We start from the raw sequence: 57,671 nt of genomic DNA, 5'->3' as shown, positions 1-57,671 counted from the left end.
TGGTCGCCGCCTACGGCATCGGGCTGACGGTCGCGGAGATCAGCGGCACCCGCGACCGCGGCCGCCGCACCCGGCTGGTCGCGCTCGGCGTCGCGCTGGCGCTGCTGGTCGTCATGTTCTTCAGCACGCCGGACCTGCCCCGCGGGATCGGCCTGTTCGACGAGCTGTACCGCACACACCCGACGCTGGTCGTCTACGTCTTCACCTACACCGTGTACCTGGGACTCGCGGTCATCGACATCGGGATCGTCGCGGCGGTGACGATCCGGGCGAGCGGCGGCGCCCTGCGCGCCGGGCTGGCGTTGCTGCTGCTGGCCTCGGCGTTCGCGATCGCGTACCTCGCGGGGAAGGTCGTCGCGACGATCCACGCGCTGCAGGCCGACCACCCGGCGAAGGCGTTGTGCCGCGGACCGTTCTCGACGCTGCCCTGCGCGCTCGACGTCGGATTCCCGGCGGTTTCGGTGCTGCTGATCGTGCTGGGCCTGACGATCCCGGCGATCCCCGGCCTGGCGGCGGGCCGCCGCGACGCGCGGACATTGCGCCTGCTGCGCCCGCTGCGCGCGCACCTGACGCGCCGCTACCCGGAGATCGTCCGCATCGACCCGGGCGGCCCGTCCCGCCGCGAGCGCCTCCTGACGGCGATGAGCGAAACCAACGACGGCCTGATCCTGGCCGGCGCCACCCCGGACCTCCCGCCCGCCGCGGCGGCCCGCCTGGTCCGCGACCTCCCGGACGAACCCGAGGAAACCCCACCTCCGACCACGGCCGCCGAACCGTTCGCCGCGGATGTGGCCCGGTTGCGTGCGATCGCCCGTGCGTACCGTGAGCTGGAGGGGTCGGCGCCACCCGAACGCTGAGCGGCGGTCGCGCCACGCCAACCGGCGGCTCGGTTTGCGGCGCGCGTGGGGTTGACCCGCCGGTTGCCGGAGGCGGCCTCGTTTCGCGGCGCGCCTGCCGTTCAGCCGCCGAATGCGGAAGGCGGGTTCGGTGCGGGCGGCGGCACCTCGCGTGCTCGCCTGCCGGTCGTCGGGCGGCGCCGGGAGTCCCCGCCGGATGCCGTGGGCAGCCGCCCCGGTGTCGTCGCGGTCCGGTCAGCCGCCGAACGGTGCGGAGAGCCTCGGTTCCCACCCCCGGTCCGTAAGCGCGACCAGCTGCAGCTCCACCGCCCGATCCCGCACCGGAAGCAGCGGCCGCACCTCGGCGGCCACTCGCTCGAGGACCTCCGCCTCACCACCCATCGCCACGGTCACATGCGCCCCCGGCCGGGGCCCGAAGCGGCCGCCGTACGGCTGGACCGACGGCCAGCGGTTGCACACCGCGTCCGTGATCGGCTGGAGCGCGGGCGCCGGGATCGCCGCGAAACCCGGCGCCGTCACGAACTCGGTGAGCGGTACGTCGGTCGGCGCGAACGTCGCCGCCAGCTCGCGGGCCGCGTCGAGGACCTGGCCGGTCAGCTCGGCGTCGGGCAAGAACGGGTAGAGCGCCGTCACGTGGGCGGGGAGGCCGGGACGGACCAGGGCCGGGTCGACGCGGCGGGCCGCGGCCAGGATCGGTTCGGCGGCGGGCAGCAGGATCACCAGTGCGGTGGTTCCGGTTTCGGGCACCTCCGCATCATGGCAGTCACGCCGCGGCGGCCTCCGGGAACCGGCCCGCGCGGGCCAGGGACAGGCTGCGCCGGCACAGCTCGACGAGCTCCGCGTTGGCACGGCTGCGCGGGACGCGTCCGCAGAGCCCGCACCGGATGGTTACCGCGCCGGCCAGTTCGTCCACCGCGACCAGCGCCTGGTGGTCGCAGCGGCGGCACCAGCGGTAGCCGATCGCCGGGTTCGTGTGCACTGGGGACGACACGCACTCGTGCAGCCAGCGGCGGTGCGTGCGGCAGGTGACGCGGTCGGTCGGGTCGAGGCCGCCGTCGTCTTCCACGCGGTCTTCGTGCGCCAGTGTCGAGGCCAGCAGCGGCTGCCGCGCGGCGGCGGGCCGGTCTTCGGGGTTCGGCGCGGCCCACGCGTGGTGGTCGCCGCACCGGCACTTCTCGCTCATGTCGCCCCCAGGGTCGGGTCGTTCGATGGCTCGAGTGTGAGCGCGGCCACGGACGGCGGACAACCGGAAAAGCGCTCAGTGTCGACCGGCGGCACGCCATTCGCGGCGGACGGGTGAGCGGACTTCGGCGCTCGGTTATGCGAACATGTGTTCTATGACCGCTGAGGGGCCCATCCTGCACGCCGACCTCGACTCGTTCTACGCGTCGGTCGAGCAGCGCGACGATCCGGCGTTGAAAGGGCGGCCGGTGATCGTCGGTGGCGGGGTCGTGCTCGCCGCGAGTTACGAGGCCAAGGCCTGCGGCGTGCGCACGGCGATGGGCGGCGCGCAGGCGCGGCGGCTGTGCCCGCAGGCGGTCGTCGTGCCGCCGCGGATGTCGGCCTACCTGGCCGCCAGCCGAGCGGTGTTCGAGGTCTTCCACGACACGACGCCGTGGGTGGAAGGCATCTCGATCGACGAGGCGTTCCTCGACGTCGGGGGATTGGCGAGGATCGGCGGGCGGCCGAGCCACATCGCCGAACGGCTGCGCGCCGCCGTCGCCGAGCGGGCGGGGCTGCCGATCACCGTCGGGGTGGCGCGGACGAAGTTCCTCGCCAAGGTCGCCAGCCGGGTGGCCAAACCGGACGGCCTGCTCGTCGTCCCGCACGACGGCGAGCTGGAGTTCCTGCACCCGCTGCCGGTTTCGGCGCTCTGGGGCGTCGGCAAGGTCACCGCGGAGAAGCTGCACGCGCGCGGGATCCGGACGGTCGGCGAGCTGGCGACGTCCGAGCAGGTGGACCTCGACGGCCTGCTCGGCCGTGGCCCCGGCCGTCACCTCCACGCCCTCGCGCACAACCGCGACCCGCGCCGCGTCGAAGTCGGCGTGCGGCGCCGCTCGATCGGCGCCCAGCGGTCCCTCGGCCGCGGCAGGCGGACCCCGGCCGAACTGGACGTCGTGCTGGTGGCGCTGATCGACCGGATCGCCCGCCGGCTGCGAGCGGCCCACCGCGTCTGCCGGACGGTCACGATCCGCCTGCGCTTCGCCGACTTCGAACGCGCGACCCGCTCGCACACGCTGGCCGACCCGACCGCCGGCACCGGCGTGCTCCTCGCCGCGGCGCGGGAACTGCTCGTCGCCGCGCTCCCGCTGATCGCCGACCGGGGGATCACGCTGCTCGGCGCCGCCTTGTCCAACCTGGCCGACGACGACCCGTTCCAGCTCTCCCTGCCCTTCGAGCGCCGGCGGGCGACCGAGTTGGACAGCGCGCTGGACGCGGTGCGCGACCGGTTCGGGAAGGCGGCGGTCACCCGGGCGGTCCTGCTCGGCCGCCCGGACGACCTCGAAGTGCCGATGCTCCCCGACTGACCCGGAAACTGCTCAACCAAGCAAAAACGTCAGCCGGTGCGGCGGGCGTGGGTCAGCGCGGACAACGCGATGGGCCGCAGCGCGTCGGTGCGCGCCCACAGTTCCGGGGCGACGCTCTGCCGTTGCCCGGCCTGTTCGACGACTTCGAACCCGGCTGCGTCCAGCAGATCAGCGAACGCGGCGGGGGAGAGGACGGTGTGCCACGGCTCACCCCCGTCCGCGGCGACCGGCCCGACCGCTTCGGCGTAACCGTTTCCGGCCGCGTCGCGCAGTTCCGCCGGAAGCAGGTGATCCGCGACGATTTCCGATCCCGGCGCGAAACGGCCGAGATCCGTCAATGCGGCGGCAATCGCCTCGCGCGTCAGGTACATGGTGACGCCGAGCCAGCTCACGAACACGGGGCGAAACGGGTCCAGTCCACTCTGGACGAGCCGTTCCCGGAGCGGATCCGCTTCGAAGTCGGCCGGCACGAAGGTGACCGAAGGCGGTTCGGCGATCCCGGCGGCGGCGAGCAGTTCCCGTTTGACCACCTGGGTCGCCGGGTGGTCGACCTCGAACACCCGGAAACGTCCGGTCGGCGTGCGATACGCGAACGAATCGAGGCCGGCACCCAGAATCACATACTGGTCTATACCGGAATGGAAGAGCCGGTCCTCGGTGAACCGGCTCCGGCACAGCGCTTCGGCCCGAGCGGTCGCGAGCACCGGGTGGGTGCCGTGGAGCTTGTGGTATACCAGGAGATCCGCCGCTTGGTCCCCGAGGAGCGCGGCGGCGAAGGAGTCCGTGAAGATGTGCGGTTCGGCGTCGACGAGCAAATGCGCCGCCCGTGCGGCGGCCGCGGTGAAGGCGGTCCGGCTGGCATTACCGGGAAACTGGGTGTCGGTCACCCCGCCACGGTACCGATTTGATTTCGAGCATATCACAAAATTGATTTTTCGGCAAGGTGCATCCCATTTCGACTCCGTTGCGGTCACCCTGGACCCGGGCGACCCGCTCGCCCGGGCGGCCATTGTGGACGCTTGACGGGTGTCGCGCGTGCCGGACGGGATTCGACAGGTTAGGGTCTGTCCGACCGTGTTCTGGAGAAGATGAGGAACGACGAACCATGGCGCAACGGGTGCAGGTCCAGATGGTGGACGACCTCGACGGGAGCGAGGCTTCGCAGACCGTCCCCTTCAGCCTCGACGGGGTGACCTACGAAATCGACCTGTCGGAGGACAACGCCACGGCGCTGCGGGACGAGCTCGCGCGCTACGTCGGCGCCGCGCGGCGCATCGGCGGCCGCAAGGTCCGCCTCGCGACCGGCCAGTCGCTGTCCGGCTCGGGCAGCTCGGGCACCGACCGCGAGCGCAACCGGCAGATCCGCGAATGGGCACAGGCCAACGGCTACGAGGTCGCCGAGCGCGGCCGCCTCTCCAGCGAGATCATCGCCGGGTTCGAGGCCGACCAGGCCGCGGCGGCCGAGCCGGCTGACGCCAAGCCGGCGCGCAAGCGAGCTCCGCGCAAGAAGTCTTGAGAACGGCGGAACTACCTGACGCGTAGCGGAATCGTCGCGGTGAGTGCTCACCGCCCGGTCCGCTCGCGGGAGTTCCGGCCGGAGCGCCCCGACGGGACGTCGAGTGCGATCAGCGCCCCCGACGTCACTTCGGGGCGCTTTTGTGCGTCCGTAGGTGTTCGTTGCGGACGCCGGACGCGGTTCGACGGGTGTCAAAGCTTGTCGACGGTGCCTTCGATGGCCAGACTGTCAGTGCTCCGCGCGGCCGGTACCGCGTAGGAGCACCGGCCCGGTGGCCGCCTCCTCCCTCGATGGCCACCGGGCCGCCTTCTTGCCTGGAACCGCTGACTACCGCATACTGCATACAATCTGCAGTCTGCGAGGAGGTGGTCGCCATGGCCGAGATCCGCGAGCTCCGGGACGTCTACGGCCGGCGGTACCGCGTCGGGGAATCGGATCGGGAACTGCTCGGCAGGCCGCGGACGTGGATCACCTGGCTGGCCGCCGCGGCCATGCTCGCCGCCGGCGTGCAGCAGTACGGCTTCGGCGCGATCGTCCCGGCGCTGAGCCGGGTGCACGGCTGGACCTTCGGCGGGATCGCGCTCGCGTTCGCGGTGTGGGCGATCTGCCAGGCCGGGGTGGCGTTCCCGGCGGCGTGGCTGCGCGACCGCGGGGTGCTGCCCGCGCCGGCCGCGATGGCCGCCGGGGCGGTCCTGTGCGCTGCCGGGCTCGTCACGCTCGGCCACGCGAGCAGCCTGGTCACCGTGTTCCTCGGGTACTCCGTGCTCGGGGGACTCGGTACGGGCCTGGTGTACGCGACGTGCGTCGGCGCGGTCCTCGCGTGGTTCCCGGAGCGCACCGGGCCGCGCGCGGGCATCGTGAGCGGTGCTTTCGCCTTCGGCAGCGTTCCTTTCGTCGTCCTCGCCGCCGCACTGCCCACGGCGAGAGCGGTGCTCTTGGATGTGACTGCCGCTCTCGTGCTCGTCGTGATCGCCGGCTGTGGCGCGGTATTGCGCTACCCGCCGCGCCACTGGTGGCCCGCGACGCCGGAGCCGCGCGCGTGGGCGCTGGACCGGGCGCACAACCGGCGGCCCGCCGTCCGGCACTACCGGCCGGCGGAACTCCTCCGCTGCGCGACGACGCGCGCGCTCTACCTCGTGGTCGTGCTCGCCGCCGCCGTGCTGCTGTTCGACCTGGCCTATCTGGCGACGTTCGTCGCCGAGCGCGGTGGAGCCGGGCTCGCGGCGGCCGCGGTGGCGGTGCTCGCCGCGGCGACCGGCGGCGGCCGCGTCCTCATCGGACGGCTGGCCGACCGGCTCGGCCGCCACCGGATCCTGCGCTTCGCGCTCCTCGCGGGCGGGCTCGCGCAGTTCGTCCTCTTCTCCTCCGGCGAGCACCGGCACGCGGCCGGCCTGATCCTGGGCGCCGCGCTGGCCGGGCTCGGCAACGGATGCTGCTACACCCTGCTGGTCGGTCTGGTGCGCGAGTACTTCGGCGAGGAGTCGGTCGCGCAGAACTTCGGGATCCTCTACAGCGCCAAGGCGGCCGGCGCGGTCGTCGGGATCGGCCTGGCCGCGCTCGTCGTGGCGTCCCACGGGTTCGCCGGCGCCTTCGCCGTGGCCGGCGTCCTCAGCCTGGCGGCCGGGGTGCTGTCCGGGCGGCTGACCCAGCCGGGCCGCCCCGAGTCGCTGCTGCCGGCGGCCTGACGTGGGCCGGATGACCAGCCGGCGCCGCGTGTTGCGCGTCCGGGACGGGGTGCACACCACGCGGCCGGACACGCTCACCGTCGAGGAACCCCTCGAGATCCGGGTCGGCGGGCAGGCGCTGTCGGTCACGATGCGGACGCCGGGCGACGACTTCGACCTCGCGGCGGGCTTCCTGGTCGGCGAAGGTGTGGTCCGCGCGCCCGCCGACATCCGGGCGATCCGCTACTGCGCCGGCGCGACGGCCGACGGCGGCAACACCTACAACGTCCTCGACGTCGTGCTGGCCGACGGTGTAGCCCCACCGGACGCGTCGGTGGCGCGGAACTTCTACACGACGTCGTCGTGCGGATTGTGCGGGAAGGCGAGCCTGGACGCGGTCCGCACGACGGTGACGTGGCCCGTTGCCGCGGACCCGTTCGCGACGGATCCGGCGGCGCTGGCCGGCCTGCCGGACGAACTCCGTGCGGCGCAACGGGTTTTCGACCGGACGGGCGGGCTCCACGCGGCGGGCTTGTTCGACGCCGACGGCAAGCTGCTGTGCCTGCGCGAGGACGTCGGCCGGCACAACGCGGTGGACAAGGTCGTCGGCTGGGCCACGCGCGCCGGGAACCTGCCGCTGGCGGGCACGGCGCTGATGGTGAGCGGGCGGGCGTCGTTCGAGCTGGTGCAGAAGGCGGTGCTGGCCGGGATCCCGTTGCTGGCCGCGGTTTCGGCGCCGTCGTCGCTGGCGGTGGACCTGGCCGCGGAGCTGGGGCTGACGCTGGTGGGGTTCCTGCGCGGGACGTCGATGAACGTCTACACGCGACCGGACCGCCTCGGCCTTCAGCCGAGCTGACCGAGCACCACCTCGACGGCGGCCCCGGCCGGGCTCCGGTGCACGGCGGCGAGCTGCCAGGCCGGCGGCCGGTCGAACCGCCGCACGGTCAGCTCGGGAAACCGCGCGGCCACGGAGCCGGGCAGCACACACGCGGCGAGCCCGGCCCGCACGATCCCCGCCGCGGCGGCGAGATCGTCGACTTCCAGCGTGACCCGGCGGCCGGGGAAGGCCCGGTCGACGGCCGCGCGGATCGCCCAGCCGGGCGGGAAGTCGACGAGGGCCAGGTCCGCGAGGTCCGGGGGAGCGGACCGCGACCCGCCGGGCGCGGTGGCGAGCACAAGGTCTTCGGCGGCGAGCGGGGTGGTGACCAGGCCGGGGCGGGCATGCTCCGCGGGAGCCGCCGTCAGCACCACGTCCACTGTGGACTCCGCCACCGCGCACCCCGCCTCCCCGGCGGCCAACCCGTGGATCTCCACCGCCAGGCCCGGGTGCGCGTCGCGCAGCTTCACCAGCACCCGGTGCAGGTCCGCCAACAGTCCCGGGCAGACCCCCACCCGCACGCACCCACCCACCGGTGAGACCACCGCGCGTGCTCGCTCCGCCGCCTGCAGGGCCGCCCGCGCGGCGGGCACGAAGGCCTCGCCCGCGGGCGTCAGCACGACGCGGTGGGTGGTGCGGTGGAACAGCGGTGTCCCCAGGTCGCGCTCCAATGCCCGGACCACTGTGGACACCGTCGACTGGACCGTCCGCAGCCGCTGGGCCGCCGCCGTGAAGCCGCCTTCCTCGGCGACGGCCACCACCACCGCCAGCTGACGGAGCTCCATGTCAGCCGAGCACCTCGCGGACCAGCGCCGCGGTCTCGCTCGGTGTCCGGCCCACGCGGATGCCGGCCGCCTCCAGCGCCGCCTTCTTCGCGGCCGCCGTGCCCGACGAGCCGGAGACGATCGCGCCCGCGTGGCCCATCGTCTTGCCCTCCGGGGCGGTGAAGCCGGCGACGTAGCCGACGACCGGTTTGGACACGTTGGCCCGTACGAACTCCGCGGCCCGCTCCTCCGCGTCGCCGCCGATTTCGCCGATCAGGACGATCACGTCGGTCTCCGGGTCCTTTTCGAACGCTTCGACGGCGTCGATGTGCGTCGTCCCGATGATCGGGTCGCCGCCGATGCCGACGCACGTCGAGAACCCGACGTCCCGCAGCTCGTGCATGAGCTGGTAGGTCAGCGTGCCGGACTTCGACACCAGGCCGAGCCGGCCCGGCCCGGTGATGTCCGCCGGGATGATGCCCGCGTTCGACCGGCCGGGGGAGATGATGCCGGGGCAGTTCGGGCCGATGATCCGCGTCCGCCCGCCGGCGGCGACGGCGTGGGCCCACAGCCGCGCGGAATCGCGCACCGGGACGCCTTCGGTGATCACCACCGCGAGCCCGATCCCGGCGTCCACCGCCTCGATCACCGCGTCCGCGACGAACGGCGGCGGCACGAACAGCACGCAGACGTCGGCGCCCGCCGAAGTCATCGACTCCGCGACGCTGCCGAACACCGGCAGTTCCCGGCCGGCGAGCTCCACCGTCTGCCCGGCCTTGCGCGGGTTGACCCCGCCGACGACGTTCGTCCCGGCGGCCAGCATCCGCCGGGTGTGCTTGGCGCCTTCGGAGCCGGTCATGCCGGAGACGACGATCCGGCTGGTCTCGTCCAGGAAGATGGCCACGTCAGACCTCCGCGATCGCGAGCTTCGCCGCCTCGCGGGCGGCGTCGTCCATGGTGGCCACCACGGTGACCAGGGGGTGGGCGGCTTCGGCGAGGATCCGCCTGCCTTCGGTGACGTTGTTCCCGTCGAGCCGCACGACCAGCGGCTTGGCCGCCCGCGAGCCCAGCACCTCCAGTGAGCGCACGATCCCGGTCGCGACGGCGTCGCACGCGGTGATGCCGCCGAAGACGTTGACGAACACGCTGCGCACCCGCGGGTCGCCGAGGATCACCGTCAGCCCGTTCACCATCACCTCGGCCGACGCGCCGCCGCCGATGTCGAGGAAGTTCGCCGGGCCGCGCGCGCCCGCCTCGGCCGCGGCCGCCGCCACGACGTCCAAAGTGGACATCACGAGGCCGGCGCCGTTGCCGATCACGCCGATGTCGCCGTCCAGCCTGACGTAGTTGAGGCCCTTCGCGTGCGCCTCCCGTTCGAGCGGGTCGCCGCCGTCGGCGTCGTCGAACGCGGCGGACCGCCGGAAGGCCGCGTTGTCGTCCAGGGTGATCTTCCCGTCCAGTGCGACGATGCCGGCCGACGTGCTCGCCAGGGGGTTGACCTCGACGAGCGTGCAGTCCTCGGCGACGAACACCGCCCACAGCTTCTCGACGACCCCGGCCACCTCCGCCCGGACGTCGGCCGGGAACGCCGCCGCCACCTCGGCCGCGTCGACGCCGGTCAGCGGGTCGACCGGGACGCGCCGCAGCGCCGCCGGGTCGGTGGCCGCCACTTCTTCGATCTCCATCCCGCCGTGCACCGAGGCCATGGCCAGGAACGTGCGCCCGGCGCGGTCGAGCAGGAAGGAGACGTAGTACTCCTCGGCGATTTCGCTCGCTTCGGTCACCAGGACGCGGTGGACGGTGTGGCCCTTGATGTCCATCCCGAGGATGTCGTCGGCGGCCTGCTCGGCGTCGTCGGCTGTATGCACAACGCGGACACCGCCCGCCTTGCCGCGGCCGCCGGTCTTCACCTGCGCCTTGACCACCACGGGGCCGCCGAGGGCCGCGGCCGCGGCGCGGGCTTCCGCCGGGTCTGCGGCGACGCGGCCGCGGGGGACCGGTACGCCGTGCTTCTCGAAGAGGTCACGGGCTTCGTGTTCGAACAAGTCCATGCGGGGGCGTCCTTTCCGTGACGGGGCAGGGCAAGGGCGTGAAGTGGTGGTCCGCGGGGGCCGGCTCGAGGCCCGGGAAAAACCCTGCGGATAGCCCTGGACACAGGCTGCTTGAGGAGTGACTATATGCCTACCCCATACGGTATGCAATCTACAGTCTGCCGCGAAGAGGCCGCTGACCTCGGAGGACGCCGGCAGCGGCACGAGCGGACCCGGAAACGGACCGCCGGACAAGAGAGATCCGGCGGCGGACCAGAGGAGTTGAGCGATGGCGCTGACCACGACCGGCACGACCGCGGGGGAGAGTGCCCGTGCGACGAACGGCGCCGAGCCCGCGCCGGCCGAAATCTCCGGCGGGCACCTGGTGGCGAAGGCCTTGAAGGCCGAAGGGGTCGACACGATCTTCACCCTGTGCGGCGGCCACATCATCGACATCTACGACGGCTGCGTCGACGAAGGCATCGAGGTCATCGACGTACGGCACGAGCAGGTCGCGGCGCACGCGGCGGACGGCTACGCGCGGATCACCGGCAAGCCCGGCTGCGCGGTGGTGACCGCCGGGCCGGGCACCACCGACGCCGTCACCGGGGTCGCGAACGCGCTGCGCGCGGAAAGCCCGATGCTGCTCATCGGCGGCCAGGGCGCGCTGACCCAGCACAAGATGGGGTCCCTGCAGGACCTCCCGCACGTGGACATGATGGCGCCGATCACGAAGTTCGCCGCGACAGTGCCGCACACCGCCCGCGTCGCGGACCTCGTGAGCATGGCCTTCCGCGAGGCCTACGCGGGCGCGCCGGGGCCGTCGTTCCTGGAGATCCCGCGCGACGTCCTCGACGCCCGGGTGCCGCTCGGCCAGGCGCGCATCCCCGAAGCGGGCCGCTACCGCGCGTCGACGAAGAACGCGGGGGACCCGGCCGACGTCGAGAAGCTCGCGGACCTCTTGGTGCACGCCAAGAAGCCGGCGATCCTGCTGGGCAGCCAGGTCTGGACCACGCGCGCGACCGAGCCCGCCGTCGACCTCGTGCGCACGCTGAACATCCCGGCGTACATGAACGGCGCCGGCCGCGGCACGCTGCCCCCGGGCGATCCGCACCACTTCCAGCTCTCCCGCCGGTACGCCTTCGACAACGCCGACGTCATCGTCATCGTCGGCACCCCGTTCGACTTCCGGATGGGCTACGGCAAGCGGCTGTCGAAGGACGCCACCGTCGTCCAGATCGACCTCGACTACCGCACGGTCGGCAAGAACCGGGACGTCGACCTCGGCATCGTCGGCGACGCCGGCCAGGTCCTCGCCGCCGTCGCCGAGGCCGCGTCCGGCCGCGCCGACAACGGCGCCGTCGGCCGCAAGTCCTGGCTCGAGGAACTCCAGGCGGTGGAGGAAAAGGCGAAGCAGAAGCGGCTGCCGCTGCAGCACTCCGACGCGAGCCCGATCCACCCGTACCGGCTGGTCCACGAGATCAACGAGTTCCTCACCGAGGACTCGATCTACATCGGCGACGGCGGCGACATCGTCACCTTCTCCGGCCAGGTCGTCCAGCCGAAGTCGCCCGGCCACTGGATGGACCCCGGTCCACTCGGGACACTCGGCGTCGGCATCCCGTTCGTCATGGCGGCCAAGCACGCGCGCCCCGACAAGGAGGTCGTCGCGCTCTTCGGCGACGGCGCCTTCAGCCTCACCGGCTGGGACTTCGAAACGCTCGTGCGGTTCAACCTGCCGTTCGTCGGGATCGTCGGCAACAACTCGTCGATGAACCAGATCCGCTACGGCCAGGCCGCGAAGTACGGCCTGCCGCGCGAGCGCGTCGGCAACACCCTCGGCGACGTCCGCTACGACGAGTTCGCGCGCATGCTCGGCGGCCACGGCGAAGAAGTCCGCGACCCGGCCGACATCGGGCCGGCGCTGCTGCGGGCGCGGGAGTCCGGCAAGCCGTCGCTGATCAACGTCTGGGTCGATCCCGACGTGTACGCCCCCGGAACCATGAACCAGACCATGTACAAGTGAGCGGAGGCCAAGGCATGGGTAAGGCACTGGAGGGCGTGCGCGTCCTCGACATGACGCACGTGCAGTCCGGTCCGTCGTCGACGCAGCTGCTGGCCTGGCTCGGCGCGGACGTGATCAAGCTGGAAACCCCCGGCCGCGGCGACATCACCCGCGGGCAGCTGCGCGACCTGCCCGGGGTGGACAGCCTCTACTTCACGATGCTGAACGCCAACAAGCGCAGCATCACGCTCAACATGAAGAGCGAAGAAGGCAAGGAGATCTTCGAGAAGCTGGTGTCCGGAGTGGACGTCCTGGTCGAGAACTTCGGCCCCGGCGTCGTCGACCGGTTCGGCTACCCGTGGGAGAAGCTGGCCTCGCTCAACCCGCGGCTGGTCTACGCCTCCATCAAGGGGTTCGGTCCCGGCCGCTACGCCGACTTCAAGGCCTACGAGGTGGTCGCGCAGGCCATGGGCGGCGCGATGAGCACCACCGGCTTCGAAGACGGGCCGCCGACCGCGACCGGCGCGCAGATCGGTGACTCCGGCACCGGCATCCACCTGGTGGCCGCCATCCTCGCCGCGCTGTACCAGCGGACCTCCACCGGCCGCGGCCAGCGCGTCCAGGTCGCCATGCAGGACGCCGTGCTCAACCTGTGCCGGGTCAAGCTGCGGGACCAGCAGCGGCTCACCCACGGCCCGCTCGGGGAGTACCCGAACGAGCACTTCGGCGACGAGGTCCCGCGGTCGGGCAACGCGTCCGGTGGCGGGCAGCCCGGCTGGGCGGTGAAGTGCGCGCCGGGCGGGCCGAACGACTACATCTACGTGATCGTCCAGCCGCCCGGCTGGGCCCCGCTGGCCCGGCTGATCGGCAAGGGGGAGCTGGCCGACGACCCGGCGTGGGCCACGCCCGAGGTCCGCCTGTCCAAACTGGACAAGATGTTCGCCCTCGTCGAGGAGTGGACCGAGAAGCACACCAAGTGGGAAGTGATGGAACAGCTCAACGCCCACAACATCCCGTGCGGGCCGATCCTGTCCACCAAGGAGCTGATCGAGGACGAGACGCTGGCCGAGCTCGGCTCGGTCGTCGAGGTGCCGCACCCGGAACGCGGCGCGTTCAAGACGGTCGGCTGCCCGCTCAAGCTGTCCGACTCGCCGGTCGAGATCGAACGCTCGCCCCTGCTCGGCGAGCACAACGACGAAGTGCTCGCCGAACTCGGCTACGGCGAGGCGGACCTCGAGAAGTTCCGCGCCGCGGGGGTGATCTGAGTGGCGGATCGCGCGGCGGTCGAAAAGATCCTCGACCAGGTGGCGGCCGAAGGGCGGTCCTCGCTGACCGCGCCCGAGGGGCGTGCGGTGTGCGAGGCATACGGTATCCCGACCCCCGCCGAGCGGCTGGCGACCTCGGCCGGGGACGCCGTGGCCCACGCCGAGGTCATCGGGCTGCCGGTGGTGCTCAAGATCGTCTCCCCGGACATCCTGCACAAGACCGAAGCCGGCGGCGTGCTCGTCGGCCTTCAGGACGCCGAAGCCGTGAAGGCGGGTTACGAAAAGATCGTCGAGAACGCGAAGGCGTACGACGCCGACGCGCGGATCCTCGGCGTCCAGGTCCAGCAGATGCTCACCGAGGGACAGGAGGTGATCATCGGCTCGGTCACCGACCCGACCTTCGGGAAGGTGGTCGCGTTCGGCCTCGGCGGCGTGCTCGTGGAGGTGCTCAAGGACGTCACCTTCCGGCTCGCGCCGACGACCGCCGAGGAAGCGCTGTCGATGGTCGACGGTATCCAAGCGGCCGAAATCCTCCGCGGCGTGCGTGGTTCGGATCCTGTCGACCGCGACGCGCTCGCCGCGGTGATCACCGCACTCGGCGAGCTGGTCACCGACTTCCCGCAGCTGTCCGAGGTGGACCTCAACCCGGTGCTCGCCACCGCGCGCGGCGCGACCGCGGTCGACGTCCGCGTCCTGGTCGACCCGGACGCGGCGAAGGAGCCGCGGCGGTTCACCCAGGAGGAGATCCTCGCGTCGATGAACCGGATCATGAAGCCGGCCTCGATCGCGGTGATCGGCGCGTCGGCCGAAGCCGGGAAGATCGGCAACTCGGTGATGAAGAACCTGGTCAACGGCGGCTACGCGGGCGAGATCCACCCGATCAACCCCAAGGCCGCCGAGATCCTCGACCGCAAGGCCTACCCGAGCATCGCCGACGTACCCGGCGACGTCGACGTCGCGGTCTTCGCCATCCCGGCGAAGTTCGTCCCCGCGGCGCTGGAGGAAGCCGGGAAGAAGGGTGTGGCCGGGGCGATCCTCATCCCGTCCGGTTTCGGCGAAACCGGCAACATCGAGCTGCAGGACCAGGTCGTCGCGATCGCGCGCCGGCACGGCGTGCGCGTCCTCGGCCCCAACATCTACGGCTACTACTACACGCCGGAGAACCTGTCGGCGACGTTCTGCACGCCGTACGACGTCAAGGGCGGCGTGGCCTTGTCGTCACAGAGCGGCGGGATCGGGATGGCGATCCTCGGGTTCAGCCGCTCGGCGAAGATGGGCGTCTCCTCGATCGTCGGCGTGGGCAACAAGGCCGACATCGACGAGGACGACCTGCTCACGTTCTTCGAGCACGACGAGAACACCGAGCTCATCGCCATGCACCTGGAGGACCTGAAGGACGGGCGCGCGTTCGCGGAGACGGCGAAGCGCGTCTCACAGCGCAAGCCGGTCGTGGTCCTGAAGGCCGGCCGGACGTCGCAGGGCGCGAAGGCGGCCAGTTCGCACACCGGCGCGCTGGCCGGGAACGACAAGGTCTACGACGACATCCTGCGCCAGAGCGGCGTGGTGCGGGCACCCGGGCTCAACGACATGCTCGAGTACGCCCGCGGCATCCCGCTGCTGCCCGCGCCGAAGGGCGAGAACGTCGTCATCATCACCGGCGCCGGCGGCTCGGGCGTGCTGCTGTCGGACGCCTGCGTCGACAACGGACTGCGGCTGATGGAGATCCCGCCGGACCTCGACACCGCGTTCCGCGAGTTCATCCCGCCGTTCGGCGCGGCGGGCAACCCGGTGGACATCACCGGCGGCGAACCGCCCTCGACCTACCGCAACACGATCGCGCTCGGCCTCGAGGACGACCGCATCCACGCGCTGATCCTCGGCTACTGGCACACCATCGTCACCCCGCCGATGGTGTTCGCGGAACTCGTCTCCGAAGTCGTCGGCGAATACCGCGCGAAGGGGATCCACAAGCCCGTCGTCGCTTCGCTTTCCGGCGACGTCGAAGTGGAGGAGGCGAGCGCCTACCTCTACGACCACGGGGTCGTCGCCTACCCGTACACGACCGAAAAGCCGGTCGCGGTGCTCGGGGCGAAGTACCGCTGGGCGCGGGCCGCCGGCCTGCTTTGAGCGTCCTCCACAGGGGCTGGCCCATCCACACGGAAAGGACGAAGATCCACCGCACGACGGCAGCAGAGGGACACGAGTCAACGGTGACGGAAGAGAACTCTTATGACCGCAGCCACGTACCAGGAGATAGTTGACGAGAACGGAAGAGTCTACCGAGTAGGGGAGTCCCCGCAGGACATCATGGGGCGCTCGCGCAGCTGGATGGTCTGGCTGCCCTGGATCGCCATGATGGCGGTCAGCGTGTTCGAGTACGGCTGGGGCGCCGTCGAAGGCACGCTGGAGGAGAAATACGGCTGGACGCTGTCGGACGCGTTCTGGCTGGCGAGCGTCTGGGCGGTGTTCCAGGCCGGCGTCGCGTTCCCGGCGGGCCGGCTCCGGGAGAAGAACGTCGTCTCGGCGAAGACGGCGATGCTGCTCGGCGCGCTGTTCAGCGGCATCGGCTACTTCACGATCGCGCACAGCGGAAACCTGACGCTGGCGTTCATCGGGTACTCGGTCCTCGGCGGCACCGGCGCCGGGCTCGTGTACGCGACCTGCATCAACATGGTCGGCAAGTGGTACCCGGAGAAGCGCGGAGCCCGCACCGGGTTCGTGAACGGCGGGTTCGCCTACGGCTCGGTGCCGTTCATCTACCTGTTCAGCGCGTTCCTCGGGCACGAGAACGTCACCGGGGTGCTCGACGGCATCGGCCTGTACATGCTGCTCGTCGTCGGGGTGTGCGGATTCCTGTTCAAGGACCCGCCGAAGAGCTGGTGGCCGAAGGAGATCGACCCGCTGACCTGGGCCAAGGGCAAGGCCGGGGTGAGGACCCTCGCGAAGAACCCGCCGGCGGTCCGGCAGTACACGCCGATGGAGGCGATCCGGACCGGCATGCTCCCGCTGATGTGGGTGTGCCTGGTGATCATCGGCGGGGTGTCGCTGTTCGGCATCAACTTCCAGGTGCCGTTCGCCAAGGAGAGCCACTTCGGCGCGTTCGTCGCGGCTTCCTCGGCCGGCGTGCTGGCCATCGTCAACGGCACCGGCCGCGCGGTCGTCGGCTGGGCGTCGGACAAGATCGGCAGGCGGCAGACGCTCACGCTGGTGCTGGTGATCGCGGCCGGCGCGCAGTTCGGCGTGCTGTACGCCGGGAACACGCACAACCTGGTGCTGTTCATGGTGTTCGCGTTCCTGACCGGGTTCGGCGGCGGGGCGTTCTACCCGTTGTTCGCCGCGCTGGTGCCGGACTACTTCGGCGAGAACAACAACGCGTCGAACTACGGCCTGGTCTACAGCGCCAAGCTGGTCGGCGGCGTCGGCGGTGGCGGGCTCGCCGCGGGCGTCATCAGCGCGTGGGGCTACACCGGCGCGTACGTCCTCGCCGGGTGCATCGCGCTCCTGTCCGCGGTGCTGACGCTGTTCCTGCGCCAGCCGGGCCGGCCACGCCACCAGCTCGCCGAAACCGAGCTGGTGGCGCGGCCGTCAGCCGCCGCCGGCGGCTGAGCACCCGGTGCGCTCCCCGGTCCCGCGGCAATCAGGACCGGGGAGCGTCCGGGCGTTCGTGGTAGGCCTGGCGGGTCCGTTCGGTGTGCTTGGCCATGATCTGCTCCGCGGCTTCGGTGTCGCCGTCGGAGATGGCGTGGATCAGCTCGTCGTGCTCGCTCCACGCGTCCCGCCCGCGGGGCCGGGCGATCGGCGTGTAGTACCAGCGGACCCGGCGGTCGACCAGGCCGATCAGCTCCGCCAGCACGGCGTTCCCCGACAGTTCGGTGATGAACGCGTGGAGGGCGGCGTTGGCCGCGACCAGGCCTTCGGTGTCCTCGGCGTGCAACGCCTGGACGCCGACCTGCTGCAGGTCCCACAGCCGCCGGACGTCCTGCGGGGTGGCGTTGGCGGCGGCGAGCTTCGCGGAGTGCGTCTCCAGCACGCTGCGGACGCTCAGCAGCTGGTCGGCTTCTTCGTCGGTCGGCAGGTGCACGAACGCGCCCTGCGCGGGGCGGAGGTCGACCCAGCCTTCGCTCTGCAGCCGCTGCAGGGCTTCCCGCACCGGCTGCCGGCTCACGCCGAGGTACTCCGCCAGGTCGGCTTCGACCAGGTGCTGCCCGGGTTCGAGCGTGCGGTTGATGATCAGCTCGGCGAGGGCTTCGTAGACGACCTGCCGCAGCGGCGCCGGGCGTTCGACGCGCTTGGCCGGGGTCGAGCCGAGCGAGCCCTTGGCCGTGCGGCGGCCGGACGGGCCGCGGTCGTGGAGCGGGGAAGCGGGCTGGCTCACGGGACACCTCGGAGGGGAGAGGAACGCGATGATCTGAAGTCAGGATACAGGTTTTGGTATGCAAAATCCCAGAATCTCACCCGGTCGGGATTTTGGCTGCGAAAGACAATCGGCCCTGGTCTGCGTAACGGATCCAGGATACTGTATGCAATCACGTGGTCGACCGAAGTGGGAGGCACATCATGAAGGTGGCTGTTCTCGGGGCCGGGGCGATCGGCGCCTACGTCGGGGCCGCGCTGCACCGCGGCGGGACCGAGGTGCACCTGATCGCCCGGCGGGCCCACCTCGAGGCGATGCGCGAGCACGGCGTCCGCGTGCTCAGCCCGCGCGGTGACTTCACCGCGCATCCCCACGTCACGGACGACCCGGCCGAAGTCGGCCCGGTCGACTTCGTCTTCCTCGGTCTCAAGGCCAACTCCTACGCCTCGTGCGGGCCCTTGCTCGCGCCGCTGCTCGGCCCGGAGACCGCGATCGTGGCCGCGCAGAACGGCATCCCGTGGTGGTACTTCCACGGCCTCGACGGCCATCCACTGGAAGGGCGGCGGGTCGAGACGGTCGACCCCGGCGGCTCGGTGACCGCGGTGCTGGAGCTGCGCCGCGCGATCGGCTGCGTCGTCTACTGCTCGACGGTCATCGAGGAGCCGGGCGTGATCCGGCACCTGGAAGGCACCCGGTTCTCCCTCGGCGAGCCGGACGGCGAGATCTCCGCGCGCTGCAAGGTGCTCAGCGCGGCGATGATCGCCGGCGGGCTCAAGGCGCCGGTCGAGCCCCGCCTGCGCGACGACATCTGGATCAAGCTGATGGGCAACGTCGCGTTCAACCCGCTGTCCGCCCTGACCCGGGCGACCATGGCGCAGATCTGCGAGCACGACGACACGCGCGCGCTCGTCGCCACGATGATGACCGAGACCCTCGCCATCGCCCGCGCGGCGGGCAGCGACCCGAAGGTTTCGGTCGAGAAGCGCATCGACGGCGCCTGGCGCGTCGGCCACCACAAGACGTCGATGCTGCAGGACCTCGAAGCCGGCAAGCCGCTGGAGACCGACGCGATCATCGGCGCGGTCGTCGAGCTGGCGGCGCTGACCGGCGTGCCCGCGCCGGCGCTGCGCCACGTCCACGCCGCCATCGGCCTGCTCGGCCACACCAGCACGACGCCCGTCCCCGTCGGGTCGCACTGAACCGGAGGTGCCCGTGAAGCGCAATAAGACCGAGCCGTACGTCCGGCTCACCCAGCCACTCGTGCATGACTCCGGCGTGCTGCGGCCGGCGACCTGGGAGGAGGCCCTCGACCGGGCCGCCGCCGGGATCCGCCGGACCCTCGAGACCAAGGGGCCCGAAGGCTTCGGGATGTTCTCGTGCGCCCGCGCGACCAACGAGATGAACTTCGTCGCGCAGAAGTTCACCCGCGCGGTGATCGGCACGAACAACGTCGACTCGTGCAACCGCACCTGCCACGCGCCGAGCGTCGCCGGGCTGGCGCGGGTGTTCGGCAGCGGCGGCGGGACGTCGTCGTACCAGGAGATCGAGGACGCCGACGTCATCGTGATCTGGGGCGGCAACCCGCGCGAGGCGCACCCGATCTTCTTCCAGCACGTACTCAAGGCCGTCCACAAGGGAGCGAAGCTCTTCGTCGTCGACCCGCGCCGGACGAGCACCGCGAGCTGGGCGCACCGGCAGCTGCAGCTCGAAGTCGGCACCGACATCCCGCTGGCCCATGCGATCGCGCGGGAGATCATCCACTCCGGACTCGCGAACACGGCGTTCATCGAGCGGGCCACCGAGGGGTTCGCCGAGTTCGCCGCGTCGGTCGAGCCGTGGACCCTGGAGGTCGCGGAGAAGACGACCGGTGTGCCGGCCGAGCTGATCCGCGAACTCGCCCACGCCTACGCCCGCGCCGACCGCGGCCAGCTGTCGTGGACGCTCGGGATCACCGAGCACCACAACGGCACCGACAACGTCCTGGCGCTGATCAACCTGTCCCTGCTGGCCGGGCAGGTCGGCCGCTACGGCGCCGGGCTGAACCCGCTGCGCGGGCAGAACAACGTCCAGGGCGGCGGCGACATGGGCGCCATCCCCGACCGGATGCCCGGCTTCCAGGACATCCTCGACGCGGACGTCCGCGCGAAGTTCGACGCGGCCTGGGGCTCGGCGATCCCGCCGCACAAGGGCCTCAACCTCACGCAGATGCTCGACGCGATGGAACGCGGCGACCTGACCTGCGTGTACATCATCGGCGAGAACCCGGTCCAGTCCGAAGCGGACTGCGAGCACACGATCAAGCGCTTGTCGAATGTGGACCACCTCGTGGTGCAGGACATCTTCCTCACCAAGACCGCGCAGCTGGCCGACGTCGTGCTGCCGGCGTCGGCGGCCTGGTGCGAGAGCGACGGCACGTTCACCAATTCCGAACGGCGGGTCCAGCGCGTCCGCAAGGCCCTCGAACCGCCGGAGGGCGCGCGCGACGACATCGAGCTGCTGTCGGAGCTGGCTCGCCGGCTCGGCCACGACTGGCACTACACCGGCGGTGAAGAGGTCTGGGACGAGCTGCGCTCGCTCTCGCCGATGCACGCCGGGATGTCCTACGCGCGGCTGGAAGAACTCGGCGGGATCCAGTGGCCGTGCTACTCCGAAGACACCCTGGAGCCGACGTTCCTGCACGGGCGGCTGTGGGCCGACGACCCGGCCGAGCGCGGCCGCCCGGCGCCGTTCACGGTGATCGAGCACAGCCCACCGGTCGACCTCCTCACCGAGGAGTTCCCCATCCGGCTCACCACCGGCAGGCGGCTGGACTCCTACAACACCGGCGTCCAGTCGGGCGGGTTCCCGTCCCCGCTGCGGCAGGGCGAGACCCTGGACCTGTGCCCGGAGGACGCCCGCGCGCTCGGCGTCACCCCGGACGAGCTGGTCCGCATCACCTCGCGGCGGGGCGAAATCGTCGCACCGGTCCGGCTCGACAAGGGCCTGAAGCCCGGGCTGGCCTTCATGACCTTCCACTTCCCGGACGAGATCGACGTCAACGTCATCACCATCGAGGCGACCTGCCCGATCGCCGGGACCGCGGAGTACAAGGCCGCGGCGATCCGCGTCGAGAAGCTCTCGGAAGCGGGAGTCTGAAGTGGACCTCAAGCTCTTGGACGCCCTCGCGTCGCGGGAAGAGAAGGACGCCGTCGCGGGGTTCGCGGGCGGCGGCCGCGACCAGCTGCTGCCCGCGCTGCACGCGGTCAACGACCGGGTCGGCTGGATCAGCCAGGGCGCGCTGAACCTGATCTGCGAGACGTTGCACGTCCCGCCCGCCGACGCATACGGCGTGGCGAGCTTCTACTCGCTGTTCGCGCTGGCGGAGCGCCCGGAGCGGGTCGTGCACGTGTGCACGGACCTGGCGTGCCGGGTGAACGGCGCGGAGACCGTGTGCGACGTCCTCACCGAGCACGTCGGCGCCGCGGGGAAGGCGCGCGGCGGGGTCACGTGGCTGCGCAGCCCGTGCCTCGGCGTCTGCGAACGGGCCCCCGCGGCGCTGACGTTCCAGGCGGGTGACCCGGCCACGACCGAGCTGGTCGCCCCGGCCACCGGCGCGTCGGCCGTGCTGGCCGCACAGCGGGCACCGTCCGCTTCGGACGGTGCCGCGCCGGTGATCCACCAGCAGGAGGGACTGCGGCTGCTGCGCCGCGTCGGTGTCGTCGATCCGTCCAGTTTGGACGACTACCGCGCGACCGGCGGTTACGCGGCCCTGCGCAACGCCCTGCGCATGGGGGAGGCCGCGGTGCTGCGGGAGGTCACCGACTCCGGCCTGCTCGGCCGCGGCGGTGCGGCCTTCCCGACCGGGCGGAAGTGGGCGGCCACCGCCGCGCAGCCCGCCGGCCCGCACTACCTGGTGTGCAACGCCGACGAGAGCGAACCCGGCACGTTCAAGGACCGGGTGCTGCTCGAAGGCGACCCGTTCGCCCTGGTCGAGGCGATGACGATCGCCGCGTTCGCGATCGGCGCCCGGCAGGGGTACGTCTACCTGCGCGGCGAGTACCCGCGGGCGTTGCGGCTGCTGCGCAACGCGCTGGTGGTCTGCCGGGAGCGCGGCTTCCTCGGCACGGACATCATGGGGCACCACGGGTTCTCGTTCGACATCGAGATCCGGCGCGGGGCCGGCGCGTACATCTGCGGCGAGGAAACGGCGATCTTCAACTCGATCGAAGGCTTCCGCGGGGAACCCCGCACGAAACCGCCGTTCCCGGTCGAGAAAGGACTCTTCGGCAAGCCGACCGTGGTCAACAACGTCGAGACGCTGGTGAACGTGCCGCTGATCCTCACCGAGGGCGCGGCCGCCTACCGGTCGATCGGCACCGAGGCCTCGGCCGGGCCGAAGCTGTTCTGCCTGTCCGGCAACGTCGAGCGCCCCGGCGTCTACGAAGTTCCGTTCGGCACGACGCTGCGGGAGCTGCTCGCGCTGGCCGGGGGAGTCCCGGAGGGCCGCTCGCTGCGCGCGATCCTGCTCGGCGGCGCGGCGGGCGGGTTCGTCCGGCCGGACGAACTGGACCTGCCGCTCACGTTCGAGGACGCCCGGGCGGCGAAGACGACGCTCGGCTCCGGCGTCGTCCTGGTCCTCGACGACCTGGCCGATCTCGGCGGCTTCCTGCTGCGGATCGCGGAGTTCTTCCGCGACGAGTCGTGCGGGCAGTGCGTCCCGTGCCGGATCGGGACGGTCCGCCAGGAGGAGGCGATCCGGCGCGTCCTCGCGGCCGGCTCGGAGGAGCGGCCGCTGCTGCGGGAAGTGGGCGGGGTCATGCGGGACTCGTCGATCTGCGGTCTCGGGCAGACCGCGTGGAACGCCATCGAGTCCGCCATCGACCGGTTGGGAGCACTGCAGTGACCATTGTGGACATCGGGATCCCGAAGCGGCTGGTCGAGTTCACCGTGGACGGCGAGACCGTCCGGGTGCCCGAGGGATCGACGATCCTCGACGCGTGCACGGCGGTGGGCAAGGAGATCCCGACGCTCTGCTACGGCGACACCCTCGAACCGGCGAACGCCTGCCGCGTCTGCATGGTGGAGGTCGAGGGCTCGCGGACGCTGGTGCCGTCGTGCTCGCGCAAGGCCGAGCCGGGCATGGTGGTGCGCACCGACTCCGAGCGGACCCGGACCAGCCGCAAGGTGGTCCTGGAACTGCTCAGCTCGGCGTCGGACCTCTCGACCACCCCGCACGTCGACCGCTGGCTGGCCGAGACCGGCGCCGACCCGTCCCGCTTCGGCCCGGACGCGGCGACCGTCGCCCAACCGGCCATTGTGGACAACGAGCTGTACGTCCGGGACTACGAAAAGTGCATCCTCTGCTACAAGTGCGTCGACGCGTGCGGAGAGCAGTGGCAGAACTCGTTCGCCATCACCGTGGCGGGCCGGGGTTTCAACGCGCGGATCTCGACGGAGTTCTCGAACCCGTTGCCCGACAGCGCGTGCGTGTACTGCGGCAACTGCGTGGAGGTCTGCCCGACCGGCGCGCTGAGTTTCAAGCGCGAGTACGACAAGCGTGCGGACGGTTCCTGGGACGAGTCCCGGCAGACGCAGACGACGACGGTGTGCACGTTCTGCGGCGTCGGCTGCAACCTGACGCTGCACGTCCAGGACAACGAGATCGTCAAGGTCACGTCCCCGCACGAGAGTTCGGTGACGCACGGCAACCTGTGCATCAAGGGCCGGTTCGGCTGGCAGCACGTCCAGAACCGGTAGCTCGGCCGCCACGGATCCCGCGCAGTCAGGTTCGCGTCCGGAACGCCAACTCGCCAGACGACGGGGCCCCGGCAAAGTCGCCGCCGCCGGGTTTCATGACATCTCCCGCGCCGAGGCGCCGTGGCTCGACGAGTCGCGGCGCCTCTGTCGTTCCCGGGCGTTGACCCCGCCGCAGGTCACGGGCTATTCTCGATATGCGAAAGAAAGATTCCGGATAGCGAAATTTGAGGTAGCGATGCCCGAGCACTCCCTGCCGTACGTCGTCAACCTGTCGCTGCTGTTCAAGGAGGTTCCCCTCCTCGAGCGCGCGGCGGCCGCGCGGGCGGCGGGCTTCACCGACGTCGAGTACTGGTGGCCGTTCGAGTCCGCCGTACCCGCGCGGGACGAGGTGGACGCCTTCGTGAAGAGCCTGGACGGCGTCCGGCTGCGCGGGCTGAACTTCTTCGCCGGGGACATGGCCGCGGGGGAGCGGGGACTGGTGAGCTGGCTCGGCCGCGAGGCGGAGTTCGCCGACAGCCTGGTCGTGGCGCTGGGCATCGCCGAACGCACCGGCTGCCGCAGCTTCAACGCCCTCTACGGCAACCGGCTCGACGGCGAAGACCCGGTCAAGCAGGACGACCTGGCGCGCACGCACCTCGCCACCGCCGCGGAAGCCGCCGCGAAGATCGGCGCGCAGCTGGTCCTCGAACCGCTTTCCGGTGCGGACCGCTACCCGCTCAAGACCGCCGCGGACGCCGTGGCCGTGCTCGACGACCTCGGGCGCGACAACGTGCGGCTGCTGGCCGACCTGTACCACCTGGCAGTCAACGGCGACGACCTGGACGCGCTCGCGACGACGCACATTGCCCGGATCGGGCACGTGCAGATCGCCGACGCACCCGGGCGCCACCAGCCCGGCACCGGCTCGCTGGACATCGAAGGACACCTCGCGAAGCTGCAGAACGCCGGTTACGACGGGTTCGTCGGGATCGAGTACGTCCCGGAGCCCGACACCGTCACGTCGCTGGACTGGCTGCCGAAAACCCGAAGGGGACGAGCATGAAACTGGGATTCATCGGACTGGGCGTGATGGGCGCCCCGATGGCCGCGCACCTGGTCGCGGCCGGGCACGACGTCAGCGGCTTCGACGTGCACGCGGCGGCCGGCGAGAAGCTGGCGGCCGCCGGCGGGCGCGCCGCGACGAGCGTCGCGGACGCCGTCGCCGGCGCGGACGTCGTGATCACGATGCTGCCGAACCACCCGCAGGTCGAGGAGGTCGTGCTGGCCGCCGGTGGCGTGCTCGACACCGCCGAGCCCGGCGCCTTGCTGATCGACATGAGCACCATCCGGCCCGAGACGTCGATCGCGATCGCCGAAGCCGCGCGGGACAAGAAGATCCGCGTGCTCGACGCGCCGGTGTCGGGCGGCCAGGCCGGGGCCGAGCAGGCGTCACTGTCCATCATGGTCGGTGGCGACGCGGCCGACTTCGAGGCCGCCACGCCGGTGTTCGACGCGGTCGGCAAGACCATCGTGCACGTCGGCCCGCACGGCGCCGGCCAGGTCGTGAAGGCCGCGAACCAGCTCGTCGTGGGCGGGATCTACGGGCTCGTCGCCGAGGCGATCGTGCTGCTCGAAGCGTCCGGTGTGGACGCCGCCACCGGCCTCGACGTGCTCGCCGGGGGACTGGCGGGCAGCCGGATCCTCGAGTTGAAGCGCAAGTCCATGGTGGAGCGGGAGTTCGCGCCCGGCTTCCGGATCGACCTGCACCACAAGGACATGGGGATCGCGCTGGCCGCCGCCCGGCAGGCCGACGTCGCGCTCCCGCTCACCGGGCTGGTCGCCCAGCTCGTCGCCGCCGGCCGCGCCATGGGGTATGGCTCCCTGGACCACTCGGCCTTGCTGAAGGTCGTCGAACAGTTGTCGGGCCGCGTCCCGGCGGAGGTGTGACATGCCCAGAATCCCCGCGATGCAGGCGGTCGTCGACGTCCTGGAAAGCGAAGGCGTCGACACCGTCTTCGGCTGCCCGGGCGCCGCGATCCTCCCGCTGTATAACGCCCTACAAGGCCGGGCAATCCAGCACCTGATCGTCCGCCACGAAGAAGGCGCGACGCACATGGCCGACGGCTGGGCCAGGACGAACGGCAACGTCGGCGTCGCCATCGGCACGTCCGGCCCGGCCGGGACGAACATGATCACCGGGCTCTACACCGCGCACGCGGACTCGATCCCGATGATCTGCATCACCGGCCAGGCGGCGACGACGAAGCTGCATCAGGAGGCCTTCCAGGCCGTCGACATCGTCGAGATCGCCAAGCCGGTGACGAAGTGGGCGGTGCAGGTCAAGGAAGCCGCGCAGCTGCCGTGGATCTTCCGCGAGGCGTTCCGGATCGCCCGCTCGGGCCGCCCCGGCCCGGTGCTCATCGACCTGCCGATCGACGTCCAGAAGCAGGACATCGAGTGGGACTCCTCGATCGACTCGCCGCTGCCCGTGACGGCGGTGAAGCCCGCGCCCGCGCGGGTCGAACGCGCGCTGGACATGCTGCTGGCGGCCGAACGGCCGATCATCCTGGCCGGTGGTGGCGTCGTGCTCGGCGAGGCGAGCGAGCAGCTGCGGGCGGCGGCCGAGCGCCTGGACGTCCCGGTGCAGGTGACGCTGATGGGCAAGGGGAGCTTCCCCGAGGACCACGAGCTGTTTGCCGGGATGGCGGGCATCCAGACGTCGCAGCGCTGGGCGAACGCGGCCTTTCTGGAGTCCGACCTGGTGCTGGCGCTGGGCGCGCGGTTCGGCGACCGGCACACCGGCGAGCTGTCGGTGTACCGGGGTGACCGGAAGTTCATCCACGTCGACATCGAGCCGACCCAGCTGGGCAAGGTCTTCGGGCCCGACCTCGGGATCGTCTCGGACACGCGGGAGTTCCTGGACGCGTTGCTGGCGGCCCTGGAGCAGCGCTCGGTGGCGCCGCGGCGCGAGTGGGTCGGCCGGATCGCGGAGCTGAAGGAAGCGCTTCCCCGGCGCGAGGACTTCGACACCCTGCCGATCAAGGCGCCGCGGGTCTTCAAGGAGATCAACGAAACCTTCGGCGAGGACACCTACTTCGTCACCGCGATCGGGCTCTACCAGATCTGGTCGGGCCAGTTCCAGAAGGCGCACAAGCCGCGGCACTACCAGGTCTGCGGCCAGGCCGGCCCGCTAGGCTGGGAGATCCCCGCCGCGATCGGCGTCAAGAAGGCGCGGCCCGAGGCCGAAGTCGTCGGCGTGGTCGGGGACTACTCGTTCCAGTTCCTCGTCGAGGAGCTGGCGGTCGCCGCCCAGTACGACGTCGGGTTCGTGCTGATCATGCTCAACAACGAGTACCTCGGGCTGATCCGCCAGGCCGAGACCGGGTACGACATGAACTTCGAGGTCGACATCCACTACGACTCGAACGGCACGGACAACGTCAAGATCATGGAGGCCTACGGCTGCTCCGGCACCCGCGTGCACGAGCCGGGGGAGATCCGGACGTCGCTGGAGTGGGCCCGCAAGGAGGCCGAGCGCACCAGCCGCCCGGTCCTGGTGGAGATCATGATCGAGCGCGAGGGCAACGCCGCGATGGGTGCCGCGCTCGACGCCGTGAAGGAGTTCGAGCCCGCGTAACACCCCGCGTGACCACGGCCGCCGCGCGAGACCCTGACCTCGTGCGGCGGCCTTTCCGCGCCTGCGATCAGCGCGTTGTCGGAAAGTACAAACCGGGGCCGTAAATTCACCCGGCTTTCAGGGGTTTTGCCGTGGTCCCGGCCACACCCGAGCGTGTGTACTCCTTGACGAAGCAGCCCCGAAAGGACGTCCACAGTGGAATTCCTCCGACCCGCCTCGCTGGCCGACGCGCTCGCCGCGCGCGCCGCGAACCCCGGTGCGGTCCCGATCGCCGGCGGCACGGACGTGATGGTCGAGCTCAACTTCGACCACCGCCGTCCGGAGTCCCTGCTCGACCTCGGCCGCGTCGCCGAGCTGCACGAGCACGGCACCGACGGCGGCCGGATCCGGCTCGGCGCGGCCGTGCCCTACACCCGGATCATCGCCGAACTGGGCACGCAGCTGCCCGGCCTGGCGATGGCCGCGCGGACCGTCGGGTCCCCGCAGATCCGCAACCGCGGCTCCGTGGGCGGCAACCTGGGCGCGGCATCGCCGGCGGGCGACTCGCACCCGGCCCTGCTGGCAGCAGACGCCGAGGTCGAAATCGCGTCGGTGCGCGGCACCCGGATCGTGGCGGCGAAGGACTTCTACGTCGGGGTCAAGCGCAACGTCCTGGAGCCGGACGAACTGATCACGGCCGTGCTGCTCGAACCGGCCACCGGTCCCCAGCAGTTCAGCAAGATCGGCACCCGCAACGCGATGGTCATCGCCGTGGCCGCGTTCGGCCTGGCCCTGCACCCGGCGGAGCAGCGCGTCGGCACCGGTGTGGGCTCGGCCGCGCCCACGCCCCGGCGGGCGACGGACGCCGAGGAGTTCCTGGCCGGCGAGCTGGACTGGGAGTCGCGCCGGCCGGTGACCGACTCGGTGAAGCGCCGCTTCGGTGACCTCGTCGCCGCGGCCGCGTCGCCGATCGACGACGTCCGGGGCAGCGCGGCCTACCGGCGCCATGCGCTGGGGGTCATGGCGCGCAGGACGCTGACCTGGGCCTGGACCGAATACTGCGAGGGGAGCGCGAAGTGCGCGTGAACGTCACCGTCAACGGCGAATCCCGTCGGGCGGACAACGTCTGGGAAGGCGAGAGCCTGCTCTACGTGCTGCGCGAGCGGCTCGGTCTCCCGGGCTCGAAGAACGCCTGTGAACAGGGCGAATGCGGTTCCTGCACGGTCTACCTCGACGGCGTGCCGGCGTGCGCGTGCCTGGTCGCGGCGGGCCAGGCCGAGGGCCGTGACGTCGTCACCGTCGAAGGCTTGGCGGAGGGGGACGACCTCGACCCGGTGCAGGAGTCGTTCGTCGAGAAGGGCGCCGTCCAGTGCGGGTTCTGCACGCCCGGCCTGCTGGTCGCCGCGCACGACCTGATCGAGCGCGTCCCCGACCCCAGCGACGTCGAGATCCGCGAGGCGCTCGCGGGGAACCTCTGCCGCTGCACCGGGTACGAGAAGATCCTCGACGCGGTCCGCGACGCGGCCGCGAAGAAGGCCGTCCGATGAGCGCGCCGGCCCGCTCCCCGCAGGAGCTACAGGACACGATCGCCGGCGGCATCGGCGAAAGCCCGCTGCGCCCGGACGGCACGCTCAAGGTCCGCGGCGAGTTCGCGTACTCGTCGGACCTGTGGCACGAGGACATGCTGTGGGGCGCCACGCTGCGCAGCCCGCACCCGCACGCCCGGATCGTCCGCCTCGACGTCTCCCGCGCGCTCGCCCAGCCGGGCGTGCACGCGGTGCTGACGCACGAGGACGTACCCGGCGAGAACGTCTACGGCCTCAAGTACCAGGACACCCCGGCGCTGGCCGACGGCCTGGTCCGCTACCAGGGCGAGCCGATCGCCATCCTGGCCGCCGACCACCCGGAGATCGCGCGGCAGGCGCTCAAGGAGATCGTCGTCGAGTACGACGTCCTCGAGCCGATCACCGACCCCGAGCGCGCCGCGCACGACGACACCCTCCCGAAGCTGCACCCGGACGGGAACCTGGTCCGCCACCAGCGGATCGTGAAGGGCGACCCGGCCGCGACCGCGGACGTCGTCGTCTCCGGCGTCTACGAGATCGGCATGCAGGACCAGGCGTTCCTCGGGCCGGAATCCGGGCTCGCGGTGCCGGCCGAGGACGGCGGCGTCGACCTCTACCTGGCGACCCAGTGGCTGCACGTCGACCAGCGCCAGACGGCGAAGGCCCTCGGTCTGCCCTTGGAGAAGGTACGGCTGACGCTGTCGGGCGTCGGTGGCGCGTTCGGCGGCCGCGAGGACCTGTCGATGCAGATCCACTCGTGCATGCTCGCGCTGCGCACCGGCCGCCCGGTGAAGATGAGCTACAACCGCCTGGAGTCGTTCTTCGGGCACGTGCACCGCCACCCGGCGAAGATGTATTACGAGCACGGCGCGACGAAGGACGGCAAGCTCGTCTACGTCCGCGCCAGGATGTACTTCGACGGCGGCGCGTACGCGTCCAAGACCCCGGTCGTGGTCGGCAACGGCACCACGCTCAGCGTCGGTCCCTACGACGTTCCGAACGCGCACATCGAAGGCTGGGGTGTCTACACGAACAACCCGACCTGCGGCGCGATGCGCGGGCTCGGCGCGGTCCAGCCGACCTACGCCTACGAGTCCCAAATGGACAAGCTGGCGTCCGCTTTGGACATGGATCCGGCGGAACTGCGGATCCGCAACGCGCTGGGCGAAGGGTCCACTGTGGTCACCGGCCAGGTCGTCGACTTCCCGGCGCCGGTGGCCGAGCTGGTGCAGCGGGTTCGCGACCTGCCGCTGCCGCCCGCACGCGGTGAGCACGTCGACATCCGCGAGCTGCCCGGCGGCGCGTCCAACACCACCCACGGCGAAGGGGTCGTGCGCGGTGTCGGCTACGGCGTCACCATCAAGAACATCTCCTACGCCGAGGGCCTCGACGACTACTCGACCGCCCGCGTCCGTCTCGAGGTGCTCGGCGGCGAGCCGGTGGCGATGGTGCACACCGCGGCGGCCGAGGTCGGCCAGGGCCTCGTCACCCTGCAGCAGCAGATCGCCCGCACCGAACTGGGCCTGACCCGGGTCAGCGTGCACCCGTCCGACACGAGCGTCGGCGACGCGGGGTCCAGCTCGGCGTCGCGCCAGACGTACGTCACCGGCGGCGCCGTCCGCAACGCGTGCCGCGCGGTCGCCGAAGGTGTCTACGCGCGGCTCGGGGTGTCCGCCGAGGGCATGTCCCTGGTGGGTGGGAAGGTCGTCGCGGCCGACGGCGAAGTCGTCGCGGACCTGGCCGAGCTGCTCGGCGACACCGCGATCGAGGAGACCCGCGAGTTCCACCACCGCCCGACCTACCCCCTCGACCCCGAGACCGGGCAGGGCGACGCCCACGTGCAGTACGGGTTCTCCGCCCACCGCGCGGTGGTCGACGTCGACCTGGACCTCGGCCTGGTCAAGGTCGTCCAGCTGGACTGCGCCCAGGACGTCGGCAAGGCGATGAACCCCGACGCCGTCGTCGCCCAGATCCAGGGCGGCTCCGCGCAGGGCCTCGGCCTCGCTGTGATGGAGGAAATCCTGGTCAAGGATGGCAAAGTCCGGAACCCGTCGTTCACCGACTACCTCATCCCGACCATCCTCGACATGCCGCCGATGCACGTCGACGTCCTCGAACGCCCCGACCCGCACGCGCCCTACGGCGTCCGCGGCGTCGGCGAACCGCCGACGATCTCCGCGACGCCGGCGATCGCCAACGCCATCCGCGCGGCCACCGGCCTCGAACTGCCGCGCGTCCCGATCCGCCCCGAGCACATCACCGGAGTCTGAAATGACCACGTCGCTTTCCGTCGAACAGGAGTGGCTGGACGAAGCCGTCCGGATCGCCACGCAGAACGTCCAGAACGGCGGCGGCCCGTTCGGCGCGCTGATCGTGAAGGACGGCGAAGTCGTCGCGACCGGCGTCAACCGCGTCACCGCGAACCTCGACCCGACCGCGCACGCCGAAGTCGTCGCGATCCGGGCGGCCTGCCAGGCGCTCGGCACGTTCAAGCTCGACGGCTGCGTGCTCGTCTCCAGCTGCGAGCCGTGCCCGATGTGCCTGTCGTCGGCGCTGTGGGCGCGCGTGGACAAGGTCTTCTTCGCCGCCGACCGCGACGACGCGGCCAAGGCCGGCTTCGACGACCGGGCCTTCTACGAACTCTTCGACCGTCCCCGCGAAACGTGGACCGTGCCCGTGACCCGACTGTCCACGAAGGATGGTTTCGCCCCCTTTGCGGCTTGGCTCGACAAGGCCGACCGCACCGACTACTGACCCACAAGGCCAGCTGACCGGAGCACAACCCAATCGAACGTCCCGCTCGGCCAGGCACGGCGTAGTGCCTGGCCCTGGCCGAGCACACCCGATGAGGATTATTCAGCCGTCGCCCGGCGCAAAGTCCCTGTTGGGTTGCACGCGCAAGTCCGTTGCGCCGGGCTAGCCCGAATAACCCTCACCGGCAAGGGCAGGACGCATGACCCAGACCGAAGTCCCCACCCCAATAGTCGACGAAGTACCGCCCCAACGGCGATCGCTGCTCGACAAGCTGTTCGAGCTGCGGGCCCGGCAGAGCACGATCGGCCGCGAAGTCCGCGGCGGCGTCACGACGTTCGTCGCGATGGCGTACATCGTGCTGCTCAACCCGCTCATCCTCGGCGCCTCCGCCGACATCACCGGCGCCCGGCTGTCGGCGGCGCAGGTGACCACCGCGACGGCGCTGGCCGCCGCCGTGATGACCGTCCTCATGGGACTCGTCGGCAACGCGCCCCTCGCGCTCGCCGCCGGGCTCGGCATCAACGGCATCGTCGCCTTCCAGATGGCCCCGTCGATGACCTGGGCGCAGGCGTTCGGGCTGGTCGTGCTCGAAGGCGTCTGCATCGTGCTGATGGCCGTCAGCGGCGTCCGCGAGCGGATCATGAACGCGATCCCGCGGCCGCTCAAGATGGCGATCACCGTCGGGATCGGGCTCTACATCGCCCTGGTCGGGCTGGTCAGCGCCGGGTTCGTGACCCGGATGCCGGACTCGGCGCAGACCACGGTCCCGGTGCGCCTCGGGGCGAGCGGGCACCTGCACGGCTGGCCGATCGTGGTGTTCTGCTTCGGGCTGCTGCTGATGATCGTGCTGCTGGCTCGCAAGGTGCCGGGCGCGGTGCTGATCAGCATCGGGGTGGCGACGGTGTTCGCGGTCGTGCTGCACGAGGGGTTCGGCGTCGGCGGCTGGGGCCTGACCACCCCGGCGCTGCCCGACCACGTCGTCGCGGCGCCGGACTTCGGGCTCTTCGGCCACATCGACCTGTTCGGCGGGTTCGCCTCGGCGGGCGCGCTGGCGGCGACGGTGTTCCTGTTCACGCTGGTGCTGTCCGGCTTCTTCGACGCGATGGGCACGATCACCAGCGTCTCGGACGAAGCCGGGTTGTCGAAGAACGGCAAGGTCCCCCGGATGGGCCGCATCCTGCTGGTCGACGGCGCGGGCGCGATCGCGGGCGGTGTCACCGGCTCGTCGCCGAACACGGTGTTCCTGGAATCCGCGGCCGGGGTCGGCGAGGGCGCCCGGACCGGTCTCGCGAGCGTCGTCACCGGGCTGCTGTTCGCCGGGACGCTGCTGTTCACCCCGCTCGCCGGGGTGGTCCCGGCCCAGGCGGCGGCGCCCGCGCTGGTCGTCATCGGCGGCATGATGGTCGCGCAGTGCCGCAACATCCCTTGGCACGACCCGGACTACACGATCCCGGTGTTCCTCACCGCGGCGCTGATCCCGTTCACCTACTCGATCACCAACGGCGTCGGCGCGGGCCTGATCGCGTTCGTGCTGATCAAGATCGGCCGCGGCAAGTGGCGCGAGGCCGGCTGGCTGTTGTCCTTGCTGGCGCTGGTGTTCGCGGTGTACTTCGCCGTCGACGGCGTCGAAGCCCTCTTCCGCTAAGGAGATCCCCGTGGCCCTGATGTTCTTCAACGGCGGCGCCATGCGTGGCGAACCGCTGCACCACCTCCTCGACGGCTCGCCGTTCATCGGCACCGCCCGGACGGCGGCCAAGTACCGCTTCTATGCCGTCGGTTCGCAGTGCCCAGCGCTGTACCCGGTCTCGCACGGCGGCGCGGAGGTGGCCGGCGAGGTGTACGACGTCTCGCTGGACGACCTGCGCGACAAGGTGCTGCCCTCCGAACCGCACGAGCTGGAGCTGGGGGTCGTGGAACTGTCCGACGGCAGTTCGGCGTTCGCGATGCTGCTGCGGCGGCCGTACACCTCGCACGTCGCCCTGCGGGACATCACCGAGATCGGCGACTGGCGGGCGTACAAGGCGAGCGCGTGAAGGTCCTCGTCGCGCCGGACAAGTTCAAGGGGTCGCTGACCGCGGCCGAAGTGGCGGCGGCGGTCGCTGACGGCCTCGCCGACGCCTGCCCTTCGCTCGAGGTCGCGACCCTCCCGGTGGCGGACGGCGGCGACGGCACGGTCGACGCCGCCGTCGCCGCCGGGTACGAGCGGGTGACGGTCCCGGCCCGCGGCCCGACGGGGGTGCCCGTGACGGCGTCCTACGCGGTTCGCGGGGACACGGCGGTGGTCGAGCTGGCGGAGGCGTCCGGGCTGCACCGGTTGCCCGGCGCGCCGGCGCCGCTCACGGCGACGAGCGCGGGAACGGGCGACGTCATCGCGGCGGCGGTGGCCGCCGGGTGCCGCCGGATCGTGCTGGGCGTGGGCGGGAGCGCGTGCACCGACGGCGGCGCGGGCTTGCTGACGGCGCTGGGGGCCCGGCTTCTGGACTCGTCGGGCCGTGAACTTCCGTTCGGTGGTGCGGCCTTGGCGCGGCTGGCGTCGTTGGACGTGTCCGGTCTGTCCAGAGTGGACATCGAGCTGGCGAGCGATGTGGACAATCCGCTCTATGGGCCGTCCGGGGCTGCTTTTGTTTATGGGCCGCAGAAAGGCGCCTCACCTGCGGACGTCGAGACGCTCGATTCGGCGCTGCGGCACTGGGCGTCCATCGCCGGTCCGGAGTTCGCGGACCGGCCCGGTGCGGGGGCCGCCGGGGGAGTGGGGTTCGCGGCGATGGCGGTGCTGGGGGCTCGGATGCGACCGGGGATTTCGTTGTTGCTGTCGCTGCTCGGGTTCGAGTCCGCGCTGGCCGGGGCTTCGCTGGTGGTGACCGGGGAGGGGTCGCTGGACCGGCAGACGTTGTCCGGGAAGGCCCCGGCCGGGGTGGCGCGGGCTGCGGCGGCCGCGGGGATTCCGTGTGTCGCTGTTTCCGGGAGGTGTCTGCTGTCGGCGTCCGAGCTGGCGGAGGCGGGGATCTCGGCGGCGTATGCGCTGACGGATGTGGAGCCGGACCCGGCCCGCTGTATGGCGGAGGCGGCTCCGCTGCTGCGGCGCTTGGCCGGGCGGATCGCGGCTGAGCACGTGGCTCGGTGAGCCGCGATGGGTGGTCGCCTGGCTCGCCGGGGTCGCGGCTGACCGCCTGGCCTGGCGACCCGCGTTCGGTGGCCGTCTGACTTGCCGGGTCGCGGCTGTCCGCGTGGCCCGGAAAGCTGCTGGGTCGCCTGGCTGTCCGGGCCGCGGCCGACCACGTGGCCTCGCGATCCGCGTTCGGTGGCCGTCTGGCTAGCCGGGTCGCGGCTGTCCGCGTGGCCCGGGCCCCGGTGGCCGTCTGGGTTGCCGGATCGCGGCCGACCACGTGGCCCGCTGATCCGCGCCCCAGTGTCCTGAATGAGTCATTCAGGACTTCAGCCGTCAGAGGCCCGGCAAAGCCGCGCCGGCGAGCGGGTGACCGGCGGCAGAGTCGCCTGGCCGCATGGTCTGCTCGGCACCGCAGGGATGTCATGAAAGGGTCGTTCATCTCGCCAGACGACATGAACGACCCTTTCATGACATCGCGGACCGCCGGACCGGCCCGACCTTGCCAAGCCCTGTCTTCAGCCGTCCTGAATGACTCATTCAAGACCGTCGCCCGCGCGGGTCAGGCGTCGGCGATGCGGTCCAGCCACTCCGCCATCAGCACCCGCTCGGCGTCGGTGAGCGTGGTCGTCTCGGCGAGCCCGGCGCGCAGCGCGATCGCCCGCTCCGGCAGAGCAGAACCCGCCGGCTCGGGGGCGTCGGTCAGGATGCGGCTCAACACCGTTTCCCGCGCCGTCGCCGAAAGCTCGAGGTCGCGCTCGGCCTCGGGCGTCGCGATCAGGGACAGCACGACTCCCATCCCGGTCGCGTGCACCAGCCTGGCCGCGCGCTCGACGCTCACCCGCAGCCGGCCCGCGGCCGCGACGCGCTCGATGATCTCGCGCAGCATCGCTTCGGCTTCGCGCGCGGCGGGCGACGTGCGGCCCTTGCGGGCGTCGCCGTACATGAGGACGTAGAACTCCGGGCGGGACAGCCCGAACTCCTGGTGCAGGTCCCAGCCGCGCCTGAGGTCCTCGACCGCGTCGCCGGTCGAGCCCATCGCGCGCTTGCTGGTCAGGTACTCGTCGAAGCCGTACGCCGCGACCGCGTCGAGGAGGCCGTCCTTGTCGCCGAAGAGCCGGTACAGCGCCGGGGGCTGGACGCCGGCCGCCGCGCTGACCGCGCGGGTCGAGAGGCCGTCGCGGCCCTCGGCCACCAGCAGTTCGGCCGCCGCCCGGAGGATTCGCTCGCGGGTTTCCGCCGCCGGGCTGGTAGCCGTCTTCGTCACCATGGTTCCGATGGTAACAAAACTTCGGTAGCACTACTTCGGTATCGGTGATACGTTGAGTTCAGTATCAACGGAAACAGGAGTGGTGATCCATGCGTACCCGCACGCTCGGCCGGACCGGTCCGGCCGTCTCCGCCCTCGGCCTCGGCCTGATGGGCATGTCCGACCTGTACGGCCCGGCCGACGAAACCGAGTCGGTCGCGACGATCCACGCCGCCCTCGACGCCGGGGTCTCCCTGCTCGACACCGGGGACTTCTACGGCATGGGCCACAACGAACTGCTGCTGCGCGACGCGCTGCGCGGCCGCGCTCGCGAACGCGCCGTGATCAGCGTGAAGTTCGGCGCGCTGCGCGGCCCGGACGGCAGCTGGCTCGGCTACGACAGCCGCCCGGAGGCCATCAAGACCTTCCTCGCCTACAGCCTGCGCCGCCTCGGCACCGACCACGTCGACGTCTACCGCCCGGCCCGGCTCGACCCGGCGGTGCCGATCGAGGAGCAGATCGGCGCGCTCGCCGAGCTGGTGCGGGCCGGCTACATCCGGCACATCGGCCTGTCCGAAGTCGGCGCCGAGACCCTGCGCCGGGCCGCCGCCGTGCACCCGATCTCGGACCTGCAGATCGAGTATTCGCTGCTCTCCCGCGGGATCGAGGCGGAGATCCTGCCGGCCGCCCGCGAGCTCGGCATCGGCGTCACCGCGTACGGCGTCCTGTCGCGCGGCCTGCTGAGCGGGCACTGGTCGCCGTCGCGGGAACTGACGGCGGGCGACTTCCGCGGCCACAGCCCGCGGTTCCAGGGCGAGCACCTCGACCGCAACCTGGAGCTGACCGACGCGCTGGGCAAGCTCGCCGCCGCGAAGGGCGTGACGACCGCGCAGCTCGCGATCGCCTGGGTCGCCGCGCAGGGGGAGGACGTCGTCCCGCTGGTGGGTGCCCGGACCCGGGTCCGGCTCGCCGAGTCGCTGGGCGCCGAAGCCGTCGAACTGACCGAAGCCGACCTCGCGGAGATCGACGCCGCCGTCCCGCCCGGTGCCGCGTCGGGTGGCCGGTACGCCGAGGCGCAGCTCGGCCACCTCGACAGCGAGCGATGACGCCACTGCGCCGTCCGGCGGAGGGCTGGATCGATCCAGTCTGATCGGACATTGCTTGTCACCCGTCGGTGGCTCAATATGTTGCGGCTCGCAACATATTGACGACAACGCCGTCGGAGGTCGGAAATGATCAGGTGGAAAGCGGTCCTGGCCTGCGCGGGAGCGGGTGTTCTGCTCGCCGGGCTCGTCCAGGGGACGGCCCTGGCGAGCGGCACCGCGACCGACTGCTGCGGCGGCGGGGCGTCCTGGGCGACCGGCAACAAGTCCGCGCTGGGCACCTCGACTACGGCCGGCAGCCCGGTGTGGTTCACCGTCGCCGACGGCGTGACGTCGGAGGTCTTCTACCCCCGCGCCGACGTCCCGAACACGCAAGACATGCAGTTCGTCGTCACCGACGGCTCGACCTTCGTCGACCTGGAACGCGACAACACGAACCACGTCGTCACGATGCCCGACGAGAAGGCGCTGCAGTACACGGTCACCAACACCGCCAAGAGCGGGAAGTACCGGATCACCACCGACTACGTCACGGACCCGGCCCGCTCGACCCTCGTCACGAACACCCGGTTCCAGTCCCTCGACGGCGGCAGCTACCGGCTCTACCTGCTGGCCAATCCGTCGATGGCGGGCGGCGGCGCGAACGACAACGCGTGGTGGGACGGCAGCGGCCTGGTGGCGAGCGGCACCGAGACGCTGTTCGGCGGCACCGCCACCACCGTCGTGCAAGCCCTGCGCGCCTCGACCGGCTTCACCGCGCACGACAACGGCTACACCGGCGCGGGCAGCGACTGCCTGGCCGATCTGCGCGCCGACAAGAACCTGAACAACCAGTTCGACAACGTCTCGGGCACCGGCAACGTCGTCCAATGCGGACAGATCCCGGTCGGGACCGACACGACGTTCACCGTCGCGCTCGGCTTCGGGAGCACGGCGGCGGCCGCGACCTCGGCCGCGAGCGGGTCGCTGAGCACCGGGTTCTCCAGCGTCTCGGCGTCCTACCGCAGTGGCTGGAACTCCTACGTCGGCAGCCTGAAACCCGCTCCCGCGAGCGTTTCCGGCGACACGCAACGGCGGCGCGCGTACTACGTCGCCGCGATGGCGCTGAAGACCGCCGAGGACAAGCAGCACCCGGGCGCGAGCGTCGCCGGCCTGGCCACGCCGTGGGGCAACTTCACCAACGGCGACCAGCTCAACGACGGCTACCACCGCGTCTGGGGCCGCGACCTCTACCAGCAGGCGACCGGCCTGCTCGCCGCCGGGGACAGCGCCCAGGCCAAGCGGATGGCGCAGTTCCTCTGGAACTCCCAGTGGATCGGCAGCCCGACCGCCGGCGACGGCACGACCTACCCGGCGGGCTCGTTCCCGCGCTACAGCCCGGTTTCCGGGGTCGCCGGCGCGAGCGCCCAGCAGCTCGGCTGCTGCGAACAGCTCGACCAGGACGCCGACGCCATCCTGCTCGCGTGGCTGACCGGCCTCACCGACGCCTCGACCTACGCCAAGGTCAAGACGACGGCGAACCACATCACCGCGACCGGCCCGGACACCACCGAGCGGTGGGAAGAGCAGTACGGCAAGTCGCCGTCGTCGGTCGCGGCCGAGATCGCCGGCCTGATCGCCGCGGGTGCGATCGCCCGGGCCAACGGCGACACCGCGAGCGCGTCCACGTGGGAGTCCACAGCGGACTCGTGGCGCAACTCGCTGGCGGGGTGGACGGTCACGACGTCCGGCTACTGGGGCGGCCACACCTACTACGAACGGCTCGACCGCGCCGGGAACCCGAACGACGGCGCGACGATCTGCTTCGACGAAGGCTGTTTCTACGAACACGACGTGACCGACTTCGGCTTCCTCGACCTGGTGCGGCTCGGCATTCGCCCGGCCGGCGACACCACGATCGCCAACTCGATCGCGCCGACCGCGGCGGCGTCGGACGGCAACTCCGCGATGCAGGTGACGCTGCCCAACGGCGACGTCTACTTCCACCGCTACCCGCACGACAACTACGGCGAGAGCACCGCGAACTGCAGCGGCTGGCCCGCGGGCGGCAGCCAGCGCTTCGGCAGGCTGTGGCCGGTGCTGTCGGGGGAGCGCGGCCAGTACGAACTGGCCAACGGCCGCTCCGCCGCGGTGTACCTCAAGTCCATGGCGGACTCGGCCAACGACGGGTACTTCGTGCCCGAACAGGTCTGGGACCGCGGCGACGTCGGGTGCTTCGGGCTCGGCCGCCCGACCGGCAGCGCGGGCCCGCTGATGTGGGCCGAGGGCCAGTACCTCCGGCTGGCCCAGAACATGGACGCGGGCCGCAACCTCGACACGCCGTCGATCGTCAAATCCCGCTACGGCACCTGAGCGGCCAGCTCGCGTGCCCGGGCCAGCAGCTCGTCGGCCCGGGCACGCAGCTCCGGTGTCTCGCCGTCGAGCTGGGGCAGGAGGTTCGCGTAGTCCGACACCAGACGCCGGTAGCCGCGGGTGAACTTGGTCTTGCCCGGCTCCCGCGCGAACCGCTCGTCCAGGTCGATGATCTGCTGGGCCAGCACCGCGGCGACCGACGCCAGCTCCGCCCGCGCGTCCGCTTCGGCGTCCCGGCGCTCGCGGCGGGCCAGCGTCGCCCGCGCGGTCCGGCGCCCGGCCACGTACAGCACGAGCGCACCCAGGCCGACCACGAGGACCGCGGCCGCCGCGACCAGGTACCGGGGCAGCGACGGGCTGACCGTGCGGCCGCCGTCGGGTATCGCGCCCGAGCGCACGAGCAGGTCGTAGTTGACGACCGCGACCTTCAGCGCGTCGGCGGGGCGGTCGGCGAACCCGTCGATGCCGTTGCCGATCATCGACTCCGCGACGTAGGCCTTGCCGAAGTTCTCGTCGTCGTACCCGGGCAGCCGCGAGCAGCCGTACTTGTCGTATTCGTCGCCGTCCCGGCTGAGCAGGAGACCCAGCGTGCCGTCGATCGCGCCGGACAGGCTGTCGCACTCGTCGCCGAGGTCCGCGCCCGGTTCGAGGAACGCGACGGCGAGCCGCCGGTTGCCGATCACGCGCTCCGCGGCCGCCTGGTCGACCGCGACGCCGGGCGCGGCGTACACCGACGACGTCCGCAGCTGCCGGGCCATCGGGCCGTCGAACACCCCAGCCGACCACAAGGCCCAGCCCGCCAGCACGAGACAGCCGAGTACCGCGACGCCGAAGGCGCTGCCGAAGAACCGTTTCACGCGAGCCTCCCCCGCAGGAACGCGGCCGGCCGGTAGTCGGCCCGGCCGAGCAGCTCCGCCGTGGTGTCCAGTTCGGACTCCGCCTGGTCGAGCAGCTCCTGGACGTGCTTGTCCGGCAGCTGCTCGTCGAACGCTTCCCGCGCGGCCGTCAGCCGGGTGATCCCGCAGGTGAGCGACGCGGCCGACTCACCGTCCGTGAGACCGGAGACCTCCACGGCGAGCGCGGTGAGACCCGCCAGGCGCGCGGGCGTCCGGACGGTCCGCGCGGGCTGACGCACCTGGCGTACGGACAGGATCAGGAACCCGGCGGCGCAGGCGGCGAACAGCCACGGCAGCGCGGGCAGCGCGACGCGCAGCGGGTCGAACGGGGTGTAGGGCAGCGGGCGGTCGAACAACCCGGCGTACCGGATGGCCGTGACCCGGTCCAGCCACGCGTTCAGGACCGTGCTCTGCGGGTAGGCGTACTTGCTGAGCCGATCGCCGAACTGGCCGTAGAAGCTGGCCGAGGCGACGTCGGCGAACTCCGCGGCCGACGGTCCGTCGTACTCGACCCACGAGCCGTACACGACGACGACCGGGCGGCCGGGGAACTCGCGGGCCAGCGCCGGTCCGAAGTGGACCATCGGCCCGCCCGGCGGCTGCTGCGGCAGCACGACGTACAGCGGCTGGGCGCCGGGGAACGCCGATGTCGTCGCCGGTGGGGTCTTCGCCGTCGTCCCGGGTGCGAGGTAGTGGCCGGTGCCGCGGAGCCCGGCGGTGACGGGGGCCAGTTCGGCCGGCGTCGGGTCGCGGCGCGCGAGCGGCGGCCGGTCCGGCGGATCCGGCTGGTGGTTCAGCTTCGCGACCAGCGTGGCCAGCGGCGAAGTGACGTCGCCGGTACCGAACTGGCGGATCCACTCGGCCGCGCGGTCGGACGAGACCCCGTAGATCCCGCCGCTCACCTCGGTGCCGAGGATGCGGACCGCGTCGTCGCCGGCCTTGCGCACCCGTTCGCGGAGGTCCTTCGGCAGCCCGGGTGGCGCCGCGATGATCCGGACTTCCGCGGTCCCGGCCGCCGCGCGGACGGCGTGGTCGTCCCAGGTCGCGATCGCGCCCGGCAGCCGGACCACGGGGGAGCTCTTCACCATCGCCGACAGCTGTTCGGCCGAGGGAAGGGTCGCGCCGCTGAGCTCGCCCGCCGAGCCCTCCGGGATCGGGTTGGCCGGCGCCGGTGCCTGGCCGTAGCTGACGTAGGTGCTCTGCCGCTGCACGAGCAGGAACGTCACCAGCACCCCGACGGCCACCGCGAGCAGGGTCCACCGGAGGACCTCCGGCCAGCGCCTAAGCACGGGCGGCCTGCCAGAGCAGGTCGGCGCGGCGCGCGTGGTCCTCGGCCGACCTGGCCGCGCGCACCCCGCCGCGGGCGGCCGCGATGGTCTCCGCCCGGGTCAGCAGCTGCTCGGCTTCGGGCAGGGAAGTGGCCGCCGCGTCGCGGCTGACCGCGGCGCTGTCGATCGCCGCGCGTGCGGCCGACCAGGCGACCCGCCGGCGTTCGTCGCGCTCCCGCCACCGGGGCACGGCGACCGCCCCGAACCCGGCGACGGCGATCACCACCGCGGCGAGCACCCACACCACCCACGTCATCCCGGCCACCTGCGCTCTCTCGGGGAGGAGATCATTCTGCCGGGAGCGGCCCGCGGATGTGACGTCTTTGCCGCATCGTGTCGCAGGTGTTCACCGGACCAAGTGGACGGTCTTCGCGGCCGGGACGAAGGTGGCGGTCTGGCCGCGGGTGAGGGCGACCGTGTCGGCTTCGAGGCCGTCGCCGAACGCGACCAGGCGGTCGGACTCGACCTCGACCGTCAGCGGCGTCCCGGTCAGCTCGCCTTCGGTGTGCTCGGTCCCGGTCGTCGGCGACGGCCAGGCCTCGCGCACGAACCAGACCAGCCGGGCCTCGCCGGGGGCGGGCAGGCGCAGCCCGCTGCGGCGTTCCCGCCACACCGAGCCGCACCAGCCGGTCGCGCCGGTGCCCGTCCCGACGAGGATTCCCGACGAGGCCTGGCGTTCCCGCGGCCCGCCACCGACCCCCAGCCGGTAGCGGGCCGTCTGGTGCCCGGCGTGCCCGAGGTAGATCTCGTTGAGCGCCAGCAACCGCTGGCCGTCGTCCGCGGTGAGCTCGGCCATCGTCCGGTGCTCGACGTCGCCGGTGCTCCGCACGAGGTCCGCGACCGCGTGCGGCGGGTGCTTGACGAGGACGCCGGGCCGCGCCGGCGTCACGCCGATCACCGGCTGCCCGTCGAGGTACTTGGCCACGTTGGCGATCAGGCCGTCCTGGCCGACCACGACGACGATGTCCTCCGGCGTGAACAGGAACCGGTCGAGGTCGGCGCGTTCGACCTCGCCGCGGCGCCAGTCGAGCGGGATCGCCGCCGACGCCGTCTTGAGCGCGGCGCGCAGGGCGGCGTCCGCTTCGGTCACCTCTGCGAGGTCGCGGCCGCGCGTGCGCAGGAAGAACTCCGCCTGGCCGCGCGTGCCGTGCCGCGCCAGCAGCTCGTCCAGTTCGGTGCGCCGGTGCACGAGCACGACGCGCGGGGCGAGGCTCACGACCGCACGCCGAGCTTGGTCAGCAGCGGCGCGAGCAGGTCCGGGGTCACCGTGAGGCTGTCGATCTTCGGCAGGTTCCCGGCCAGCTCCTTGAGCGCCAGCCCGGTGAGCACGCCTTCGGGCAGATCGCGGTACGCCGCCAGCCGCGCGGCCTCGCCGGCCGCCTCGGCCTCACCGAGGGCCCGCTTGCCTTCGGCGTCGACCTGCGTCAGGCGTTCCTTGCGCGACGCCTGCGCCTCGGTCTCGATCCGGCTCGCCGCGGCGGCCTCCTCGGCCTGCCGCCGGGCGTTCGCGCCGCGCTGGGCGAGCAGCTGCTCCTCGCGCCGGGCCAGCTCGATCTGGTTCTGCAGCTCGTTCTCGCCGATCGCCCGTTCGCGTTCGACGGCGAGGGCCCGCCGTTCGTAGGTCGCCCGATCGGCCTCCTGCTGCACCTTTTCCCGCGCGGTCGTCTGCAGCGCCTTCTCGACCTCCGGCTCGGCGCGGATGGCGACGACGCGGACGTCGACGACCGCCGAGCCGGTCTGCGCGAGCCGCGTGTCCTCGTCGGCGAGCCCGGCGCGGATCCGGTCGCGGACCGCCTGGACGCCGTCGACCAGCGCGACCTCCAGCGACGTGCGCGTCAGGACCTCGACGGCGTACTGCTGGACGTTCTCGGTGAGCAGCCCGCTGATCTGCGCGAGGGGATCGCCCCGCCAGCGGCCGGTGTCCGGGTCGATGGAGAAGTCGATCCGCTGCGCGGCCAGCGCCGGGTCCTCGATGCGGAAGGTGAGGGCGAGCTGGACGGTGACGTCCTGGAAGTCGGCGGTGCGGGCGTGGAACAGCAGCGGCAGCTCCCGGTCGTCGACCGGCACCTCCGACACCACCGCGGTGAGCGGCCGGTACCAGAACGACAGCCCGACGCCGTCGTGGGCGAGCTTGCCGCGGCGGAAGTGGCGGATGTGCACGGTGGGCGCGCCCCGCAGGTGCCGGAAGCCGAAGCGGCGGTCGATGTCGGCCATGAGGTCCTCCTCTTATCGTCGGTGTGACGATATGGGGCGCGAGGCGTAATCGTCAAGATGACGATTAACGGGTAGGGTGGTGGCATGGATCACCCTCCGTTCGCCGTCACCGTGGACCTCGTCGTGCTCACCCTGAGGGACGAGTTGTGCGCGCTGGTGGTGCGCCGCGGGATCGAGCCGTACGCAGGGGAGTGGGCGCTGCCGGGCGGGTTCGTCCGGGCGGACGAAGACCTCCCCGACGCGGCGCGGCGCGAACTGGCGGAGGAAACCGGGCTGGCGCCCGGGTCCGTCCACATCGAACAGCTCGCCGGGTACGGGGCACCGGGCCGGGACCCGCGGCTGCGGGTCGTCACGATCGCCTACCTGGCCTTGGCGCCGGACCTGCCGGTGCCGTCGGCCGGCACGGACGCGGCCGAAGCCCGCTGGGTGCCGGTGCGCGCGCTGGCGGCCGAGCGGCTGGCGTTCGACCACGACCGCATCCTGGCCGACGGCGTCGAGCGCGCGCGGGCGAAGCTGGAGTATTCACCACTGGCCACGGCGTTCTGCGCGCCGGAGTTCACCGTGGCCGAGCTGCGCCGGGTGTACGAGCTGGTCTGGGACACCCGGCTGGACCCGCGGAACTTCCACCGCAAGGTGACGGGAACCGCGGGCCTGCTCGCCCCGACCGGCCGCACGACCACCCGCGACGGCGGCCGCCCGGCGCAGCTGTACCGGCGGGGAGAAGCCGAGCTGCTGTACCCGCCGATGCTGCGCAGCTGACGGGACCAAGCGCCCCAAGGTGGCCTTCGGTGCGTCTGACGCACCGAAGGCCACCTTGGGTGCGTCAGACGCAACCAAGGCCACATTGGGGCGCATGGGTCAGGCGGCGCGGGCCGGCACCAGCCGTCGGGCGGCCGTGATCAGGGGCAGCAGGCGGGTGCCGAAGTTGCGGGCCGCGAGGCCGCCCCGCGTTGCCGGGATCAGCAGGCTCGCGGCGGCGGAAACGTTGCGCTGCTTGGGTTCCACCAGCTTCCGGTGACTGCTTTCGTACCGCCGGAACGCCGACGCCGGGTCGCCCGGGGTCCGGCCCAGTTCCTCGGCGAGGGTGTACGCGCCCGCCATCGCCAGCGTCGAACCGTCGCCGAAGAGGGACACGCACGACGCCGCGTCGCCGGCCAGCGCGATGCGGCCCGACGACCAGCCGTCCAGCCGCACGCGGCTCACCGAGTCCAGGTACAGGTCCTCCGCCTCGCGCACGCGCTCGAGCAGCTCCGGCACGCGCCAGCCCGCGCCCTCGTACGCCTCGGCGAGCATGCGCTTGTGCAGCGCGGAGTCGCGGTGGTCGAACCCCGGCACGGCGGCCCCGCGGAACATGAACGCCGCGATGCCGCGCCCGCGCGAGGGGTGGATCGCCAGCGCCCGGCCCGGCGAGTTGTACATGACGATCGACGTCGCGTCGGCCGCGGCCTCGGCGAGCGGGAGCGTCGCGATGTAGACGCCCATGTGCTCGACGAACGCGTGCTCCGGCCCGAACGCCAGGCGCCGCACGTTCGAGTGCAGGCCGTCGGCGCCGATCACCAGGTCGAACCGCCGGTCCGCGCCCCGCTCGAACGTGACGTCGACACCGCCGCCGTCCTGGTGCAGCCCGGTGATCGAGTCGTGGAAGACGAACTCGGCGTCCGCGCGAGCGGCGTCGTGCAGGATCGCCGCGAGGTCGGTGCGGGGCAGCTCGATGCCGCCGTCGCCACCCAGCGCGACGCGGCCGGTGCGCCGTCCCGCGTCGTCGACGAACTTCAGTTCGGTCGCGTCGGTGCTCGCCTCCCGCAGCTTCGCCGTGATGCCCATCCGCTCGGCGACGCGGGACGCCGGCCCGCGCACGTCGACCGGGCTGCCGCTCGAGCGCAGCCCGGCGGCGCGCTCGACCACGGTCGGCCGGAAGCCCGCGCGGGCCAGCCAGTACGCCAGCGTCGGCCCGGCGACGCCCGCGCCGGAGATCAGTGCGGTCTGCTCGGTCATGGTGTTACCCCCATCAAGGTCCTGACCATCGGTCAGTGATGACCGTACGCTCCTGTCCAACGGTCAGGCAAGCGGCTAGGCTCGGGCGATGACCGACGACACCCGCGCCCGGATCCTGCGCGCCGCGCTCGAGGAGTTCTCCGAGCGCGGCTTCCACGCGACGTCGGTCCGGGAGCTGGCCGAACGCGTCGGCGTCACGAAAACCGCGGTGCTGTACCACTTCCCGGGCAAGGCCGACATCGTCACGGCCCTCGCCGAGCCGCTCCTGGACGACCTCGAAGCGGCGATGGCGAAAGCGGCGGAGGCCGCGGACCCGCGCGCGGCGGCGATCGAAGGCCTGCTGGGCGTCTGGCTGGCTCATCGCTACCTGCTGCGGATGAACCTGCGCGACCTCGGGCTGACCGCGTCGACGGCGGTGTTCGAGCGCTTCCGCGACGGCATGCTCACGGCGAACCGCCTGGTGGCGGGCCCGGACGCGGACCTGGCCGGCCGGGTCCGCGCGGCACAGGCGATCGCGATGCTCAGCGACCCGGTCGTGCTGTTCGCCGACGCCCCGGTGGCCGAGCTGCGCGCCGCGGTCCTCGACGGTGTCGACCGGCTGTACGCCGTGGCCGAAGACCGGCCCCGCGCCCGCCGGGGCCGCCCGACGGTGATGAGCCCGGAGACGATCGAAGCTGCCCGCCGCCTCTACGACGCGGGCCACGCGCCGTCCGACATCGCGACGGCGCTGGGCGTCTCCCGCGCCACGATCTACCGCCACCTGCCGGGCGTCGAATAATGAGACGCATTAATGAGACTTATTGAGACGCAACCTCGATGGCGGGCAGCGCCGCCAGCTGGGCGGGAGTCAGCTTGGCCGCCGCCTCGAAGACCTTCTGCTGGTGTTCCTTGATCCGCTCGTCCACCAGCCGGCTCAGTTCGAAGACCAGGCGGCCGGTCTGGCGGACCGTGACGTCGTCCACCAGCGGCCGTCCCGCCGACGTGATGACGACGCCCGAGGCCGCGCCGGTGGGGGATTGTGAGACGCCCACCGAGTAGGTCTCGCGGGGGTTGACCGGCCCGTCGAGCGAGAAGTCCCGGAGCCGCCCGAGCAGCGCGTGCCACTCGGCGACCTCGCCCGGCACCCCGGTGGCCTCGACGTCCGCCACGGTCAGTCCCATGCCGCGGTCGCCGGTGCGGAAGCAGCGGGCGTACGAGTTGAGCGCCGACACCCACAGCGCTTCGACGACCACGTCGTCCACCCGCGGGCGGGCGAACTCCGTCATCAGCCGGTCGCAGCACTCGAGCGTGAACTGCAGGTCGTCGAAGATCCCGACCAGGTCGGCCAGGCCCAGCGCGCCGGGGGTGGTCAGCCGCCGGGCGCTCGAAGGGGTCGTCGTGGAAGCGGGCACCCTCCCACGACACCGCATCCGGGCGCGTCCCGCGGTCTCAATTTGCGACACCACCCGCCACGGGCCGCAGCGTCAGTGCGAACGACGTCTTCCCCGGTACCAGCCGGTACGGCGCCAGCACCCCGGGCCCGCACGCCGCCGTCCCGAGGCCGTGCTGGGCCACGTCCAGCGTGAGGTGCACCAGCGACCCGGACTCCAGCTCGTCCGTGTGCCGCGCTGCCTCCAAGGCCGCCGACGTCCAGCGGCGGGCCGTGAAGTCGAACGTCGGGTCGCCGTCGACGCGGAGGCCGGTGCCGTCCGGGCCCGTGAACCGCGCCCAGCGCACGGCCGTGCGGTTGCCGTTCTCCTGGGGGAAGACGTACGGCGTCTGCAGGCCGTCGACGCTGCTGGAGAACCGGCCGATCCGCGCCGCCTGGCGGCTGTCCGGGTACGCCTCGCCGGGGCCGCCGCCGAACCACTCGGCCGAGCCGAACGTGCCCGGGACCGCCATCGCCAGGCCGAGCCGGGGGAGCGTGTCCGGTACCGGGCCGTCCGGGGTGACGTCGACGCGCAGCCGGAGGCCGCCGTCGAAGGCCGTCCACGTGTAGTCCGCGAACAGGCCGAACGCCCGTGCCGGCGGCGCGACCCGGGTGCGCACGACGAGTTCGTCCCCGTCGGCGTCGACCGCGATGACCCGGTGCTGCATCCGGTGCAGCCCCGCCTCGAACCACCGTGATGCCTCGGCCGGGCCGGGCGAGGAACCGCGGTCGTTGTCGGTGGTCGCGCGCCAGACGTCGAGCCGCGGGCCGTCGACCGGGTGCCCGCCGAGTGCCGTCAGCGCACCGGTGGCGGCGTCGAACTCGCCGGTGCCGAGGACGAGCTGCCCGGCCGTGCGGAACACCGGGCCGCGTACCGGCGGCGCGGGACGGGCGGGCGCCGGCGACACCGGCAGCTGCCCCCAGCCGACGACGTGCCCGGCGGGTGCCCACGCCGTCGCCGAAGCCAGCGACGCCGAAACGGTGAGCCAGGATTCACCGGCACACGGCGGCAACGGCGGCAGCGGAACGGTGACGCTCTGTCCGGAGTGGACGACCGGGACGTCGAGAACCCCTTGCGCGACGGCGATTCCCTCGTCTTCAAGAACCCACGAAAACGTCACGTGCTCGGTCGACACGAAGTCGTAGTGGTTCGAGACCCGGATCCCGGCCGGGCCGGCGTCGATCCGCACCGGCTCGATGATCTTCGCGAACTCCGTCAGCCCCGGGGACGGCGTCCGGTCCGGGAAGAGCAGGCCGTCGATGACGAAGTTGCCGTCGTGGAGCGGCTCGCCGAAGTCCCCGCCGTAGGCGAAGTGGCCGGGGACGGCCAGGCCGTGGTCGATCCACTCCCAGACGAACCCGCCCTGGCAGTTCGGGTACCGCTCGAACAGCTCGCGGTACTCCAGCAGCCCGCCCGGCCCGTTGCCCATCGCGTGCGCGTATTCGCAAAGGAGGAACGGCAGGTCACGGCGCCGCTCGTTGTCGTCCTCACGCCGCCCGATCCGGTCGACCTCGTCCGGTGTCGCGTACATCCGGCTGTGGACGTCCACATAGGAGCAGTCGTGGTCGCCCTCGTAGTGCACCGGCCGCGTCGGGTCGCGGTGGCGCACCCAGTCCGCCATCCGCGCCAGGTTGTCCCCGGTGTGGCTTTCGTTGCCCAGCGACCACAGGATGACGCTCGGCCGGTTCTTGTCGCGTTCGACCGTGCGCCGCATCCGGTCCAGGTAGGCGTCCGTCCACATCGGCTCGCCGCTCGGGTTGCGCTCCCAGCCCAGCGGCCCGAAGCCGTGGGTCTCCAGGTCGCACTCGTCGATCACCCACAGCCCGTACTCGTCGCACAGCTCCAGGAACGCCGGGTCCGGCGGGTAGTGGCTGGTCCGGACGGCGTTCACGTGGTGCCGCTTCATCAGCAGGACGTCGGCCAGCGCCGTCTCCGGGGACACCACCCGCCCGGTGCGGGGGTCGTGCTCGTGGCGGTTCACCCCGCGCAGCAGCAGGCGCTGCCCGTTGACCTTGAGCTGACCGTCCTCGATGGACACCGTCCGGAAGCCGATCCGCACCGGCACGCGTTCGGCCGCGGTGGACAGCGTGCCCTCGTACAGCCGGGGCGTCTCGGCGGTCCACGGCTCGACGGGCAGCTCCAGCGGGTCCCCGGCCGGGTGGCCCGCGATGCCCAGCGAAGGGATGTCCAGCACGACGTCCGGGCCGGTCTCGACGCGGAGCGTGCCCAGCCCGGAAACGTGGTCGTAGTCCGCGCGGACCCAGTAGTCGCCGATGCCGCCCGCCGGGCGCGACAGCAGCGTGACCGACCGGAAGATCCCGGACAGCCACCACATGTCCTGGTCCTCGAGGTAGCTGCCCGCCGACCACTGGTGCACGCGCACGACGAGGACGTTGTCCCGGGGCCGCAGCAGCGGCCCGACCTCGAACTCCGACGGCAGCCGGCTGCCCTTCGTGACGCCCAGCTCGGTGCCGTTGAGCCAGATCCGCCCGCACGAGTCGATCCCGTCGAAGCGCAGCACCGCCGGCCCGGACGGCCAGTCGTCCGGCAGGTCGAAGTGCCGCCGGTGGTCGCCGGTCGGGTTGTCCGACGGGACGTGCGGCGGGTCGACCGGGAACGGGTAGTGCACGTTCGTGTAAGCGGGCGCGCCGTGGCCGTGCAGCTGCCACAGCGACGGCACCGGGAGCTCGTCCCACCCGGAGTCGTCGGCTTCGAGCGGGTCCGGGGCCGCCGCGATGCTGGGGGAGAGCCGGAACCGCCAGGTGCCGTTCAGCGACAGCGACGGCGCGTCGGAGGTGAAGGACGCGCGCGGCGGTACCGAACCGTGGCCCGGGCCCGGGTCTTCGACGTACGACATGGAGTCCTCTCCGCCAGCGCCGTGAACGCTCCCGTGAACGTTCACGGGCCGCCCGGAAGTCTGCGTCGCGCCGCGTCGGCGTGTCAAGGGATCAGGCGGATTCGCGCAGGTGGAGGGCCGCGCGGACGATCAGCTCGCCGGGTTCGAGGGGCGCGGCACCGGTCACGAGCCGCGACGCCTGCTCGACGGCGAGGGCCCCGAGCGCACGGGTGTCGAGGGCGACGCTGGAGAGCTCCGGCTCGACGAGGGTGCCGAGCGCGAGCCCGTCGAAGCCGATCACCGCGAGGTCGGCGGGCACGCGCAGGCCGAACCGGCGGGCCTCGCGCAGGGCACCGATGGCGATGACGTCGTTGAACGCGAACACGGCGGTGACGTCGGGGTGCGCGGCGAGCAGGGTGGCGAGCGCGGCGCCCCCGCCGTCGACGCTCTGGGGAGCGCGCGCGATCCACCCGGGCGCCAGCGCGATGCCGTGCTCGGCGACGGCGCGGCGGAACCACTGCTGGCGGACGCTCGGCTCGGGGCGGCCGTCGTGGTCGAGCATGCCGATTCGCCGGTGCCCGCGCCCGACCAGGTGCGCGACGGCTTCCCGGACGCCGTCCTCGCCGTCGATCGCGATGCCGCTGAACCGCGGGACGCGCGGCTCCCGGCCGATCAGCACCACCGGGATGCCGGGGGTGAAGCGGTCGAGGTCCTCGTCGGACCGGCCGAAGTAGCCGACCACCGCGTCCACCTGGGTGCCGATCACCCGCAGCGTGGCCAGCTCCTGCTCGGCGTCGCCGGCGGTGTCGTAGACGACGACGTGCCGGCCGCGGGCCCGGGCCGCCTCCAGCGCGCCGGAGGCGACCTCGGTGAAGAAGGGGTTGAGCAGGTCCGGCACCACCAGCCCGATCGTGGTGGTCTCCGGCCGGACCAGGCCGCGGGCGAAGCGGCTGGGGCGGTACCCGAGCTCGCGGGCGGCGTCGAGCACGCGCTGCTTGGTCGAGCCGTCGATCTCGGCCTTGTCGTTCAGCGCCCGCGACACCGTCTGCCGGGAGACCCCGGCCGAGCGGGCGACGTCGTGGATCGTCACCCGCCGGGGTTCGGTGCTGCTCGTGGACACCCGTCGAGTATGCCCGCCCGCGGCCGGCCCGCTACCCGAGCGGGGTGCGTTCGCGCCGTTTCGAGACGAACCGCCAGCCCACCGCGAGCACCACGGCCAGCACCGGGATCGAGTAGAACGCGACCTTCTCGGCGCCGTCGGAGAAGCCCATCAGGACCACGACCAGCAGCAGGAACCCCAGCGTCGCCCAGCCGGAGTACGGCGCGAACGGCATCCGGTACGACGGCCGTTCCAGCTCGCCGCGCAGCGCGGCCTGGCGCAGGCGCATCTGGCAGAAGACCAGCGTCGCCCACGTCGTGATCACGCCGAGCGAGGCGATCGCGATGGCGATGTCGAACGCGTCCTTGGGCACCAGGTAGTTCAGCACCACGCCGAGCAGGTAGGCGACCGAGGTGAACAGGATGCCGCCGTAGGGCACGTGGCGGCCGCTCATCCGGCTGACGAACGACGGCGCCTCGCCCTTCTCGGCCAGCGAGCGCAGGATCCGGCCGGTCGAGTAGAGCCCCGAGTTCACGCTGGACAGCGCCGCGGTGAGCACGACCGCGTTCATCACGTCGCCGATGCCCGGGATGCCCAGGCGCGAGAACACCGTGACGAACGGGCTTTCGTCGCCGTTGTAGAACGGCCAGGGCAGCAGCATCGCCAGCATCAGCACGGACCCGACGTAGAACACGCCGATCCGCCACACGACGCCGTTGATCGCCTTCGGCAGCACCTTGCGGGCGTCCTTGGTCTCACCGGCCGCGATGCCGACGACCTCGATGGCCGAGTAGGCGAAGATGACCGCCTGCAGCGTCATCAGCGCGATCCCGATGCCGGCCGGGAAGAGTCCACTGTGGCCGGTCAGGTTGTGCGGGCCGGCGGTGGTGCCGCCGATGTCCGCACTGGTGAGCACCAGGCCGACCGCGGTGACCAGGAAGACGACGATGGCCAGCACCTTGACCACCGAGAACCAGAACTCGAGTTCCCCGAACAGCTTCACCGAAAGCAGGTTCACCGCGATCAGCACGCCGAGCGCGACCAGCGCGGTGATCCACTGCGGCACGTCCGGCAGCCACTTGTGCACGTAGATGGCCACCGCGGTGATCTCGGCGATGCCGGTCATCGCCCAGTTCACCCAGTACATCCAGCCGGAGACGAACCCGGCCCACGGGCCGATGAACTTCCGCGCGTAGGTGACGAAGCTGCCCGAGCTGGGCTCGTGCAGGACGAGCTCGCCGAGCGCGCGCATCACGAAGTAGGCGGCCACCCCGCAGATCGCGTAGGAGAAGATCAGCGACGGGCCGACCTGGTGGAGCTTGCCGCCGGCGCCGAGGAAGAGCCCGACGCCGATCGCGCCGCCGATGGCGATCATCTGCACTTGGCGGTTGCCCAGTGCTTTCGAGTAGCTTTCACCTTTTTCGGTGAGGAGCGAGGAATCCATGGTCCACGGACGCTAGAGCTTGTGCGGCAAGTCACCAAGCGGACTAAGGAAGACTTAAGGTGTGCCGGAGATCACCGCTCGATTTTCCCGCTATTTCCCGGTTTCGATTTGACAGGGGTGCCGCGCGGCCGGAACCGGACGCCTTCTACGCTACGGCGGTGGACCTCGCGGCGCTGCTGGACCGGATCGCCGACGACGTCGCGTCCGACGTCGGCCGCGGCGCCGTCGCCGACTACATCCCCGCGCTGGCCAGGGTCGAGCCGCGGCGGTTCGGCATGGCGGTGGCCGAAGTGGACGGTGGCCTGCACGGCGTCGGCGACTGGCGGCACCCGTTCTCGGTGCAGAGCATGTCCAAGGTGTTCACCCTCGCCTTGACGCTTTCCCGCGGTGACGGCGTCTGGGCGCGCGTCGGCCGCGAACCGTCGGGCGACCCGTTCAATTCGCTGGTGCAGCTGGAACACGAGGACGGGATCCCGCGCAACCCGTTCATCAACGCGGGCGCGCTGGTGGTGACCGACGAACTCGCGCGCCACGGCGACGCGGCGGAGGCGCTGCTCGCGTTCCTGCGGGAGGAGAGCGGCCGCCCGGAAATCGACGTCGACGCCGAAGTGGCGGCGTCGGAAGCGGGCCACGCCGACCGCAACCGCGCGCTCGCGTACTTCATGGCCTCCTACGGCAACATGCGCCACCCGGTGCCGTCGGTGCTCGACCAGTACGTCCGCCAGTGCTCGATCGCGATGAGCTGCGCGGACGTCGCCCGCTCGGCGTTGTTCCTGGCCCGCCACGGCGTCCGCAACGACGGGTCCCGGCTGCTCGGCCTGAGCGCGGCCAAGCGCATCAACGCGGTGATGCTGACGTGCGGCACCTACGACGCGGCGGGCGAGTTCGCCTACCGCGTCGGCCTCCCCGGCAAGAGCGGCGTGGGCGGCGGCATCGTGGCGATCGTTCCGGGCCGGTGCGCGGTGTGCGTGTGGAGCCCGGGCCTGGACGCACGCGGGAACTCCGTGGCGGGAGTGGCGGCGCTCGACCGGTTCACGACGCTGACCGGCTGGTCGGTTTTCTGAGTCAGCGCAGGTAGTTGTAGACGGTGGCCCGCGAGATCCCGAGCAGGTCGGTCAGTGCCGGCACCGCGTTCTTCAGCTCCAGGAACCCGCGCTCCTTCGCCAGCCGGACGACGTCCTTCTTCGCCGCCGCCGCCAGGCTGCGCGGGGTGTGACCGCGGTCGGCCGCGTAGTCCTCGACCAGTGCGCGGAGTTCGTCGCCGGTGCGGGCGTGCAGGCTTTCGGCCAGCGGGGCGGGTCCGTCGGTGCCGGCCAGGCGGGTGAGGGCGTGGGCCGCCGCGCCGAGCAGGGAGACGTCGAGGTTCAGGCACAGCGCGGCCACGTACTCGCCGCCGGAGTTGCGGATGCCGATCGACGTGCTCTTCGCCTGCCGCCCGTCCGGGAAGCGGTTCGGGTAGTTCTGCAGCACGTCGGGGAAGCCCGCGTCGGCGATCCGCGCCAGGCCCAGCTCGGTGGCGGGGTCGCCGACGGCGCGGCCGGACAGGGCGCCTTCGATCGCGCGGACGGCGTGGTCCGGGTCGCGCAGGTCGTGCAGCACCACCTCGCACAGGCCGGGGAACATCCGGCCGACGGCGTGGGCGATCTTCTCCGCCTCGCGCAGCAGCAGCTCGTCCTCGGTCATCCGAGCAGCTCCCGCAGCTTGTCCGGCGCCTTCAGACCGGAGCCGGTGAGCACGACGACGGTGGTTTCGCCCGGCCGGATCGCGCCGCGTTCGCGGAAGACGTCGATGGCCGCGGCGGCGGTCGCGCTGGTCGGCTCGGCGTAGAGGCCCATGGCGGCCAGGCGGCGGGCGGCGGCGGCGATGTCGTCTTCGTCGATCGCGGCCGTGTCGCCGCCCGAACGCCGGATCGCCGCGACGACTTCCGGCAGCCGCACCGGCTGCCGGATCGCGGTGCCCTCGGCGACGGTGGGCGCGAACGGCGGCGGCTGCCGGTCGTGGACGGCGGCGTCGACGGGGGAGCAGTTCCGCGGCTGCGCGACGAGCAGCCGAGGGCGCCGGGTGATCGAGCCGGCCGCCAGCAGCTCGCCGAACCCGAGGTCGCAGCCCAGCACGATGCTGCCCGCGCCGGCGACCGTGACGACGGCGTCGGGCGCGCGGAAGCCGAGGTCTTCCCACAGCTCGTAGGCGAGGGTCTTGGTGCCCTGCAGGAAGAAGGGGTGCCAGTTGTGGCTGGCGTAGGTGGTGGTGGCCGAGCGCCGGACGGCTTCGGCGGCCGTGTCGTCGCGGGTGCCGGGCACCAGCTCGACGGTGGCGCCGTACGCGCGGGTCTGCAGGACCTTGGCGGGCGAGGTTCCTTCGGGGGCCAGGACGGTCGCGTCGATCCCGGCCGCGGCGCTGTAGGCCGCGATCGACGAGCCGCCGTTGCCGGAGCTGTCTTCCAGGAGCCGCTCCACCCCGGCGCCGGCCAGCGCGGACACCAGCACGCTGGAGCCGCGGTCCTTGAAGCTGCCGGTCGGGCTGAACCACTCGAGCTTGAACCGGACGTCGGTGCCGCCCCAGCGCCGCGGCACCAGCGGGGTGCAGCCCTCGCCCAGCGAGACCGGCTCGAGGTCGCCGGGCAGCGCGGCCCGGTAGCGCCAGAGCGAGCGGACCGAGGTGTCGACGTCGCCGGAGCCGAGCCCGGGCAGCCGCTCGACGGTGAGCGGGGCGCCGTCGTCGCCGCGCCACCGCAGCGGGTCGCCCGGGTACCGCGTGCCCGAGCGGTCGTCGGTGTACCAGTAGTCCACAGCGCCTCCTCGTTGGACGAACAGTCCAAGCGTAGACGATGGGTCCACTGTTACCGACGGGTATGCGAAATGTCTTCAGATTTTCTCAGGCAAAATTTGTAACGCGGCGGGGGAAGATTGCGATCACCGGCGCCAGGCGGGTGACGGCCGGAGTACTGATGGTGTTCGCTCGAATACCGGTGGTTGTGCCGCCGGAGTGGTGCCGCCGGGTGACCGGCGGGCTCGTGCCCGGTCGTGTGAGCACCGCGAATCCGGGTGGCGACGGAATCCACAGTGGACTTCCGAAGGGTGGCGAGCCGGGTTGTGCATTCGCCGGCCGATTATCGCCCGTGTCCGAAAAGGGAATGTGCGACGTTTTCCGATGGCCGGAAAACGGGTGTCCGATGTGGTCGTCGGGAAGGGGATACCGGACGGTCGGTATTACTTTTCGGATATACCGTGGTAGCAATGGCGAAACTTCGCACCCGCCGGTCGGAGTGGGCCGGTGCGGGTAACGGCCCGGCGTCCACCAGGCGGGATGGCTTGCGCCGTCCGGCGGCGTACGTCCGGTGGACCACCGCCTGGAACCGGTCCGGGTGCCGCCGCCGGCAATCCGGTCCCGCATCCCGGACGCGGGGAACATGACGGCGACGTTAAATTCTTGCGCTCCCGGCCTGGTCCATCCCGAATTTTCTGAACCGCGGCGATGAAATCGCGGTGGGTTGTTGACGACGTGGAAGGAACCCGCTTAAGTACTCCCCGTTGCCATCACCCATTCGTGCGTAGCGGGAGTTCCCATGCGTCTCTCGAAAGACGACTCCGCGCCGGTCGTCGCCGTGTCGCCGCTGCGGTGGCCGTCGGCGCGCGGGGTCGCCGCCGTCGCGCGCGGGGGCGGGCTCGGCGTGCTCGACCTGACCGCCGGGGACGCCGCCGGCGCGGAGGAGCTGGCCCTGCTGGGCGAATGGGGTGTCCCGGCGTTCGGGGTCCGGCTCGCCGGCCCGCCGCCGGGTGCCGAACTGTCCGAAGCCGTCACCACGGTCCTGCTGACCGAAGACGCCGGGTGCGCGGCGCGCGACTTCCCGGGCCGCCGGGTGCTGGCCGAGGTCACGTCCCGCGCGTCGGCCGCGCGGGCGGTCGGGTCCGGCGCGCACGGCCTCGTCGCCCGCGGGCACGAATGCGGTGGCCGGACCGGGGAACTGAGCACGTTCGTGCTGCTGCAGGCCCTGCTCGACGACTTCGACGTCCCGGTGTGGGCCGCGGGCGGGATCGGGCCGCACACCGCCGCGGCCGCGATCGCGGGCGGCGCCGCCGGCGTCGTGCTCGACACGCAGCTCGCCCTGCTGCCCGAGGCCGAGCTGCCGGCGCGGCTCACCGCCGGCCTGGCCGGGCTCGACGGGTCGGAGACGACCGTCGTCGACGGCGTCCGCGTGCTCGCGCGCCGCGGGGCCGAGCCGCTCGAAGCGGGGCAGGACGTCTTCCTCGCCACCCGGTTCCGCGACCGCTGGGGCACGGTGACCGCGGCCGTCCGCGGCCTGGCCGACGCCGTCGGCGAAGCGCTGCGCGGGGAAACGCCGGTGCTGGGCCCGGGCACCGCGGGCAGCCGCGCGCTCGGCACGGCGCTGCCGATCGCGCAGGGCCCGATGACCCGCGTCAGCGATCAGCCCGCGTTCGCCGCGGAGGTCGCGGCCGGCGGGGCGCTGCCGTTCATCGCGCTGGCGCTGTCCGGCGCGGACCAGACCCGCGACGTCCTGGAACGGACTCGCGAAGCCGTCGGCGACGCGCCCTGGGGCGTCGGGGTGCTGGGGTTCGCCGCCGACGACGTCAAAGCCGCCCAGCTGGCGGTGATCCGCGAGCTGCGGCCGACCCACGCGATCATCGCGGGCGGCCGCCCGGCGCAGGCCGCGGCCCTGGAGGACGCCGGGATCTCGACGTTCCTGCACGTGCCGTCGCCCGGGCTGCTGAAGCAGTTCCTCGAGGCCGGGGCGCGCAAGTTCGTCTTCGAAGGCTCCGAATGCGGTGGCCACGTCGGGCCGCGCACAAGTTTCCCGTTGTGGGAAGCGCAGCTCGGTGTCCTCGCTGACTTCCTGGCGACGACGCCGGCGCCGGACTTGCAGCTGTTGTTCGCCGGGGGCGTCCACGACGAACGGTCGGCCGCGATGGTGGCCGCGCTCGCCGCGCCGGTGGCGGCACGGGGTGCGGCGATCGGGGTGCTGATGGGCACCGCGTACCTGTTCACCCGCGAGGCAGTCAAGGCGGGCGCGGTGCTGCCGGGCTTCCAGCGGCAGCTGCTCGCCGCGGAGCGGACCGACCTGCTGGAAACCGCGCCGGGCCACGCCACCCGTTGCGTCCGCAGCCCGTTCAC

The 57,671-nt window shown here is 72.0% G+C and carries 49 protein-coding genes (2 of these 49 cut by a window edge); 29 read left to right on the top strand and 20 right to left on the bottom strand.

Annotation, left to right across the window (positions count from 1 at the left end):
* Window positions 1-857, top strand: partial view of a hypothetical protein gene (locus tag EIY87_RS47040; RefSeq protein WP_125316604.1) — the 3' portion only. The gene continues 214 nt to the left of window position 1, outside the view; 857 of the gene's 1,071 nt are visible here — the last part of the coding sequence; the start codon falls outside the window, past its left edge; it ends in the stop codon at window positions 855-857.
* A 234-nt stretch (window positions 858-1,091) separates the two neighbouring features.
* Here EIY87_RS47040 and EIY87_RS47035 read toward each other — a convergent pair whose 3' ends face one another.
* Together EIY87_RS47035 and EIY87_RS47030 are read right to left on the bottom strand one after the other, a co-directional pair.
* The gene (locus tag EIY87_RS47035; protein WP_225440449.1) at window positions 1,092-1,604 is read right to left on the bottom strand and encodes a 2'-5' RNA ligase family protein; all 513 of its coding nucleotides are present in this window, start codon (window positions 1,602-1,604) and stop codon (window positions 1,092-1,094) included.
* Window positions 1,605-1,620: 16 nt separating this feature from the next.
* Window positions 1,621-2,040 (bottom strand): hypothetical protein, encoded by a 420-nt coding sequence (locus tag EIY87_RS47030; RefSeq protein ID WP_125316603.1) that lies wholly within the window; start codon window positions 2,038-2,040, stop codon window positions 1,621-1,623.
* A gap of 154 nt (window positions 2,041-2,194) precedes the next feature.
* Here EIY87_RS47030 and dinB point away from each other — a divergent pair, with 154 nt between their 5' ends.
* Window positions 2,195-3,385 (top strand): DNA polymerase IV, encoded by a 1,191-nt coding sequence (dinB, locus tag EIY87_RS47025; RefSeq protein WP_125316602.1) that lies wholly within the window; start codon window positions 2,195-2,197, stop codon window positions 3,383-3,385.
* A gap of 29 nt (window positions 3,386-3,414) precedes the next feature.
* On the opposite strand, the gene EIY87_RS47020 is transcribed toward dinB, so the two are convergent.
* Entirely contained in the window at window positions 3,415-4,272 is an 858-nt protein-coding gene (locus EIY87_RS47020; protein WP_125316601.1) for a class I SAM-dependent methyltransferase, read from the bottom strand.
* Window positions 4,273-4,490: 218 nt separating this feature from the next.
* On the opposite strand from EIY87_RS47020, the gene EIY87_RS47015 reads away from it, so the two are divergent.
* The 3 genes from EIY87_RS47015 (at window position 4,491) to fdhD (ending at window position 7,421) form a co-directional block, all read left to right on the top strand.
* Entirely contained in the window at window positions 4,491-4,901 is a 411-nt protein-coding gene (locus EIY87_RS47015; RefSeq protein ID WP_125316600.1) for a histone-like nucleoid-structuring protein Lsr2, read from the top strand.
* A 374-nt stretch (window positions 4,902-5,275) separates the two neighbouring features.
* Window positions 5,276-6,586 (top strand): OFA family MFS transporter, encoded by a 1,311-nt coding sequence (locus EIY87_RS47010; protein ID WP_125316599.1) that lies wholly within the window; start codon window positions 5,276-5,278, stop codon window positions 6,584-6,586.
* A gap of 1 nt (window position 6,587) precedes the next feature.
* Window positions 6,588-7,421, top strand: coding sequence for a formate dehydrogenase accessory sulfurtransferase FdhD (fdhD, locus tag EIY87_RS47005; protein ID WP_191984538.1), 834 nt, complete (start codon window positions 6,588-6,590; stop codon window positions 7,419-7,421).
* Here fdhD and EIY87_RS47000 read toward each other — a convergent pair.
* Genes EIY87_RS47000 through sucC form a run of 3 tightly spaced genes read right to left on the bottom strand, consistent with a single transcriptional unit; the run spans window position 7,409 to window position 10,257 of the window.
* Window positions 7,409-8,227, bottom strand: coding sequence for a LysR family transcriptional regulator (locus tag EIY87_RS47000; protein ID WP_125316597.1), 819 nt, complete (start codon window positions 8,225-8,227; stop codon window positions 7,409-7,411). The two genes, fdhD and EIY87_RS47000, sit on opposite strands and share 13 nt — an antisense overlap.
* Before the next feature lies 1 nt (window position 8,228).
* Window positions 8,229-9,110 carry a succinate--CoA ligase subunit alpha gene (sucD, locus tag EIY87_RS46995; RefSeq protein WP_125316596.1) on the bottom strand — a complete coding sequence of 294 codons (882 nt, stop codon included), beginning with the start codon at window positions 9,108-9,110 and terminating at the stop codon, window positions 8,229-8,231.
* A 1-nt stretch (window position 9,111) separates the two neighbouring features.
* Complete coding sequence (sucC, locus tag EIY87_RS46990; RefSeq protein ID WP_125316595.1) at window positions 9,112-10,257, bottom strand: ADP-forming succinate--CoA ligase subunit beta; 1,146 nt, start codon at window positions 10,255-10,257, stop codon at window positions 9,112-9,114.
* Window positions 10,258-10,525: 268 nt separating this feature from the next.
* On the opposite strand from sucC, the gene EIY87_RS46985 reads away from it, so the two are divergent.
* The 4 genes from EIY87_RS46985 to EIY87_RS46970 all read left to right on the top strand — a co-directional run bounded on the left by EIY87_RS46985 (window position 10,526) and on the right by EIY87_RS46970 (window position 17,112).
* Window positions 10,526-12,262, top strand: coding sequence for a thiamine pyrophosphate-binding protein (locus EIY87_RS46985; protein WP_225440448.1), 1,737 nt, complete (start codon window positions 10,526-10,528; stop codon window positions 12,260-12,262).
* A 14-nt stretch (window positions 12,263-12,276) separates the two neighbouring features.
* Complete coding sequence (gene frc / locus EIY87_RS46980) at window positions 12,277-13,506, top strand: formyl-CoA transferase (RefSeq protein ID WP_125316594.1); 1,230 nt, start codon at window positions 12,277-12,279, stop codon at window positions 13,504-13,506.
* Window positions 13,507-15,633, top strand: a complete 2,127-nt coding sequence (locus EIY87_RS46975; protein ID WP_125316593.1) for an acetate--CoA ligase family protein — start codon at window positions 13,507-13,509, stop codon at window positions 15,631-15,633.
* A 102-nt stretch (window positions 15,634-15,735) separates the two neighbouring features.
* The gene (locus EIY87_RS46970; protein ID WP_125316592.1) at window positions 15,736-17,112 is read left to right on the top strand and encodes an OFA family MFS transporter; all 1,377 of its coding nucleotides are present in this window, start codon (window positions 15,736-15,738) and stop codon (window positions 17,110-17,112) included.
* Between the two features lie 31 nt (window positions 17,113-17,143).
* On the opposite strand, the gene EIY87_RS46965 is transcribed toward EIY87_RS46970, so the two are convergent.
* The gene (locus EIY87_RS46965; RefSeq protein WP_125316591.1) at window positions 17,144-17,881 is read right to left on the bottom strand and encodes a GntR family transcriptional regulator; all 738 of its coding nucleotides are present in this window, start codon (window positions 17,879-17,881) and stop codon (window positions 17,144-17,146) included.
* A gap of 182 nt (window positions 17,882-18,063) precedes the next feature.
* On the opposite strand from EIY87_RS46965, the gene EIY87_RS46960 reads away from it, so the two are divergent.
* From EIY87_RS46960 to EIY87_RS46895, 14 genes are all read left to right on the top strand, one after another.
* The gene (locus tag EIY87_RS46960) at window positions 18,064-19,059 is read left to right on the top strand and encodes a 2-dehydropantoate 2-reductase (protein ID WP_125316590.1); all 996 of its coding nucleotides are present in this window, start codon (window positions 18,064-18,066) and stop codon (window positions 19,057-19,059) included.
* Window positions 19,060-19,072: 13 nt separating this feature from the next.
* Window positions 19,073-20,995 (top strand): molybdopterin oxidoreductase family protein, encoded by a 1,923-nt coding sequence (locus EIY87_RS46955; RefSeq protein WP_125316589.1) that lies wholly within the window; start codon window positions 19,073-19,075, stop codon window positions 20,993-20,995.
* A 1-nt stretch (window position 20,996) separates the two neighbouring features.
* Complete coding sequence (locus EIY87_RS46950; RefSeq protein ID WP_125316588.1) at window positions 20,997-22,742, top strand: NAD(P)H-dependent oxidoreductase subunit E; 1,746 nt, start codon at window positions 20,997-20,999, stop codon at window positions 22,740-22,742.
* The gene (locus EIY87_RS46945; RefSeq protein WP_125316587.1) at window positions 22,739-23,596 is read left to right on the top strand and encodes a 2Fe-2S iron-sulfur cluster-binding protein; all 858 of its coding nucleotides are present in this window, start codon (window positions 22,739-22,741) and stop codon (window positions 23,594-23,596) included. Before EIY87_RS46950 ends, EIY87_RS46945 begins: the two co-directional genes overlap by 4 nt.
* A gap of 235 nt (window positions 23,597-23,831) precedes the next feature.
* Window positions 23,832-24,638, top strand: coding sequence for a hydroxypyruvate isomerase family protein (locus EIY87_RS46940; RefSeq protein WP_125316586.1), 807 nt, complete (start codon window positions 23,832-23,834; stop codon window positions 24,636-24,638).
* Window positions 24,635-25,522 carry a 2-hydroxy-3-oxopropionate reductase gene (locus EIY87_RS46935; protein ID WP_125316585.1) on the top strand — a complete coding sequence of 296 codons (888 nt, stop codon included), beginning with the start codon at window positions 24,635-24,637 and terminating at the stop codon, window positions 25,520-25,522. Before EIY87_RS46940 ends, EIY87_RS46935 begins: the two co-directional genes overlap by 4 nt.
* Before the next feature lies 1 nt (window position 25,523).
* Window positions 25,524-27,212, top strand: a complete 1,689-nt coding sequence (gene gcl, locus EIY87_RS46930) for a glyoxylate carboligase (RefSeq protein WP_125316584.1) — start codon at window positions 25,524-25,526, stop codon at window positions 27,210-27,212.
* A gap of 195 nt (window positions 27,213-27,407) precedes the next feature.
* Entirely contained in the window at window positions 27,408-28,277 is an 870-nt protein-coding gene (locus EIY87_RS46925; protein WP_125316583.1) for an FAD binding domain-containing protein, read from the top strand.
* Window positions 28,268-28,738 carry a (2Fe-2S)-binding protein gene (locus EIY87_RS46920; protein WP_125316582.1) on the top strand — a complete coding sequence of 157 codons (471 nt, stop codon included), beginning with the start codon at window positions 28,268-28,270 and terminating at the stop codon, window positions 28,736-28,738. Before EIY87_RS46925 ends, EIY87_RS46920 begins: the two co-directional genes overlap by 10 nt.
* Window positions 28,735-31,026 (top strand): xanthine dehydrogenase subunit D, encoded by a 2,292-nt coding sequence (pucD, locus tag EIY87_RS46915; protein WP_125316581.1) that lies wholly within the window; start codon window positions 28,735-28,737, stop codon window positions 31,024-31,026. Before EIY87_RS46920 ends, pucD begins: the two co-directional genes overlap by 4 nt.
* Window position 31,027: 1 nt before the next feature.
* A complete protein-coding gene (locus EIY87_RS46910; RefSeq protein ID WP_125316580.1) occupies window positions 31,028-31,510 on the top strand; it encodes a nucleoside deaminase in 483 nt (160 codons plus the stop codon).
* A 199-nt stretch (window positions 31,511-31,709) separates the two neighbouring features.
* Complete coding sequence (locus EIY87_RS46905; protein WP_125316579.1) at window positions 31,710-33,155, top strand: NCS2 family permease; 1,446 nt, start codon at window positions 31,710-31,712, stop codon at window positions 33,153-33,155.
* Window positions 33,156-33,165: 10 nt separating this feature from the next.
* A complete protein-coding gene (locus tag EIY87_RS46900; protein WP_125316578.1) occupies window positions 33,166-33,543 on the top strand; it encodes an allophanate hydrolase-related protein in 378 nt (125 codons plus the stop codon).
* Window positions 33,540-34,634: a glycerate kinase gene (locus EIY87_RS46895; RefSeq protein ID WP_125316577.1), complete on the top strand. Its 1,095-nt coding sequence runs from the start codon at window positions 33,540-33,542 to the stop codon at window positions 34,632-34,634. Before EIY87_RS46900 ends, EIY87_RS46895 begins: the two co-directional genes overlap by 4 nt.
* Window positions 34,635-35,178: 544 nt before the next feature.
* Here EIY87_RS46895 and EIY87_RS46890 read toward each other — a convergent pair.
* Window positions 35,179-35,886, bottom strand: coding sequence for a TetR/AcrR family transcriptional regulator (locus EIY87_RS46890; RefSeq protein WP_125316576.1), 708 nt, complete (start codon window positions 35,884-35,886; stop codon window positions 35,179-35,181).
* A gap of 89 nt (window positions 35,887-35,975) precedes the next feature.
* Here EIY87_RS46890 and EIY87_RS46885 point away from each other — a divergent pair, with 89 nt between their 5' ends.
* Together EIY87_RS46885 and EIY87_RS46880 are read left to right on the top strand one after the other, a co-directional pair.
* Window positions 35,976-36,971 (top strand): aldo/keto reductase, encoded by a 996-nt coding sequence (locus tag EIY87_RS46885; RefSeq protein WP_125316575.1) that lies wholly within the window; start codon window positions 35,976-35,978, stop codon window positions 36,969-36,971.
* Between the two features lie 126 nt (window positions 36,972-37,097).
* Window positions 37,098-39,320, top strand: a complete 2,223-nt coding sequence (locus EIY87_RS46880) for a glycoside hydrolase family 15 protein (protein WP_125316574.1) — start codon at window positions 37,098-37,100, stop codon at window positions 39,318-39,320.
* Here EIY87_RS46880 and EIY87_RS46875 read toward each other — a convergent pair.
* The 5 genes from EIY87_RS46875 to EIY87_RS46855 all read right to left on the bottom strand — a co-directional run bounded on the left by EIY87_RS46875 (window position 39,308) and on the right by EIY87_RS46855 (window position 43,758).
* On the bottom strand, window positions 39,308-40,177 hold the full coding sequence (locus EIY87_RS46875; RefSeq protein ID WP_125316573.1) for a hypothetical protein: 870 nt from the start codon (window positions 40,175-40,177) through the stop codon (window positions 39,308-39,310). The two genes, EIY87_RS46880 and EIY87_RS46875, sit on opposite strands and share 13 nt — an antisense overlap.
* Entirely contained in the window at window positions 40,174-41,505 is a 1,332-nt protein-coding gene (locus EIY87_RS46870) for a hypothetical protein (RefSeq protein ID WP_125316572.1), read from the bottom strand. Before EIY87_RS46870 ends, EIY87_RS46875 begins: the two co-directional genes overlap by 4 nt.
* Window positions 41,498-41,800: a DUF6403 family protein gene (locus tag EIY87_RS46865; RefSeq protein WP_125316571.1), complete on the bottom strand. Its 303-nt coding sequence runs from the start codon at window positions 41,798-41,800 to the stop codon at window positions 41,498-41,500. The genes EIY87_RS46870 and EIY87_RS46865 overlap by 8 nt, the downstream gene beginning before the upstream one ends.
* Window positions 41,801-41,890: 90 nt before the next feature.
* Window positions 41,891-42,760: an NAD(+)/NADH kinase gene (locus EIY87_RS46860; RefSeq protein WP_125316570.1), complete on the bottom strand. Its 870-nt coding sequence runs from the start codon at window positions 42,758-42,760 to the stop codon at window positions 41,891-41,893.
* Window positions 42,757-43,758, bottom strand: coding sequence for an SPFH domain-containing protein (locus EIY87_RS46855; protein WP_125316569.1), 1,002 nt, complete (start codon window positions 43,756-43,758; stop codon window positions 42,757-42,759). The genes EIY87_RS46860 and EIY87_RS46855 overlap by 4 nt, the downstream gene beginning before the upstream one ends.
* An 84-nt stretch (window positions 43,759-43,842) precedes the next feature.
* Here EIY87_RS46855 and EIY87_RS46850 point away from each other — a divergent pair, with 84 nt between their 5' ends.
* Complete coding sequence (locus tag EIY87_RS46850) at window positions 43,843-44,517, top strand: NUDIX hydrolase (protein ID WP_125316568.1); 675 nt, start codon at window positions 43,843-43,845, stop codon at window positions 44,515-44,517.
* A 99-nt stretch (window positions 44,518-44,616) separates the two neighbouring features.
* Here EIY87_RS46850 and EIY87_RS46845 read toward each other — a convergent pair whose 3' ends face one another.
* On the bottom strand, window positions 44,617-45,753 hold the full coding sequence (locus EIY87_RS46845; RefSeq protein ID WP_125316567.1) for an FAD-dependent monooxygenase: 1,137 nt from the start codon (window positions 45,751-45,753) through the stop codon (window positions 44,617-44,619).
* 88 nt (window positions 45,754-45,841) lie between these two features.
* On the opposite strand from EIY87_RS46845, the gene EIY87_RS46840 reads away from it, so the two are divergent.
* Window positions 45,842-46,531: a TetR family transcriptional regulator gene (locus EIY87_RS46840; protein WP_125316566.1), complete on the top strand. Its 690-nt coding sequence runs from the start codon at window positions 45,842-45,844 to the stop codon at window positions 46,529-46,531.
* Window positions 46,532-46,550: 19 nt separating this feature from the next.
* Here the strand turns inward: EIY87_RS46840 and EIY87_RS46835 are convergent, their stop codons facing one another.
* From EIY87_RS46835 to EIY87_RS46820, 4 genes are all read right to left on the bottom strand, one after another.
* Window positions 46,551-47,144: a hypothetical protein gene (locus tag EIY87_RS46835; protein ID WP_225440446.1), complete on the bottom strand. Its 594-nt coding sequence runs from the start codon at window positions 47,142-47,144 to the stop codon at window positions 46,551-46,553.
* 37 nt (window positions 47,145-47,181) lie between these two features.
* The gene (locus tag EIY87_RS46830; RefSeq protein ID WP_125316564.1) at window positions 47,182-50,019 is read right to left on the bottom strand and encodes a glycoside hydrolase family 2 TIM barrel-domain containing protein; all 2,838 of its coding nucleotides are present in this window, start codon (window positions 50,017-50,019) and stop codon (window positions 47,182-47,184) included.
* Between the two features lie 91 nt (window positions 50,020-50,110).
* A complete protein-coding gene (locus EIY87_RS46825) occupies window positions 50,111-51,118 on the bottom strand; it encodes a LacI family DNA-binding transcriptional regulator (protein WP_225440445.1) in 1,008 nt (335 codons plus the stop codon).
* Between the two features lie 31 nt (window positions 51,119-51,149).
* Window positions 51,150-52,541 (bottom strand): amino acid permease, encoded by a 1,392-nt coding sequence (locus EIY87_RS46820; RefSeq protein WP_125316563.1) that lies wholly within the window; start codon window positions 52,539-52,541, stop codon window positions 51,150-51,152.
* A 158-nt stretch (window positions 52,542-52,699) separates the two neighbouring features.
* Between EIY87_RS46820 and EIY87_RS46815 the strand changes: the two genes are divergently transcribed.
* Window positions 52,700-53,605: a glutaminase gene (locus EIY87_RS46815; protein ID WP_125316562.1), complete on the top strand. Its 906-nt coding sequence runs from the start codon at window positions 52,700-52,702 to the stop codon at window positions 53,603-53,605.
* A 1-nt stretch (window position 53,606) separates the two neighbouring features.
* Here EIY87_RS46815 and EIY87_RS46810 read toward each other — a convergent pair whose 3' ends face one another.
* Both EIY87_RS46810 and EIY87_RS46805 read right to left on the bottom strand, forming a co-directional pair.
* The gene (locus EIY87_RS46810) at window positions 53,607-54,224 is read right to left on the bottom strand and encodes a helix-turn-helix transcriptional regulator (RefSeq protein WP_125316561.1); all 618 of its coding nucleotides are present in this window, start codon (window positions 54,222-54,224) and stop codon (window positions 53,607-53,609) included.
* On the bottom strand, window positions 54,221-55,330 hold the full coding sequence (locus tag EIY87_RS46805) for a threonine synthase (protein ID WP_125316560.1): 1,110 nt from the start codon (window positions 55,328-55,330) through the stop codon (window positions 54,221-54,223). Before EIY87_RS46805 ends, EIY87_RS46810 begins: the two co-directional genes overlap by 4 nt.
* Window positions 55,331-56,106: 776 nt before the next feature.
* On the opposite strand from EIY87_RS46805, the gene EIY87_RS46800 reads away from it, so the two are divergent.
* On the top strand, window positions 56,107-57,671 hold the 5' portion of the coding sequence (locus tag EIY87_RS46800) for a type I polyketide synthase (protein WP_125316559.1). It continues 5,152 nt past the right edge of the window; the window shows 1,565 of its 6,717 coding nt (coding positions 1-1,565); it begins with the start codon at window positions 56,107-56,109; the stop codon falls past the right edge of the window.

The sequence above is a fragment of the Amycolatopsis eburnea genome (assembly GCF_003937945.1).
In the GTDB taxonomy this organism is placed as follows: Bacteria; Actinomycetota; Actinomycetes; order Mycobacteriales; family Pseudonocardiaceae; genus Amycolatopsis; species Amycolatopsis eburnea.
Note: the sequence above shows the minus strand (reverse complement) of the source record. Positions and strands in the feature narration are given on the sequence as shown.

Coding starts and splice junctions, on each gene's coding strand:
- EIY87_RS46840 (WP_125316566.1), top strand. CDS start 45,842: ATGACCGACGACACCCGCGCCCGGATCCTGCGCGCCGCGCTCGAGGAG.
- pucD (WP_125316581.1), top strand. CDS start 28,735: ATGAGCGCGCCGGCCCGCTCCCCGCAGGAGCTACAGGACACGATCGCC.
- sucC (WP_125316595.1), bottom strand. CDS start 10,257: ATGGACTTGTTCGAACACGAAGCCCGTGACCTCTTCGAGAAGCACGGC.
- frc (WP_125316594.1), top strand. CDS start 12,277: ATGGGTAAGGCACTGGAGGGCGTGCGCGTCCTCGACATGACGCACGTG.
- EIY87_RS46890 (WP_125316576.1), bottom strand. CDS start 35,886: ATGGTGACGAAGACGGCTACCAGCCCGGCGGCGGAAACCCGCGAGCGA.
- EIY87_RS46880 (WP_125316574.1), top strand. CDS start 37,098: ATGATCAGGTGGAAAGCGGTCCTGGCCTGCGCGGGAGCGGGTGTTCTG.
- EIY87_RS47010 (WP_125316599.1), top strand. CDS start 5,276: ATGGCCGAGATCCGCGAGCTCCGGGACGTCTACGGCCGGCGGTACCGC.
- gcl (WP_125316584.1), top strand. CDS start 25,524: ATGCCCAGAATCCCCGCGATGCAGGCGGTCGTCGACGTCCTGGAAAGC.
- EIY87_RS46985 (WP_225440448.1), top strand. CDS start 10,526: ATGGCGCTGACCACGACCGGCACGACCGCGGGGGAGAGTGCCCGTGCG.
- EIY87_RS46960 (WP_125316590.1), top strand. CDS start 18,064: ATGAAGGTGGCTGTTCTCGGGGCCGGGGCGATCGGCGCCTACGTCGGG.
- EIY87_RS46810 (WP_125316561.1), bottom strand. CDS start 54,224: ATGACCGAGGACGAGCTGCTGCTGCGCGAGGCGGAGAAGATCGCCCAC.
- EIY87_RS46970 (WP_125316592.1), top strand. CDS start 15,736: ATGACCGCAGCCACGTACCAGGAGATAGTTGACGAGAACGGAAGAGTC.
- EIY87_RS47030 (WP_125316603.1), bottom strand. CDS start 2,040: ATGAGCGAGAAGTGCCGGTGCGGCGACCACCACGCGTGGGCCGCGCCG.
- EIY87_RS47015 (WP_125316600.1), top strand. CDS start 4,491: ATGGCGCAACGGGTGCAGGTCCAGATGGTGGACGACCTCGACGGGAGC.
- EIY87_RS46885 (WP_125316575.1), top strand. CDS start 35,976: ATGCGTACCCGCACGCTCGGCCGGACCGGTCCGGCCGTCTCCGCCCTC.
- EIY87_RS46905 (WP_125316579.1), top strand. CDS start 31,710: ATGACCCAGACCGAAGTCCCCACCCCAATAGTCGACGAAGTACCGCCC.
- EIY87_RS46830 (WP_125316564.1), bottom strand. CDS start 50,019: ATGTCGTACGTCGAAGACCCGGGCCCGGGCCACGGTTCGGTACCGCCG.
- EIY87_RS47000 (WP_125316597.1), bottom strand. CDS start 8,227: ATGGAGCTCCGTCAGCTGGCGGTGGTGGTGGCCGTCGCCGAGGAAGGC.
- EIY87_RS46820 (WP_125316563.1), bottom strand. CDS start 52,541: ATGGATTCCTCGCTCCTCACCGAAAAAGGTGAAAGCTACTCGAAAGCA.
- EIY87_RS46845 (WP_125316567.1), bottom strand. CDS start 45,753: ATGACCGAGCAGACCGCACTGATCTCCGGCGCGGGCGTCGCCGGGCCG.
- EIY87_RS46935 (WP_125316585.1), top strand. CDS start 24,635: ATGAAACTGGGATTCATCGGACTGGGCGTGATGGGCGCCCCGATGGCC.
- EIY87_RS46850 (WP_125316568.1), top strand. CDS start 43,843: ATGGATCACCCTCCGTTCGCCGTCACCGTGGACCTCGTCGTGCTCACC.
- EIY87_RS46940 (WP_125316586.1), top strand. CDS start 23,832: ATGCCCGAGCACTCCCTGCCGTACGTCGTCAACCTGTCGCTGCTGTTC.
- dinB (WP_125316602.1), top strand. CDS start 2,195: ATGACCGCTGAGGGGCCCATCCTGCACGCCGACCTCGACTCGTTCTAC.
- EIY87_RS46910 (WP_125316580.1), top strand. CDS start 31,028: ATGACCACGTCGCTTTCCGTCGAACAGGAGTGGCTGGACGAAGCCGTC.
- EIY87_RS46855 (WP_125316569.1), bottom strand. CDS start 43,758: ATGGCCGACATCGACCGCCGCTTCGGCTTCCGGCACCTGCGGGGCGCG.
- EIY87_RS46865 (WP_125316571.1), bottom strand. CDS start 41,800: ATGACGTGGGTGGTGTGGGTGCTCGCCGCGGTGGTGATCGCCGTCGCC.